51 protein-coding genes (1 of these 51 running past the window's edge) are annotated in these 56,564 nt (G+C 60.2%); 36 read left to right on the top strand and 15 right to left on the bottom strand.

The annotated features are described in order from the left end of the window. The 4 genes from ACLD1Y_RS26595 to ACLD1Y_RS26580 all read left to right on the top strand — a co-directional run. A protein-coding gene (locus ACLD1Y_RS26595) for an adenosylcobinamide-GDP ribazoletransferase (protein ID WP_429480699.1) crosses the window boundary here: on the top strand, positions 1-585 show its 3' portion. Its footprint begins 144 nt before the window's first position; 585 of the gene's 729 nt are visible here — the last part of the coding sequence; its start codon lies off the left edge, out of view; its stop codon occupies positions 583-585. 42 nt (positions 586-627) lie between these two features. Beyond that, positions 628-1,032 carry a MarR family winged helix-turn-helix transcriptional regulator gene (locus ACLD1Y_RS26590; protein WP_135288660.1) on the top strand — a complete coding sequence of 135 codons (405 nt, stop codon included), beginning with the start codon at positions 628-630 and terminating at the stop codon, positions 1,030-1,032. Between the two features lie 63 nt (positions 1,033-1,095). Further along, on the top strand, positions 1,096-2,295 hold the full coding sequence (locus ACLD1Y_RS26585; protein ID WP_429480729.1) for an MFS transporter: 1,200 nt from the start codon (positions 1,096-1,098) through the stop codon (positions 2,293-2,295). 150 nt (positions 2,296-2,445) lie between these two features. Further along, on the top strand, positions 2,446-2,994 hold the full coding sequence (locus tag ACLD1Y_RS26580) for a glutathione peroxidase (protein WP_429480698.1): 549 nt from the start codon (positions 2,446-2,448) through the stop codon (positions 2,992-2,994). Between the two features lie 64 nt (positions 2,995-3,058). Here the strand turns inward: ACLD1Y_RS26580 and ACLD1Y_RS26575 are convergent, their stop codons facing one another. From ACLD1Y_RS26575 to ACLD1Y_RS26560, 4 genes are all read right to left on the bottom strand, one after another. Further along, positions 3,059-4,339, bottom strand: coding sequence for an OmpP1/FadL family transporter (locus tag ACLD1Y_RS26575; RefSeq protein ID WP_429480697.1), 1,281 nt, complete (start codon positions 4,337-4,339; stop codon positions 3,059-3,061). A gap of 146 nt (positions 4,340-4,485) precedes the next feature. Continuing rightward, entirely contained in the window at positions 4,486-4,968 is a 483-nt protein-coding gene (locus ACLD1Y_RS26570) for a hypothetical protein (protein ID WP_429480696.1), read from the bottom strand. Between the two features lie 279 nt (positions 4,969-5,247). Continuing rightward, the gene (locus ACLD1Y_RS26565) at positions 5,248-5,472 is read right to left on the bottom strand and encodes a hypothetical protein (RefSeq protein ID WP_005790139.1); all 225 of its coding nucleotides are present in this window, start codon (positions 5,470-5,472) and stop codon (positions 5,248-5,250) included. A gap of 443 nt (positions 5,473-5,915) precedes the next feature. Then, positions 5,916-6,221, bottom strand: a complete 306-nt coding sequence (locus ACLD1Y_RS26560; RefSeq protein WP_429480695.1) for a hypothetical protein — start codon at positions 6,219-6,221, stop codon at positions 5,916-5,918. Positions 6,222-6,678: 457 nt separating this feature from the next. On the opposite strand from ACLD1Y_RS26560, the gene ACLD1Y_RS26555 reads away from it, so the two are divergent. Then, complete coding sequence (locus ACLD1Y_RS26555; RefSeq protein ID WP_429480694.1) at positions 6,679-7,002, top strand: sel1 repeat family protein; 324 nt, start codon at positions 6,679-6,681, stop codon at positions 7,000-7,002. A 61-nt stretch (positions 7,003-7,063) separates the two neighbouring features. Continuing rightward, positions 7,064-8,542: a DNA recombination protein RmuC gene (gene rmuC, locus ACLD1Y_RS26550; RefSeq protein WP_429480693.1), complete on the top strand. Its 1,479-nt coding sequence runs from the start codon at positions 7,064-7,066 to the stop codon at positions 8,540-8,542. 126 nt (positions 8,543-8,668) lie between these two features. Here the strand turns inward: rmuC and ACLD1Y_RS26545 are convergent, their stop codons facing one another. From ACLD1Y_RS26545 to ACLD1Y_RS26535, 3 genes are all read right to left on the bottom strand, one after another. Then, the gene (locus ACLD1Y_RS26545) at positions 8,669-12,139 is read right to left on the bottom strand and encodes a hybrid sensor histidine kinase/response regulator (protein WP_429480692.1); all 3,471 of its coding nucleotides are present in this window, start codon (positions 12,137-12,139) and stop codon (positions 8,669-8,671) included. A 100-nt stretch (positions 12,140-12,239) separates the two neighbouring features. Continuing rightward, entirely contained in the window at positions 12,240-12,620 is a 381-nt protein-coding gene (locus tag ACLD1Y_RS26540; RefSeq protein ID WP_429480691.1) for a YbaN family protein, read from the bottom strand. 20 nt (positions 12,621-12,640) lie between these two features. After that, positions 12,641-13,228, bottom strand: a complete 588-nt coding sequence (locus ACLD1Y_RS26535) for a UPF0149 family protein (RefSeq protein WP_429480690.1) — start codon at positions 13,226-13,228, stop codon at positions 12,641-12,643. 265 nt (positions 13,229-13,493) lie between these two features. Here ACLD1Y_RS26535 and recQ point away from each other — a divergent pair, with 265 nt between their 5' ends. Both recQ and ACLD1Y_RS26525 read left to right on the top strand, forming a co-directional pair. Next, positions 13,494-15,620 (top strand): DNA helicase RecQ, encoded by a 2,127-nt coding sequence (gene recQ / locus ACLD1Y_RS26530; protein WP_429480689.1) that lies wholly within the window; start codon positions 13,494-13,496, stop codon positions 15,618-15,620. Positions 15,621-15,741: 121 nt separating this feature from the next. Beyond that, positions 15,742-16,176, top strand: a complete 435-nt coding sequence (locus ACLD1Y_RS26525) for a MarR family transcriptional regulator (protein WP_429480688.1) — start codon at positions 15,742-15,744, stop codon at positions 16,174-16,176. 169 nt (positions 16,177-16,345) lie between these two features. On the opposite strand, the gene ACLD1Y_RS26520 is transcribed toward ACLD1Y_RS26525, so the two are convergent. Next, positions 16,346-18,535 carry a patatin-like phospholipase family protein gene (locus tag ACLD1Y_RS26520; RefSeq protein ID WP_429480728.1) on the bottom strand — a complete coding sequence of 730 codons (2,190 nt, stop codon included), beginning with the start codon at positions 18,533-18,535 and terminating at the stop codon, positions 16,346-16,348. Positions 18,536-18,619: 84 nt separating this feature from the next. On the opposite strand from ACLD1Y_RS26520, the gene ACLD1Y_RS26515 reads away from it, so the two are divergent. Continuing rightward, positions 18,620-18,907 (top strand): SelT/SelW/SelH family protein, encoded by a 288-nt coding sequence (locus ACLD1Y_RS26515; RefSeq protein WP_429480687.1) that lies wholly within the window; start codon positions 18,620-18,622, stop codon positions 18,905-18,907. Between the two features lie 38 nt (positions 18,908-18,945). Here the strand turns inward: ACLD1Y_RS26515 and ACLD1Y_RS26510 are convergent, their stop codons facing one another. The 4 genes from ACLD1Y_RS26510 to ACLD1Y_RS26495 all read right to left on the bottom strand — a co-directional run bounded on the left by ACLD1Y_RS26510 (position 18,946) and on the right by ACLD1Y_RS26495 (position 23,968). Then, positions 18,946-19,224, bottom strand: coding sequence for a hypothetical protein (locus ACLD1Y_RS26510; RefSeq protein WP_429480686.1), 279 nt, complete (start codon positions 19,222-19,224; stop codon positions 18,946-18,948). A gap of 160 nt (positions 19,225-19,384) precedes the next feature. Then, positions 19,385-22,015 (bottom strand): hypothetical protein, encoded by a 2,631-nt coding sequence (locus ACLD1Y_RS26505; protein ID WP_429480685.1) that lies wholly within the window; start codon positions 22,013-22,015, stop codon positions 19,385-19,387. Positions 22,016-22,234: 219 nt separating this feature from the next. Continuing rightward, positions 22,235-23,119, bottom strand: a complete 885-nt coding sequence (locus tag ACLD1Y_RS26500; protein WP_429480684.1) for a DMT family transporter — start codon at positions 23,117-23,119, stop codon at positions 22,235-22,237. Between the two features lie 99 nt (positions 23,120-23,218). After that, positions 23,219-23,968, bottom strand: a complete 750-nt coding sequence (locus ACLD1Y_RS26495; RefSeq protein ID WP_429480683.1) for an AraC family transcriptional regulator — start codon at positions 23,966-23,968, stop codon at positions 23,219-23,221. Positions 23,969-24,104: 136 nt separating this feature from the next. On the opposite strand from ACLD1Y_RS26495, the gene ACLD1Y_RS26490 reads away from it, so the two are divergent. Continuing rightward, on the top strand, positions 24,105-24,914 hold the full coding sequence (locus tag ACLD1Y_RS26490) for a UDP-2,3-diacylglucosamine diphosphatase (RefSeq protein WP_025855848.1): 810 nt from the start codon (positions 24,105-24,107) through the stop codon (positions 24,912-24,914). 126 nt (positions 24,915-25,040) lie between these two features. Here the strand turns inward: ACLD1Y_RS26490 and ACLD1Y_RS26485 are convergent, their stop codons facing one another. From ACLD1Y_RS26485 to phhA, 3 genes are all read right to left on the bottom strand, one after another. Next, a complete protein-coding gene (locus tag ACLD1Y_RS26485) occupies positions 25,041-26,234 on the bottom strand; it encodes an amino acid aminotransferase (protein WP_429480682.1) in 1,194 nt (397 codons plus the stop codon). After that, positions 26,234-26,590: a 4a-hydroxytetrahydrobiopterin dehydratase gene (locus ACLD1Y_RS26480; protein ID WP_105523117.1), complete on the bottom strand. Its 357-nt coding sequence runs from the start codon at positions 26,588-26,590 to the stop codon at positions 26,234-26,236. Before ACLD1Y_RS26480 ends, ACLD1Y_RS26485 begins: the two co-directional genes overlap by 1 nt. A gap of 99 nt (positions 26,591-26,689) precedes the next feature. Beyond that, positions 26,690-27,481, bottom strand: a complete 792-nt coding sequence (gene phhA, locus ACLD1Y_RS26475) for a phenylalanine 4-monooxygenase (protein WP_429480681.1) — start codon at positions 27,479-27,481, stop codon at positions 26,690-26,692. 257 nt (positions 27,482-27,738) lie between these two features. On the opposite strand from phhA, the gene ACLD1Y_RS26470 reads away from it, so the two are divergent. From ACLD1Y_RS26470 to ACLD1Y_RS26345, 26 genes are all read left to right on the top strand, one after another. Then, a complete protein-coding gene (locus tag ACLD1Y_RS26470; RefSeq protein WP_429480680.1) occupies positions 27,739-29,301 on the top strand; it encodes a sigma-54-dependent transcriptional regulator in 1,563 nt (520 codons plus the stop codon). A gap of 328 nt (positions 29,302-29,629) precedes the next feature. Continuing rightward, positions 29,630-30,370, top strand: coding sequence for a flagellar basal body rod protein FlgF (locus ACLD1Y_RS26465; protein ID WP_429480679.1), 741 nt, complete (start codon positions 29,630-29,632; stop codon positions 30,368-30,370). A gap of 62 nt (positions 30,371-30,432) precedes the next feature. After that, positions 30,433-31,218: a flagellar basal-body rod protein FlgG gene (flgG, locus tag ACLD1Y_RS26460; RefSeq protein ID WP_005790105.1), complete on the top strand. Its 786-nt coding sequence runs from the start codon at positions 30,433-30,435 to the stop codon at positions 31,216-31,218. 53 nt (positions 31,219-31,271) lie between these two features. Continuing rightward, positions 31,272-31,967, top strand: a complete 696-nt coding sequence (gene flgH / locus ACLD1Y_RS26455) for a flagellar basal body L-ring protein FlgH (RefSeq protein WP_429480678.1) — start codon at positions 31,272-31,274, stop codon at positions 31,965-31,967. A gap of 27 nt (positions 31,968-31,994) precedes the next feature. Beyond that, positions 31,995-33,083 carry a flagellar basal body P-ring protein FlgI gene (locus ACLD1Y_RS26450; protein WP_162163609.1) on the top strand — a complete coding sequence of 363 codons (1,089 nt, stop codon included), beginning with the start codon at positions 31,995-31,997 and terminating at the stop codon, positions 33,081-33,083. Positions 33,084-33,087: 4 nt separating this feature from the next. Beyond that, positions 33,088-34,359, top strand: a complete 1,272-nt coding sequence (gene flgJ, locus ACLD1Y_RS26445; protein ID WP_429480677.1) for a flagellar assembly peptidoglycan hydrolase FlgJ — start codon at positions 33,088-33,090, stop codon at positions 34,357-34,359. 10 nt (positions 34,360-34,369) lie between these two features. Then, positions 34,370-36,412 carry a flagellar hook-associated protein FlgK gene (gene flgK, locus ACLD1Y_RS26440; RefSeq protein WP_429480676.1) on the top strand — a complete coding sequence of 681 codons (2,043 nt, stop codon included), beginning with the start codon at positions 34,370-34,372 and terminating at the stop codon, positions 36,410-36,412. Positions 36,413-36,426: 14 nt separating this feature from the next. Next, positions 36,427-38,052, top strand: a complete 1,626-nt coding sequence (locus ACLD1Y_RS26435; RefSeq protein WP_429480675.1) for a flagellar hook-associated protein 3 — start codon at positions 36,427-36,429, stop codon at positions 38,050-38,052. 279 nt (positions 38,053-38,331) lie between these two features. Further along, complete coding sequence (locus tag ACLD1Y_RS26430; protein ID WP_429480674.1) at positions 38,332-39,261, top strand: ketoacyl-ACP synthase III; 930 nt, start codon at positions 38,332-38,334, stop codon at positions 39,259-39,261. Positions 39,262-39,526: 265 nt separating this feature from the next. Continuing rightward, positions 39,527-40,951 (top strand): flagellin, encoded by a 1,425-nt coding sequence (locus ACLD1Y_RS26425; RefSeq protein WP_429480673.1) that lies wholly within the window; start codon positions 39,527-39,529, stop codon positions 40,949-40,951. Between the two features lie 74 nt (positions 40,952-41,025). Beyond that, complete coding sequence (locus ACLD1Y_RS26420) at positions 41,026-41,376, top strand: flagellar protein FlaG (protein WP_429480672.1); 351 nt, start codon at positions 41,026-41,028, stop codon at positions 41,374-41,376. A gap of 82 nt (positions 41,377-41,458) precedes the next feature. Beyond that, a complete protein-coding gene (fliD, locus tag ACLD1Y_RS26415; protein WP_429480671.1) occupies positions 41,459-42,862 on the top strand; it encodes a flagellar filament capping protein FliD in 1,404 nt (467 codons plus the stop codon). A 139-nt stretch (positions 42,863-43,001) separates the two neighbouring features. After that, positions 43,002-43,406, top strand: a complete 405-nt coding sequence (fliS, locus tag ACLD1Y_RS26410; protein ID WP_101272336.1) for a flagellar export chaperone FliS — start codon at positions 43,002-43,004, stop codon at positions 43,404-43,406. Positions 43,407-43,447: 41 nt separating this feature from the next. After that, a complete protein-coding gene (locus tag ACLD1Y_RS26405; protein WP_429480670.1) occupies positions 43,448-43,744 on the top strand; it encodes a flagellar protein FliT in 297 nt (98 codons plus the stop codon). A gap of 169 nt (positions 43,745-43,913) precedes the next feature. Beyond that, entirely contained in the window at positions 43,914-45,389 is a 1,476-nt protein-coding gene (locus ACLD1Y_RS26400; protein WP_429480669.1) for a sigma-54 dependent transcriptional regulator, read from the top strand. A 110-nt stretch (positions 45,390-45,499) separates the two neighbouring features. Beyond that, positions 45,500-46,711, top strand: coding sequence for a sensor histidine kinase (locus tag ACLD1Y_RS26395; protein WP_429480727.1), 1,212 nt, complete (start codon positions 45,500-45,502; stop codon positions 46,709-46,711). Between the two features lie 6 nt (positions 46,712-46,717). Beyond that, entirely contained in the window at positions 46,718-48,094 is a 1,377-nt protein-coding gene (locus ACLD1Y_RS26390) for a sigma-54-dependent transcriptional regulator (RefSeq protein ID WP_429480668.1), read from the top strand. Positions 48,095-48,226: 132 nt separating this feature from the next. After that, positions 48,227-48,556: a flagellar hook-basal body complex protein FliE gene (fliE, locus tag ACLD1Y_RS26385; RefSeq protein WP_429480667.1), complete on the top strand. Its 330-nt coding sequence runs from the start codon at positions 48,227-48,229 to the stop codon at positions 48,554-48,556. 16 nt (positions 48,557-48,572) lie between these two features. Next, on the top strand, positions 48,573-50,351 hold the full coding sequence (fliF, locus tag ACLD1Y_RS26380; protein ID WP_429480666.1) for a flagellar basal-body MS-ring/collar protein FliF: 1,779 nt from the start codon (positions 48,573-48,575) through the stop codon (positions 50,349-50,351). Then, complete coding sequence (gene fliG / locus ACLD1Y_RS26375) at positions 50,344-51,363, top strand: flagellar motor switch protein FliG (RefSeq protein WP_135292199.1); 1,020 nt, start codon at positions 50,344-50,346, stop codon at positions 51,361-51,363. The genes fliF and fliG overlap by 8 nt, the downstream gene beginning before the upstream one ends. Positions 51,364-51,373: 10 nt before the next feature. After that, entirely contained in the window at positions 51,374-52,138 is a 765-nt protein-coding gene (gene fliH, locus ACLD1Y_RS26370; protein ID WP_429480665.1) for a flagellar assembly protein FliH, read from the top strand. Then, on the top strand, positions 52,128-53,486 hold the full coding sequence (gene fliI, locus ACLD1Y_RS26365) for a flagellar protein export ATPase FliI (RefSeq protein WP_429480664.1): 1,359 nt from the start codon (positions 52,128-52,130) through the stop codon (positions 53,484-53,486). The genes fliH and fliI overlap by 11 nt, the downstream gene beginning before the upstream one ends. 3 nt (positions 53,487-53,489) lie before the next feature. Beyond that, positions 53,490-53,939, top strand: a complete 450-nt coding sequence (gene fliJ, locus ACLD1Y_RS26360; protein WP_429480663.1) for a flagellar export protein FliJ — start codon at positions 53,490-53,492, stop codon at positions 53,937-53,939. Between the two features lie 69 nt (positions 53,940-54,008). Next, positions 54,009-54,314: an STAS domain-containing protein gene (locus ACLD1Y_RS26355; protein WP_105694866.1), complete on the top strand. Its 306-nt coding sequence runs from the start codon at positions 54,009-54,011 to the stop codon at positions 54,312-54,314. Beyond that, positions 54,311-56,029, top strand: coding sequence for an ATP-binding SpoIIE family protein phosphatase (locus ACLD1Y_RS26350; RefSeq protein WP_429480662.1), 1,719 nt, complete (start codon positions 54,311-54,313; stop codon positions 56,027-56,029). Before ACLD1Y_RS26355 ends, ACLD1Y_RS26350 begins: the two co-directional genes overlap by 4 nt. Positions 56,030-56,059: 30 nt before the next feature. Then, a complete protein-coding gene (locus ACLD1Y_RS26345) occupies positions 56,060-56,404 on the top strand; it encodes an Hpt domain-containing protein (RefSeq protein WP_429480661.1) in 345 nt (114 codons plus the stop codon). Positions 56,405-56,564: the final 160 nt, after the last annotated feature.

Genomic DNA, 56,564 nt, shown 5'->3' with positions numbered 1-56,564 from the left:
AACGCGGTGTTGATCGGCGCGCCCCTGTTATTGCATGCCGCGCTGCTGCTGACGGCCTGGGTGCTACTCAGTGGCGGCTTGCACCTGGATGGCCTGGCTGACAGCGCCGATGCCTGGCTGGGAGGCTTCGGTGACCGCGAGCGCACCCTCACCATCATGAAAGACCCGCGTAGCGGGCCGATTGCGGTGGTGACCCTGGGCTTGGTGTTGTTGCTCAAGTTCAGCGCGTTGGTGGCCTTGATCGAGCAGCACAACGGCGCGGCGCTGATCCTCGCGCCGTTGATCGGGCGGGCGTCGATGCTGGCGTTGTTCCTGACCACACGCTACGTGCGTGCAGGAGGATTGGGCCAGGCGTTGTCGGATCATTTACCCAGAGTCGTCGGCCAGCAGGTGCTGATCCTCAGTGGCCTGGCGTGCATCCTGATCGGTGGTTTCAGCGGCGGGGTGGCTGTGCTGCTCGCCGCCGTGTGTTTTATCGGCTTGCGCCAGTTGATGGTCAAGCGCCTCGGCGGCACGACCGGTGACACGGCGGGTGCTTTGCTGGAGCTGTTGGAAGTCGCGGTGTTGGTCGGCTTGGCTTTGTAACACTTTCTTGCATTCTGTTAATCGCGGGTATATACACGTTCCATGCTTGCCTCCCAATGTTTATGCACCAACCTGCGTCGCGCCGCTCGTGGCGTCAGCAGGCACTACGACGGCGCTCTCGACGGCTTCGGGATCAACGTCGCCCAGTATTCTTTGCTGTGCAACTTGCAGCGCCTGGACCAACCGAGCATTTCCAGCCTGGCCGAAGCCATGGGCCTGGATCGCAGCACCTTGGGGCGCAACCTGCGGGTGCTGGAAGGCGAAGGCCTGGTGCAACTGGTGGAAGGCGACGACCTGCGCAACCGCCTGGTGCTGTTGACCACCGCGGGCGAAGAACGACTGGCCGCCGCGTTACCGGCCTGGGAAGCTGCACAGCAGAAATTGATCGATCAACTCGGCGCGGATAAACGCGAAACCTTGTTGGCCTTGCTGGATGAACTCGCCTAAGCGCGGGTTTGTCCGAACACAAGCGGGTATATACCCGCGAGCGGAGAATAAGAAATGACCTCGATGTGGCGCACCAGTGGCTGGATTCTTGTAGGGAGTGCGCTGATCCTGGCGCTGTCGTTGGGTGTGCGGCATGGTTTCGGTCTGTTCCTGGCGCCGATGAGCAGCGAGTTTGGTTGGGGGCGCGGCACGTTTGCCCTGGCAATCGCCCTGCAAAACCTGGTGTGGGGCCTGGCCCAGCCGTTTGCCGGTGCGTTGGCCGACCGTTTCGGTGCGACTAAAGTGGTGTTTATCGGTGGGGTGCTTTACGCCGTAGGACTGGTGCTGATGGGGTTGTCGGATTCGGCATGGTCGTTGTCCCTAAGTGCAGGGTTGCTGATTGGTATCGGCCTGTCGGGGACCTCGTTCTCGGTGATCCTGGGTGTGGTGGGCCGCGCCGTCGCACCGGAAAAACGCAGCATGGCCATGGGCATCGCCAGCGCCGCAGGTTCTTTTGGGCAGTTCGCCATGGTGCCGGGTACCTTGGGCCTGATCAGTTGGTTGGGCTGGTCCGCCGCCTTGCTCACCTTGGGCGTGATGGTGGCGCTGATTTTGCCGCTGGTCAGCATGCTCAAGGACCGACCGCTGGCGGTCACGGCCGGTCAGCAAACCTTGCGTGAAGCCTTGGCGGAGGCCTGTAGTCACTCCGGGTTCTGGCTGTTGGCGTTTGGTTTTTTCGTCTGCGGTTTCCAGGTGGTGTTTATCGGCGTGCACCTGCCGGCCTATCTGGTCGACCAGCATCTGCCCGCATCCACAGGCACGACGGTGCTGGCGTTGATTGGCCTGTTTAACATCATCGGCACCTACACCGCCGGCTGGCTTGGCGGGCGCATGTCCAAGCCCCGCCTGTTGACGGCGTTGTACCTGTTGCGTGCTGTGGTCATTGTGTTGTTCCTGTGGGCGCCGGTCACCCAGGTGAGCGCCTACCTGTTCGGGATGGCGATGGGGCTGTTGTGGCTGTCTACCGTGCCACTGACCAACGGCACCGTGGCAACCCTGTTCGGCGTGCGAAATCTCTCGATGCTCGGTGGGATCGTGTTCCTGTTCCACCAGATTGGCTCCTTCCTCGGCGGCTGGTTGGGCGGGGTGGTCTACGACCGAACCGGCAGCTACGATTTGATCTGGCAGGTAGCAATTCTGTTGAGCGTCCTCGCGGCGGCCTTGAACTGGCCGGTGCGCGAGCGCCCGGTGGCCCGATTGCAGGCGCAGATGGGGGCGGCATGAGCATAGCGGTAAGGGGTTTGCTGATCAGCGTGGGGGTGATTTTGCTGGTGCTGGCCTGGTGGGGCTGGCAGCACGGTGGGCTGGCGTTGATGCAACTGGGCATGTCGATCTGTTAAGTTCGTGGCCTGATCTCATTCAAGGACACACGACATGCAGATGCGCTGGCTCGCTGTACCCGTGCTGATGGCCATTGGCAGTGCCGCGATGGCTGCCAGTTGCCCGCCGTTGCTGGAAGGCCAATTGCCCAAGCTGCGGGCCAAGGAATCCATCGACCTGTGCCAGCGCTTTGCTGGCAAGCCCCTGGTGATCGTCAATACTGCGAGCTTCTGTGGGTTCGCGCCGCAGTTCAAAGGCCTTGAGGCGTTGTATCAACGCTACAAAGGCGAAGGCCTGGAGGTGATTGGCGTACCGTCCGATGACTTCAAGCAAGAGGCCAAGACCGGCGAGGAAACCGCCAAGGTCTGCTACGTGAACTACGGCGTGACCTTCACCATGACCGAGCCGCAGAAGGTCAAGGGGCCGGATGCGGTGCACTTGTTCAAGGTGTTGGCGCAGCAGAGCAATGCGCCGAAGTGGAATTTCTACAAATATGTGGTGGATCGGCAGGGCAACGTGATCGCCGATTTTTCCAGCCTGACCAAGCCGGACAGCCCGGATCTGATCGAGGCGGTGGAGAAGGCGCTGGCGTCGAAGCCTTGATCGTCGGGTATTAAAAAGCCCCGCTTCCTTTGCAGGAGGGCGGGGCTTTTTTATGCCGCGTGGATCAGAACTTGTACGTCACGCCCAGGCCGAAACCGTTGGCGCTGTTTTCATACTTGGCGCTGTACGAACCCAGGTTGTTGGCTTTGTTGATCTTGACCGGTTCTTCCTTAAGGTAGGAGTAGGCCAGGTCGACGGTCATGTTATCCATGACGGCGTAGCCCAGGCCCACACTGAAGATGGTCCGGTCGCCGGTTGGGATGCGTGGCGAGCGATCAGTGTTATTGGTGGGCGACTGGTCCCAAGTCAGGCCGGTACGCAGTACCACCTGTTTGGTGACTTGGTACGAGGTGCCCAGGGCGTAGGCCCAGGTGTCGTGCCAGTTCTGAGGCTCGTTGATCTGGCCGATAACACCCGGAGCGGCGACGCCGTTGGCAGCAGTCACGCCTTCGTTGTTCACGGTGATTTCTTTGAGGCGGCTCCAGCGGGTCCAGGTGGCACCACCGTAGACTTTCCAGGCATCACTCAGATCCTGGGTGACCGACGCGTCCCAGGACTCAGGCGTATCGATTTTCAGCGACGCATCGTAGCGCCCGCTGGCAATGAGGCCGGCGGTCGCAGTGGGTGCGGTGACCTCGGTATGGCCTTTGAGTTTGTAGCTGACTTTGGAGTGGTAAGTCAGGCCGACACGGGTGGTGTCGGTTGCCTGTACCAATACGCCGACGTTGAAGCCCAGAGCCGTGTCGTCGCCCTTGATCGTGACGTTGGTGTCTTGAAGGGCAGGGTTGAAGCTCAGGTCGGATTCCAGCTTGCCGGAGATGCGGTTGATGGTCGGGCCAAAACCAATCGAAACGCGGTCGTTGAAGGCGTAGCTGACAGTCGGTTGCAGGGTGATAACGGACACCTTGCTGTAACTGCCGAAACTGCGGCCCTGGTAGCCTTTCTCGTAATCGGTCACTAGGCCGAATGGCGCGTATACGCCAAAGCCGATGGCCCACTGATCGTTGAGTTTGTTGGTGTAGAAGCCAAATGGAACGCCGGTGAACGGAACCATGTCGCCTTTGTTGGAGCCGCGTGCTGTGCCGGTACCGCTGGCATCTTTGATATCGGTCGAGGCATCGATCGCCGCAACACCGCCGGTGATTTGCTGGCCTTCAAGGCGAGCCATACCGGCAGGGTTGCCATAGACAGTGCTTGCGTTATCGGCAGAAGAAGAGCGGCCTGCGAAACCCGTCCCCATTCCTGCGACGTCTTGTTCGTTAAGGGCAAAGCCACTTGCGAAGACGTGGGAAGAGGCCATGGCAACGGCGAGGCTAAGTGTGGTCTTGAGCATTACTTTTTTCATTATTAGAACTCCGTGGTGATCACCGCTGCGGAAAGTATCAATAAATTTAAGAGAGCGCTATAGGCCGTAATGCAGGAGATAGAGCGGTTTTGTAGGACAATCCGACCAAAATTCGGGTTTTTTGGCGAATCTTGCAAATTGCCCGGTCAACAAACCGCGTGATTCATGGGTGAAACACAGGTTTGCCAATTTTGGGTGAAATCCTTGATGCGCCCGTGTGGATGAAATATTTCTTTCCAGATACGCGCCATGGCCAGAACATCGCCGGGCGGTGGGAGTGCGGGGTTGTGTTGTTCGACCAACAGCCAGGCGATGGCCGTGGCGTAACGCAGGTTTACGGTGAGTTCTAGCTGTGGCGCACTGAGAAACGCATGTTGGCTGGCCAGCCCGCGGACCAAGCTGGCGCGTTCCGGGTCCAGCGCCAGGTAGGTGTCCCACAAGGCGCGGTGGCGAGGCTCGGTGATGCTGTACAAGCCATGGCCACGGCGGTCGTGCAGGGCCGAACCCAGTTCCGACTGGCTGGCGGCAATGCCCAGCAGCAGTGATTCAGCAGTCTCGTTGTGACAGCCCAGGTAGATCAACGTGGGTCGGATCACGTAACGACACAATTCGCTGGCGGCGATACCCATACAGGCCTCAATCCGTGAAGAAAGTGGTCGACGAGGCCTGAGTGGGGGCTTGGCAGCAATGGATCGGAACTCAGGCTCGCCGGAAGCGGATCATGCCGCTTGAGTTGAAGTGTAGTGTCATATTTGTGATGTAAAGGACTGTTTTTAAAACATCTTCTTCATTTAGTTATAACGTTTATATCTATTCGAACTTAGTGCAAATACTCAAAAAGTAAATTCCGGGCAATAAAAAACCCTGCGTTTTAAACAGGGTTTTTGTGTTTCAGCGACTCGGGTCGGTCAGGCAGTCAATGCCTGACGGGTACGCTCGATCACGGCCTGCAGCGGTTCTGCGCTGGAGTATTGATCGGGGTACAGGCGTTCGCTGTGACGTGCGATGCCGTGTTCGTTGACCAGGGTGAAGCTGAAGCAGCCTTTGCGAGCCGCCATGATCAGGCAGTTCATTGGAGCAAAAGCGTTGGTGAGGGTGCGAATGGCATCCTGAGTATGGATTTGAGCGTTCATATTATTGGTGTTCCTACAAATGACACAGATAAGAACCGTGCCGTATTAAAACGTTCCAGCGACGTTGACCACGATTGATCGAACGAAGAAACCAACTGGAACAAAGCAGCCAGTTTGAAGCGCTGATAAGTTAGGCGCGCTTGGGCTGGCAGGTAGGTACTTAGGAGGGCAGGCAACACAACAGGGGCAAAGGTTCTGGGCCCGGGGTGAAGATCCTGATCAATTTGCAGGTTGGTTCGGTCAGAGTATTGAATCTTCGCGCCACCCTTTGCTTGTTCAAAGGCAGTGTCGTCGCAAGAGATACCTGGAAACCATCGAGGTGGTCGATCCCGCGTTGTTCGGGGGAGTAGTTCGACCAGAATTGACTTTCAGCTTGGTACTAACGCCGCGGATAGTAACGGATTGAAACAGGTAAGGGAAGTGTGATAGCAAAAAAACTTCAATCAGTAGCCCAGCAGGCCGTGATAGAGCAGCACTGTGCTGGCGGCGGCCAAGGAACAACCCAGCCCGTAGGCTGCCAGGGTCAGTCGCAGGGACTGGCCGGTTTCGACCACCTTCATCACATCGCCCATGTCATTGATCCTGCCTTCGCCCAGCTCAATACACAGGCTCACCGCCGTGAATGCTGCCGACAGCAGGATGGCAATGGCGAACAGCGCACCATCCGGGGACGGCAGTAGCGCATTGATCCCCAGGGAAATGGCACAAATAGCCAATAACAACATGGCGAACACCAGCATTCCTTTCATCGACCCGCTCACCGTTGTGCTCAAGCCGGTGAGTGTGGCGAGCGATTCGATATTTGAAAAGTCCCCCGATTTAGCACCGAGGTAACGTTTTCGAGGCGACTCGCTTCAAAAAAAGCCGCTGATATAACCATCGGATGGGTACTTGTGCACATTAGTTGCCGCATGTGTAACCTCGCTGTCAAAGGCTGCACAAGCCCGCCATTTGCCTGCAATGGAAATTTAAGTCAATGAAAAATCTGCCTTTTTTTTATTGGTGAAAAAATCGTCAGTTTGACTGCGAGCCCCATTCCATGGGCCTTTGCGCGAGTTAAAGGGGGGTTGTCCACTGAGTTATCCACAGCTTCTGTGGATTGTCCCGAGCGCTTGCTCTAGAACGGGCGTGCAGCGTTTTTTCAGCTTTACCTGTACGAAAAAAAGAGTAGAGTGGCGCGCCTTCCGATCTGTCCCACAGTGTTTTATGAAGTTTCGCTCAGTATCACCTTCTGTTACCGATACCCCCCACACTGTTACCGTACCCAAGCGCTTCTCGCTGAAGGTTGCTTTGTGGCTGCTCGACAGTCCGCGCCTGGGGCACAACACCAACGTCAAGCACTTTGCCGGGCGCTTGCTCAAGCAGCCTGCCCGTGAAGGCGTAGTGGCCGCGCAAAGCCGCCTGGGCCAACTGATGTGCCGTGAGTGCGGCAACGCCCGTGACCGCCGCATTGGCCACGACCTGCTGCGCCTGGCCGCCCGCGCTGGCGACCGCCGCGCCCAGCGCGAACTGGGCCAGGTCGAAGACTGACCTGTCCTACCGCCCTGTGCTCCGTTAACCTTGCTCTTTTTCGGTAATGGCAGAAATGGCTATGGCTTTTGACTGGACCAGTGTTGCCCTGGGCCTTGCTGGCGCGGCAGTGCCGTTGTTGGCGGTGTGCTGGCAGATTCAACGACGGCTGACCGCCCGCATGACGGGCTGGGAACTGCTTGAAGAACGCCTGGCTACCGCACAACTGGCCCAGGAAGGTCTCACCGCTCAGTTGGATGCCAGCCGCGACGAGATCAGCGACCTGAGCCAGGCCAATGCCGCCAAGCAAGCCGACCTCGCGGCGGTGCGTCGTGAAGTCGAATTGCTGCAGATCGACCGTGACAACGCCCGCGACGCTGCCCATGCCTGGAACCTTGATCGCAGCGCCAAAGACACCGAATTACGCCGCCTCGACGCGCTGTCGGCCGCCCTGCGTGCCGAGTTGCGCGAGCAGCAGGACAGCCACCAGCAACGCCTAGCCGACCTGCAAGGCTCGCGGGATGAGCTGCGCGCGCAGTTCGCTGAGCTGGCCGGCAAGATCTTCGACGAACGTGAACAACGCTTTGCCGAAACCAGCCAGGAACGCTTGGGGCAGTTGCTTGATCCCTTGAAAGAGCGCATCCAGTCCTTTGAAAAGCGCGTCGAAGAAAGCTACCAGAATGAAGCCCGCGAGCGCTTTTCCCTGGCTAAAGAGCTTGAGCGGCTACAGCAGCTGAACCTGCGTCTGTCGGACGAAGCCACCAACCTGACCCGAGCCCTCAAAGGCCAGAAAACCCAAGGTAATTGGGGTGAGCTGATTCTGGAGCGGGTGTTGGAGCATGCTGGCCTTGAGAAAGGGCGCGAGTATCAGACCCAGGTCAGCCTCAAGGGGCCGGATGGCGAACGGTTCCAGCCGGACGTACTGATCATGTTGCCCGGCGACAAGCAGGTGGTGGTGGACTCCAAGGTCAGCCTCACCGCGTACCAACAGTTTGTCGCGGCGGATGACGAGCTCATCGGTCAGGCGGCGTTGAAGCAGCATGTGCTGTCCTTGCGTAATCACGTCAAAGGCTTGGCCGGCAAGGATTACAAGCGCCTGGAGGGGTTGCACAGTCTGGATTTCGTCTTGCTGTTCGTGCCCATCGAAGCGGCGTTTTCCGCCGCCTTGCAGGCCGAGCCGAACCTGTTCCAAGAGGCCTTCGACCGTCATATTGTGATCGTCAGCCCGACCACTTTGCTTGCCACCCTGCGGGTGATCGACAGCCTGTGGAAGCAGGAACGCCAGAGCCAGAACGCGCGGGAAATCGCAGAACGCGCTGGCTGGCTGTATGACAAGTTTGTGCTGTTCATCCAGGATCTGGATGAAGTGGGCAATCGCTTGCAGCAGTTGGATAAGGCTTACAGCGCGGCGCGGAACAAGCTGACAGATGGACGCGGGAATCTGGTCAGTCGCACTGAGCAATTGAGGTTGCTTGGGGCGCGGGCCAGTAAAAGCCTGCCGGCGGATTTGCTGGAAAGAGCGATGACGGATGCCGATGGCGTAGCCCATCTTCCTGAATAAATGAAGATTAAAACTGTGGGAGGGGGCTTGCTCCCGATGATGGTGGGTCAGCGACAACTGCACTGACTGACACACTGCCATCGAGGGCAGGCCCCCTCCCACATGTTTTACCACGTACACCTGGCCTCACAGTGGCAAATGCCGACTCAACAACGCCCGCAACGCCGCTGGCTTCACCGGCTTGGCCAAATAATCCAACCCCGCCGCATGCACCTCGGCCACCATCTCCGGGCGCCCGTCGGCGCTGATCACCACGCCGGGAATCGGCTCGGCCAACTGCGCCCGCAGCCAGCCCATCAGCTCGGTGCCGGTTTCGCCATGGTCCAGGTGGTAGTCCACCAAGGCCAATTGCGGTCGCACGCCCTCGGCCAGCAACGCTGCGCATTGCGCCTGGTCGGTGGCGGTCCATACTTCGCAGCCCCAGCGGCTTAACAGGCTGCGCATACCGATCAGGATGCTTTCTTCGTTATCCACGCACAGCACTTGCGCGCCGCTGAGGGGCAGGCCGTTTTCCTGCGGGGCCAGCACCCGTGTGCTGGCCTGGTTGCGCGCCAGGGGCACGCAGACGCTGAACACGCTGCCTTTGCCCGGCCATGAACGCACGCTTAGCCGATGACCCAATACGCGGCACAGGCCATCTGCAATCGCCAGGCCCAGACCCAGGCCTTTTTCGGCGCGGGTCTGGTGGCTGTCCAGGCGCTTGAATTCTTCGAAGATCACTTTCTGTTTATCCGGCGGAATGCCGGGGCCACGGTCCCAGACTTCCAGGCACAGTTCCCCCTCACGGCGGCGTACGCCCAGTAGCACCGGGCCGTCGGCATAACGGAAAGCGTTGGTAAGAAAGTTCTGCAGGATACGCCGCAGTAACTTGATGTCGCTGTCGATGCGCAAGCGGCTGCCGCGCAGACGGAAACCCAGGCCTTGCTCCTGGGCCAATGCCTTGAACTCGGCGCCCAGTGTGTCGAACAGTTCATTGAGCACAAAGGGTTGGCGCTGCGGGTTGATCTTGCCGTTTTCCAGGCGCGAGATATCCAGCAAGTCGCTGATCAGGTCTTCGGCGGAGCGCAGTGAGCTATCCAAATGTTGCACCAACTGCCGCGCCTCGTTCGACAGCCCGTCGTTCTGATGGGAGAGGGCGGCGGAGAATAGCCGTGCTGCGTTCAGCGGTTGCATCAGATCGTGGCTGACTGCGGCGAGGAAACGGGTCTTGGACTGGCTGGCGGATTCGGCCACGCCCTTGGCATCGGTCAGCGCCACGTTGAGTTGTGACAGCTCATGGGTACGTTCAATCACCCGTTGCTCCAGGCCTTCATTGGCCTCGGTGAGTGCCTGCTCGGCCTCGCGGAACGCAGTAATGTCGGTGAAACTCATGACAAAGCCACCGCCGGGCATCGGGTTGCCAATCAGCTCAATCACCCGCCCGTTGGGGAACAAGCGCTCGGAGGTGTGCGCGCGGCCCTGACGCATCCAATGCAGGCGGCGGGCCACATGCACTTCGGCCTCGCCCGGCCCGCACAATCCTCGCTCGGCGTTGTAGCGAATGATGTCGGCAATCGGCCGGCCCACGCTGATCAAGCCTTCGGGGTAGTTGAACAGCTCAAGGTAGCGTCGATTCCACGCAACCAGCTTGAGGGACTGGTCCACCACGCTGATGCCTTGGGTGATGTTTTCAATCGCGCCTTGCAGCAGGGCGCGGTTGAATTGCAGCACTTCAGAGGCTTCGTCGGCGATCCGTACGACGTCCTCCAGCTGCATTTCCCGGCCTTCAATTGCGGCTTTTACGACGGCGCGGGTCGACGATGCGCCGAGGACACCGGCCAGCAGGCGCTCGGTATGGGCGATCCACTCGTTGTCAGCATTCTGGTTGGGGTTGAAGCCTTTGCCTTGGCGATAAGCAAAGCGAATAAAGCTCTGCTGGGCCCGTTCATCGCCCACAAAACGCGCTGCCAGGCTGAGCAGGTCACTGATCTGAACCGAAAGCATTGAGCGGGCGCTGGCACGCTGGCTGATTTCCTGGCCGATAAAGCGCCCCGCTTGCCAGTGTTCGGACACCCGTGTGCGCGACAGCATCGACACCCATACAAACAGGGTGAAGTTACCCGCCAGTGAGAACACTGTGCCCAAGGTCAACGAAGTAACAGACAAGCCCAGCGGGTGAGAATGCATCCACGTAAGCCCTGGGAAAAGGCTGAGGGACCAGCCCAGGCTTTTCGCAGTAACCGGTAGGACCAAGGTGTAGAACCACAGGAAGGTACCCGCCGCCAGCCCGGCAAACACCCCGCGCCGGTTGGCCTGTTTCCAGTACAACGCGCCAAGCATCGCCGGTGCCAGTTGGGTGACGGCGGCAAAGGCGATCTGGCCAATGGTCGCCAGGCTGGCGGTGGACCCCAGCAGGCGATAACTCACGTAGGCCAGCAGCAGGATGATGACGATGCTGACCCGGCGCACCGAGAGCATCCAGTGGCGGAACACTTCGAATGGCCGCTCGGCACTGGAGCGCCGCAACAACCAGGGGAGCAGCATGTCGTTGGACACCATGGTCGACAACGCGATGCTCGCCACGATCACCATGCCCGTCGCCGCCGATGCGCCACCGATAAACGCCAGCACGGCCAGGGCCGGATGCGCCTCGGCCATGGGCAGGCTGATCACGTAGGAATCCGGTAGTACGGAAGCGGGAAGCAGCATCTTGCCGCCGAGGGCAATGGGGATCACAAACAGCGCGGCGAGGATCAGATACGCGGGAAATACCCACTTGGCCAGGCGCAGGTCCTGGGGGTCGATGTTCTCCACCACGGTCACATGAAACTGCCGTGGCAAACAGATAATCGCCATCATGGCCACGCCGGTCTGCACCACCATCGAAGGCCAGTTGACGGTTTCTTTCCAATATTCGTCCAAGCGTGGCGCGAGCATGGCTTGGCTGAACAGGTCGCCGAAACCGTCGTACAGGCCGTAGGTCACAAACGCGCCGACGGCAAGAAACGCGAACAGCTTGACCAGGGATTCAAAGGCAATCGCCAGCACCATGCCACGGTGGTGTTCGGTGGCGTCGAGGTTACGGGTACCAAACACGATGGTGAACAGCGCCAGTACCAGCGACACGATCAATGCGGTGTCCTGGGCGCGGGTGCCGGTGGTATCGGCGCCTGCGCCGATCAGCAGGTTCACGCCGAGTACGATGCCTTTGAGTTGCAGCGCAATATAGGGCAGCACGCCCACTAGGCAGATCAAGGCCACCACCACCGCCAGGGACTGGGATTTGCCGTAGCGCGCCGCGATGAAGTCGGCGATGGAGGTAATGTTTTCCTGCTTGCTGATCAGAATCATCTTCTGCAGCACCCAGGGTGCCAACACCAGCAACAGCACCGGTCCCAGGTAGATAGGTAAAAACGCCCACAATTGTTCGGCGGCCTGGCCTACAGCACCAAAGAAGGTCCAGCTCGTGCAGTAGACCGCCAGCGACAGGCTATACACCCAGGCACGCATGCGTGGTGGCAGCGGCGCATGGCGGCGGTCACCGTAGAAGGCGATGGCAAACATAATGGCCATATAGGCCAGGGCAACGGCGGCGATCAGCCCGCTGGACAGCGTCATGGTAACTCCGAGCGTGGGAACACCCAGGCATTCCAGGCCCGGTTGGACAGTCTCGCATGATGCTTGGGGTTAGTCAGTGTCGACCAAGGTCGTGTGGGTTTTAATGCCGCAGGGTCTTTTGGCGCAGGATATAGATCGTCACCAGCACGGCACTGGTCAGCATGAAGCCGCGTGCCCACGGTAGTGGCACCAGATAGCAGGAAAAACCGATGCTCAGCCACATCAGGCCAATGGCGTAGACCTTGCCTTTGAGCGGGATGCCATTGCCCTCCAGATAGTCGCGGATCCACGGGCCCAGGCGCGGGTGTTCCACCAGCCAGTGGTAGAAGCGCGGGGAGCTTCGAGCGAAGCAGGCGGCGGCGAGGAGCAGGAAGGGTGTGGTCGGCAATACCGGTAGGAAAATGCCGATCACGCCCAGCGCTACGCTCAGCCAGCCGATGGCCAGCAGCACGTAACGCAGGAGCAGTGAGCGATTGCCCATGGGTGTCACGGGCAAGCGACTCAGTGGTGACGTGGCTTGAGGATCGCCGGTTTTTCGTCAGGAGCGTTGCACAGCAGGTACAGGGCGGTGAGGGCTTCCGGGATCTGTACGATCATGTCGTCCATCAGGTTGGCGTCGGAAGCGATGTCGGCGAACTCTGGCTGATCATCGAACAGGCCCGAACCGACCATGATCGGCAGCAGCATTTCGCTGACTTCTTCCTCGGCGGTTTCGAACCAGGCGGCCTCGCGCAGGAACACGCCTTCCATAAAGCCAATGCACCAGCCGCGCAGATCGGAATCGTCCGGGTCTTCACCCAGGTCCAGCTCGCACGGCAGCTCGAACTCCTCGTCGGAGGCCAGTTGGCGACCGATGTGGGCCTTGAGGGCCAGCAGGGTGGATTCGATTTCTTCACGCTGGGCAGCGTCGGTGTAGTGAGGTTCTTCGGCGAACAGCGCGTCGATCCACTCGCGGTCAGGTACGGGCTCGGCACAGATGGACAGGGCGGTCAGGTAGCCGTGGGCGGCCACGTAGTCCAGCGCCTCGTCATGCAGCTCATCGGCGTCGAGGAAGGCTTGCAGGCGGGTTAGTTGCTCAGCGAAGGACATTGAAGGACTACCTTGGGAATAAACGATGCTGAATTCTAGGCCTTCTTGAGCCCTCAGGCCAGCCACAGTGCATTTTAGATGGCGGCCGCTATTCGTCAGCGGCGCCCTTTGCTGGGAGTCGCTCGGGTATACTGCCGCGTTTTGTGATGCCCTTGCAGGCCAAGCGCCAGCCCGTGAAAACTCCGCTTACGGATTAATTTCCGTGAAATCGCGTTTTTTCGGCCAGCCTGTACTGAGGGATTTCGGCACTATTTTGGAGTTTTACATGCTCGAGCAGGCTCAACGCGTCCTCAAGGACATCTTCGGCTACGACAGTTTTCGTGGCCGCCAGGGTGCGATCATTGAGCGCGTGGCCAGTGGCGGTGATGCCCTGGTCCTGATGCCTACCGGCGGCGGCAAGTCCTTGTGCTTTCAGGTGCCGGCGTTGCTGCGTAATGGCCTGGCGGTGGTGGTGTCGCCGTTGATCGCCTTGATGGACGACCAGGTGGCTACCCTTGAGGAACTTGGCGTTGCCGCCGCTTCGTTGAACTCCACCCTCAGCGCCGAGCAACAGCGTGACCTGGCCGCGCGGATCAAGCGCGGTGAAGTGAAAATGCTCTACCTGGCGCCCGAGCGCTTGGTGCAGCCACGCATGCTGGCGTTCCTGCAGAGCCTGGAAATCGCCCTGTTTGCCATCGATGAAGCCCACTGCGTCTCGCAATGGGGCCACGACTTCCGTCGCGAGTACCTGCAACTGGGGCAATTGGCCGAGCTGTTCCCCGATGTGCCGCGTATCGCCCTGACCGCCACAGCCGACAAACGCACCCGCGAAGAGATCGTCGAACGCCTGCATTTGCAGAACGCTGAGCGTTTCCTGTCGAGTTTCGACCGGCCGAATATTTTCTACCGCATCGTCCCCAAAGAGCAGCCGCGCAAGCAGTTGCTGGCGTTCCTGTCCGAGCGGCGCAGCGACGCGGGCATTGTCTATTGCCTGTCGCGCAAGAAGGTCGATGAGGTCGCCGCGTTCCTGTGTGAACAAGGCTACCCGGCACTGCCGTATCACGCCGGGCTGCCCAATGAAACGCGCTCGGCCCACCAGAAGCGCTTCCTCAACGAGGAAGGCCTGATCATGGTCGCGACCATTGCCTTCGGTATGGGCATCGACAAATCCAACGTACGTTTTGTCGCCCACATGGACCTGCCCAAATCCCTTGAGGCGTACTACCAGGAAACCGGGCGTGCCGGCCGTGATGGCCTGCCGGCGGATGCCTGGATGGTCTACGGCCTGCAAGACGTGGTGATGCTCAAGCAGATGCTGCAGAACTCCGAAGGCGACGAGCGCCACAAGCGTCTGGAGCAGCACAAGCTCGATGCCATGCTCTCGCTGTGCGAAGAAACCCGCTGCCGCCGTCAGACCTTGCTGGCGTACTTCGACGAAGACATGCCCGAGCCCTGCGGCCACTGCGACAACTGCACCGATGGTGTGCAGACCTGGGACGCCACTGAACCTGCGCGTCAAGGCCTGTCCGCTATCTATCGCACTGGCCAGCGCTACGGCGTGGGCCACTTGGTGGATGTGCTGTTGGGCAAGGACAACGAAAAAGTCCGCAGCTTCGGCCACGAAAAGCTCTCGGTCTATGGCGTGGGCAAGGCCCGCGCCGAGGGCGAATGGCGCTCGTTGTTCCGCCAGATGGTCGCCCGTGGCCTGGTGGATATCGACATTGAAGGGTACGGCGGCCTGCGCCTGAACGACAGTTGCCGCCCGCTGCTCAAGGGCGAAGTGAGCCTGGAGCTGCGCCGCGACCTCAAGCCGCAGACCACCGCCAAGACCAGCACCAGCCAGGCCAGCCAGCTTGTACGCGGCGAAGAGCGCGAACAATGGGAAGCCCTGCGCACCCTGCGGCGCAAATTGGCCCAGGAACACAGCGTGCCGCCGTACGTTATTTTCCCCGACTCCACCTTGCTGGAGATGCTGCGCGAGCAGCCCACCTCTATGGCGGAGATGGCGCGGGTCAGCGGCGTGGGTGCACGCAAGCTGGAGCGCTACGGTCAGGCGTTCCTCGAAGTGCTCGGCGGCCAGGCCGAAGCGCCGAAGGAAGTCGCCGATATCCGTCACGAACTGATCAGCCTGGCGCGTGCTGGCATGACCCCAATCCAGATCGCCGGGCAGTTGCAATGTTCGGAAAAAAACGTCTACACATTGTTGGCCGAGTCCATAGGCCAGCAGCAGTTGTCGCTGGAGCAGGCCCTTGATCTGCCAGAGGATTTACTCGGCGAAATCCAGGATGCGTTCCTCGATGGCGAAGGCGAACTGCCACCGGTCGCCGAGATCGCGCCCCTGTTTACCGGGCGTGTGCCGGAGGGTGTTTTGTACTGTGTGCGGGCGGCTTTACAGTCTGAATTCGAAATTTAGTGCGCCAATTACGACAATGTAACGAATCAGTACATAGCGACGCTTGCCTACTGGCATGGCTCATGCTTAGCTGACTAATAATTAGCCACACTTTATTTTCAGTCTAAACCATGAGTTTTTTATGCCGTTAACCGATCAACACCGCTTTGGCATGCAGTTGGCGCAAATGTCCCGAGGTTGGCGCGCCGAGCTGGACCGCCGCCTGGCGGGGCTGGGTTTGTCCCAGGCGCGCTGGCTGGTGCTGCTGCACTTGGCGCGATTCGAAGAAGCACCCACTCAGCGTGAACTGGCACAAAGTGTCGGTGTAGAAGGGCCAACCCTGGCCCGTTTGCTCGACAGCCTAGAAAGCCAAGGCCTGGTACAACGCCAGGCGGTGGTGGAAGACCGCCGTGCCAAGCGTATTCTTTTGTGTGATACCGCCCGTCCGTTGATCGACCAGATCGAGACCATCGCCACGCAGTTGCGTTGCGAGCTGTTTGAAGGGGTGGATGAAGAGGATATGAAGGTGTGCATGCGGGTGCACGGGCACATTCTTGCGAATCTGGAAAAGTCCTGATCTCGGATACAGCGCAGATCAAAATGTGGGAGGGGGCTTGCTGTGGTGAGCGGGCTTGCCCCGCGCTGGGCTGCGAAGCAGCCCCATTCGATCTCCAGTGAAACCGTCGGGGGACAAGCCCCCTCACCACAGCAAGCCCGCTCCCACATTTGGTTTGTGTTCGATGTTCCTAGAACGTCTGGCCCAGGTTCAGATACACCGCCTTCTGATTATCATCGTTAAACCCATAGCTGAAGTTCAGCGGCCCCAACGGCGTATCGAACCCCAGGAAGATACTCGCCGCATTGATGTACCCACTGTCGAACTCATTGTCGTTGTTCCACGCCCGGCCTCTCTCCAGCGACGCCCCCAGGTACAGCGGGAAATCCAACGGCAAATACGAACGCGGTGTCAGTCGGCGGTAGTACACGGCCCGCATCAGGCTGACGTTCTGCCCCGAGATCGCATCCTCGCGAAAGCCCGACAACTGCCGCGCACCACCCAGCAGGAAGCTGGAAATCACCACGTCGGATTTGTCCAGCGTCCTCCCGTAACGCCCGCCCAGCACCAGCGTGTCCGGCCCGCTGCTCATGGCCTTGTCCAACTTAAACTCCCACTGGCGGTAGCGTTGGTCCGAGCCCAGCCCAGGTTCGAATTCCCGGTAGGCCAAGCCAATGTCCTCGCCGGTGTGGGGGAAGTACACGTTGTCCAGGGAGTCGAAGGAGTACTTCAACTCATAGAACCCTTCGTTGAAACTCACGCTGGGCAGGTCGCGGTCGCCGATGCGCACGTCTGCCTTGCCCCAGGCCTCACCGACACCAAAGCGGATCTCGCCACTGTTGCCGATCTGGCGCCCCACGTTCAGGCCGAAACCGTAGCGTTCCAGGCGGTATTCGGAGACGGGGTCGTTGTCCAGGATCAGCTCCACATTCTGCGCCTGGGCCCTGATATAGGGCGCGACGAAGTACCGCGAGCCGGTGTCCATCGGCTGGTAGAACTCGCTGTACAGCTCCTGCCGGTCACCAATCTGCACCCGCGTCAGCCATTCGGCACCGAGGCGGTTGATGCCGTTCATGCGGTAGCTGGCACCGAGGTTGAAGGCGCTGTCGCCGCGCATGTCGTCCGAGAGGTTCAGGCCCAGGCGCAGGTAATCGGTGCCGCTGCGCTTGCCCCGTGCGCTGATCACCAGGGTGTTGTCCGGGCCTTTCTTGATCACGCGGTATTGCACCTGCTCGAAGTAATCCAGGCCGTACAAGGTGCCCATGTCGGTTTGCAGGCGACCCAGGTTGAGCGGCTCGCCCAGGGGTTGGCGAATGTAGTAACGGATTACGTCATCGCTGACTTTCGAGTCGTTTTCCACGTTGATCGCGGTGATCACCGGCGTGCGTTCGCCTGGGGTACGTGCGGCCACCAGTTCCGGGTCGATGGGTTCGGCGGGACGCAGGTGGGCCAGGCGCAGGTCGAGGGCGCGGGTGGCGCGGTAGCCGGCGTCGATCATGTCCTTGGCGCGGCCGAAGTCGGTCACGCCAAAGGCCGACAGCGGCGGTTGGATCAGCACGTCCTTGGGGTGTAGGGCCTTGAGTTGCTCTTCGGAATTGCGCCGGGTCATCAGGGTGATGGACTGGTTGAGCACATCCACCACCGTGGCCAGTTGCTTGCGCGAACGTAGCGGGGTGCCGATGTCTACCACGATGGCGATGTCCACGCCCATCTCCCGCGCCACATCCAGCGGGATGTTGTCGGTCATGCCACCGTCCACCAGCAGGCGCCCGTCCAGTTCCACCGGGGCGAACACCGCCGGGATCGACATGCTGGCGCGAATGACCTGGGGCAGGTGGCCCTTGCTGAACACCACCTTTTCGCCGGTGGTGATATCGGTGGCCACGGCGCGGAAGGGAATGGGCAGCTTGTCGAAATTACGCGTGTTGCTGCTGTGGGCGAACATGCTTTCCAGCAGCAACGCGAGGTTCTGGCCTTGGATCACGCCCAGTGGCAAACCCAGGCTGCCGTCGTCGCGAAAGCTTAGCTTTTGCTTGACCAGGAAGTCCCGGTCGTCCTGTTTGCGGCGGAACGGCACGTCTTCCCGTGGCGGCGCGTCGGACAGTGCCTGTTGCCAGTCGATGTTCAGCGCGAGTTTTTCCAGCTCATCGATCTTGTAGCCCGAGGCATACAGCCCTCCGATCACGGCGCCCATGCTGGTGCCGGCAATCGCATCGATCTGGATACCTTGCTCTTCCAGCGCCTTGAGCACGCCGATATGGGCCAGGCCACGGGCGGCGCCACCGGACAACACCAGGCCGATTTTCGGGCGTGGGGTTTCAACGGCTTGGGCGAGGAGGGGCAGCAGGCACAGCAGCAGGCAGGACAACAGGCGGCGCATCATGAATCTCGGGGCTGGGCGATAAAGGCCGGTATTATAGCCACCCGTTCATCCGAGCCCGTTATGCCAGGAGCCTCTCAAATTATGTCCGTGAGCAAACCCGAGATCGTCATCACCTATTGCACCCAATGCCAATGGCTGTTGCGCGCCGCATGGCTGGCCCAGGAACTGCTAAGCACGTTCAGCGATGACTTGGGCAAAGTGTCGTTGGAGCCGGCTACCGGAGGTGCATTTCGCATCACCTGCGATGGCGTGCAGGTCTGGGAGCGCAAGGCCGACGGCGGCTTCCCCGAGGCCAAGGTGCTCAAGCAACGCGTGCGCGACCAGATCGACCCACAGCGCGACCTGGGGCACAACGACCGTACTTCGTGAGGGTCACCGCCCAGTGATGGGCGATGACCAGGCGGCGATCAGGCGGCCATTTTTTGCTTGATGAAGCCAATTATCCAAGTCAGCACCAAGCCACCTACGCCACCGCCGACGATGTTGCTGGCGACCGCTGCGATGTCCAGCGCCTCGCCGCTGGAGGTGCCGAAGAATGCCGAGGCGATTTGCCCCAGTATCAAGCCGCCGATACCGCCGAGGAGGGTGTTGAACCCGGTGCCCAATGTCTGTTTGCTCATGCCGGCCAAGTTACCGCCGACGGCACCGCTGATGATCTGAACCAGTACGCTGATGATGGTTTCCATGGTGAAGCTCCTGCATAGCGTTAGGGAGTGACCACTCGCTTGCAGCAACTTCAAACGTCATGGCTGTCGTCGAGAAGTCCTTATCCGGTAACGACGACAGACTGTTGCGGATGGGCAGAGTATAGATCAGGCCGCCAAAGCGGCCTGGATGCCAGTACGGCTAGGGGGGCGTGATGGTCAGGGTCTTGGAGGCCGTTACCTGGTTCATGCCGACCCCGGCGTTCACTGAAACCACTGCCGAGGTGGATTGCTGAGTGTTCGGCGCGGTGATCGTCAGTGTGCGGGTGTTGCTCGGCGTACCGAAGAACCCGGTCGGTATTCTCCAGCTGTAGCGAAGCGTTCCTGCGGGCGGGTTGGTGACCTGCGCGGTCAGGGTCACGGTCTGGTTGGGCGCTAGGGTGTCAGGCCCGATGATGCTGACCTGCGGCAAGTTGGCGGTCACGGTCAGCGGTTGCGACAGGCGCAGTTGCTGGCCCTTGGTGTCCGAGACCAGCACCTCTATCTGCCCCGCCGTATCCTGGCTGACCGCGGGTGCAAAACCGCTGAATACGGGTTGGTCGAGGGCTCCGGTAAAGCCATTGGGCTGTAGGGTCCAGGCATAGTGCAGACCCCCACCATTGACGTCCTTGACGTCGGTGCTGAACCCAACTTCCCTGCCGCCGATCACGGAGGCGGGCGCCATCAAGGTGCCTGTCAGTGGTTGTGCTGCCTGCGGCGCGGGAGTGACCAGAACGGATTTTGACCAATAAAATCCTGTCACCGTCCGGTCACTGGGGTAAGGCACCTGAGCGGTTCCCCCCACTTCAACCTTGACGACTTTGTTCGTGGTCACGCGTGGCGCAGTCACGGTGATGGTGTAGGGCGCGTTGACGTCGGTTTTCTCCTGGATGCCAGGGAAGAGATCTGGTGCTATCCATCGAACCTGATACCCGGTGTTTCCATAACGCCTGGGCACCACGGTGAACGCCGCGGTCTGCCCGGAGACGATACTGTCGGGCACGTTCCAGGTCGCCGAATAGGTCTTGTCTGTGGTGTAGATACCGACGATGGAGCTACTACGTGTCAGCGTATCGGTCACGCCATTACTGTCCTGGGTCGAGAGGGTTACGGAGGTGGTGGGCGGTGCGGGTTGATGCCAGTAGGCACCGCTTCTCGCCGGGACATCCACTTTCAGTACACCCGTTTGGGGATCCACGCTGCGCACGATTAATGGCGGCGCGACTTTCCAGGAGAACACGACGTTTTTTGCCGCAGAATTGAGCACCGGTGTGTAGGTCTGCGTGTGATTGCTCCTAAGGCCGCCGAAGGCCGCGCCCCTATCGCCTGCGGCCAGGCCGGCGCCTTCAATGCGCTTGATCGTCGGGCCTGTCGGGTCAGGCGGGAAGCCATTGGCATAGTCCTTCAACATTTTATCGACAGCAGCCTTCACGTCCGGTTGCCTGCCACGATTCATCGCGTGGTCGGCGTCGGCCAAATTGTGGCCGGTCTCAACCAGTAATTGGCGCATGACCTTGGGTGGCACAGGGCCCAGGCCATGGGCAAAGGCAATACTTTGGATTTTTGCCACCGCGCCAGCGACTATCCATGCAGAGAGCTTGTAGGACAGCGGGTTGTCAGCGTCGTAGCGGGTGTAGAGGTTTTTCACGCCGGGTTGGTAACCGGCAGCCTGAATTTTCGTTGCCCACGTCGACAGGTTGATTCGGCTACCGTAGTTGGCGCCAACGGCGGTGCCGGTCATGGGGTTGACGCTGCCTACTAAAATGCTGCCATCGGCATTTCTGGGAGAAAAGTTACCCTGCAAGTTAGGGTTGTCCAGATTGACCGGCATAAAGCCGCCCGGAAATTGAGGCTCCCAGCTATCCGCCAGCTTTTGCACACCGCCACCCGCGCTGGTAATGACATGAACTCCCATTTTTTCAGTCAGGTATTCGATATTGCGGGTATAGCTGGAACGTATGTTGGGATCTGGTGCCGCCAATGCCAATGGCAGCGTGCAGGAGGTGCCACCGGGACACACGTTGCCTGGGAAGTAGTGGGGCATGTTTTCGGACGTGAGTGCATCAATCACGACCACATCGCCCGGTTTCAAATCGGCGCCATAGATCGTGTTGAAGTAAATGCTCCCCATCCATGACGATGGAGTGGCCATCAGCTGTGCGTCCGGCACAATCCCCAGTTTTTTGTCCGCAATGATCCCGGCCGCCTGGGTGCCGCTGTTTCCTACGGTCCAGTAGAGGCTGCACGCCAGGCGTTGCGCAGGAAGCATCGGGGAAAAAGAACTGTGCGGGAGGTTTTCGTGGGTTTTGTCCCAATAGCTCTCGCTGGCAATCAGGACGCGGGCATATTCGCCCCGAGCACCAGGCATGTTCTGCAGCGCTTCAGCGTTGATCCCACCTAACCGATAGCCTTGGGTGGGGGTCGGTCCCAGCAGATAGAGCGGCGGGGCAGGAATGGCATTGCGTTTGAGACTGACAGGTTTGCCTGAATTCGCCTCTGGCGCGTTGTCCAGTACTCGGACTTCGGCCGATGCTACAAGAGGGTTGGCCCGCAGGGTCTGCAACACTTTCGCCAACCGAGTGTCGGACAAGGCGTGGGTGTCCACGAAAAATTGTCGGTACACACCATACCTGGCTTGATCGTCACGCTGGCCCTGGCTGATTGTCGATAACTGGCGCAACGTTTGGCTAATCTCGGGAACCTCTCTGGCCAGTGAGTCCAGTTGGGTTTTGAGCGCCGAGTCGTTGTCTGCGTTCTGTTTTAGCTCAGCCAAACCCTGATTCAGTTCCAGCATAAGGGTGCGTTCTTGAGCACCGACGTGCGCGACCAAGCATGAAGCCATGAAAAGTGTCAGGGTGAAGCGAAGTATGCCCCTGTCCATTTGAGTCACCTGCATGTTGCGTCAATGGGATGACCACTCGCATGCAGTAACTACTAAAAGGACCATGACTGTCGTCGAGGAGTCGTTATCCAGGAAACGACGACAGACTGTTACGGATGGGCAGAGTATAGATCAGGCCGTTGCCGCGGGCTGTTTGGCCTGGCTGGCACTGCCCATCAGCCCGGACAGCACGATGGCCACGATGATCAGCGCGCCCCCTAACAACATGCGCAGGGTCGGGGTTTCGGCGAAGAGCAACCAGGCCACGGTGATGCCGTACACCGGCTCCATGGCAAACACCACCGACGCCGTGCGTGCCTTGATCACCGCCAGGCTGGCGACAAACAGGCTGTGGGCCAGGCCGGTGCAGAACACCCCCAGTAAACCGATCCACAACCAGTCAATGCCGCGCACATCCGCCAGCCCAGGCGCTGCCACGGGTAATAGCAGGGCCGCGACCACCACGTTCTGGCACAGCGCTGCCTGCACGGCGGGAATTCTCCCGGAGCTGGCGCGGTTGTTCAGCGACAGCAGGGAGAACAGCAAGCCCGAGGCGATCCCCCAGAGCAGGCCGCCGGTGGCTTCGCTGGCGAGGTTGAAATCCGGGGTCACCAGCACCAGGCCGATGCTCACCAGAACCACCAGCAGCACTTCATTGGCGCGGATGCGCTCGCGAAAAATCAGCCCTTCCAGGATCACGGTAAACGCGGGAAACGCGGTAAAGCCCAGGGTAGCGACGGCAACGCCGCCGACCTTGACCGCAATGAAAAACGTCACCCAATGCGCGGCCAGCAGCACGCCGCTGACCAGCAGGCGGCGCCAGTCGCGTGATTGGAGTGTCTTCCAGGTGGTGTTGCTGGCAAAGCGGGCAAATACCGCCAGGGCAATCACGGCAAACGCGGCGCGACCAAACACGATGATGGCCGGCGAGGCGGCTGCCAGTTTGCCAAATACGCCGGTGAGGCCAAACATCAATGCGCCGATATGCAGGGCGCCGAGGGCTGAACGGGGAGTCATTGCGATCCTTGAGGCAAGCGGGTGACAGAGGGGCAGTCTAGCGGCTCGCCTGTGGGGGTGTCTGTCGTGCAGCTCGCGATGTTTATCGCGGGACTCTTCCTACGCGCTGCGGCGTAAGGCCCCCGGTGAGGCGCCAAACTCGCGCAACACGGCCGCCGCAAATGCACTTTGCGAGCTGTAGCCGACGCGCTCAGCGATCTCGCCGATGGGCAGCGGTGTACGGCGCAACAGGTCCAGGGCCATGTGCAGGCGGCGGCTGCGGATATAGTCCATCGGCGTCTGCCCGCATTCGGCCATGAACCGCGCATGCAGGCGCGCCACCGACAGGTCGGCGATGCGCGCAAGGTCCGCCACTTGCAGCGGATGCGCCGCATGGCGCTGGATATGTGCATTGAACGCGGCATAGGGCAGCCGTCGTCCGGGAACCGGTTGCGCCATAGGATGATTAAGGCTGGCCAGCAACAGCACTGCGCCTTGCTGCACGATCAGCGGGTCATCCACCGGGCTGTGCGCCAGCCATTGCACTAACTGCTGTTGCCGCGCATCCAGCGTCAGGCGTGCCGGTTGATCGAGCAAGCGGCGGCTCGCATCGGCGTGCTCACCCAACGATTGCACCACCCAATGTTCGGTGGGCACATCCAGCACCAGGCAACGGCTGCCGTCGCGGCTGTCGCAGACGTGGTGGGCGCAGTAGGGCAGGACCATCACGCTGCTGTCGCGCACTTGGCTACCCACACCGTCGACCTCAAAGTCCAGGTGCCCGGACAGGCCGAACACCAACTGCGCATGGTCATGGCTGTGGGCGATGGGGGCTTGGGTGTAGTGGCGTAGCGTGAGGATCGGTCTCATCGCGGTCTCCTGGGCAGGCTGTCGCAGTCTACAACGCTTCGCGCCCGCTGGGCGCTGTCATCAGACTGACCCACAGTTGTCATGGGCTATTAATCGCCGGGGCGCAAGCTCGCGAAAACAGCGTCGAGGGATGCCCATGACCAGTGCCGAGTTCACCAAGCCCAGCCGTAAGCAGCGGGTTCGTACCCTGTGGATTTCCGACGTGCACCTGGGCACCCGGGATTGCCAGGCCGAACATTTGTCGCAGTTCCTCAAGGGCTACCACGCCGACAAGGTCTACCTGGTGGGCGATATCATCGATGGTTGGAAACTGCGCGGCGGCATGTATTGGCCCCAGGCGCACACCAACGTGATCCGCCGGCTGCTGACCATGGCCAAGCGCGGCACCGAGGTGATCTACGTCACCGGCAACCATGACGAGTTTCTGCGCCGTTACTCCAAGCTGATCCTGGGCAATATCCAACTGGTGGACGAGGCGGTGCACGTGACGGCCGATGGTCGCCATCTGTTGGTGATCCACGGCGACCAGTTCGACGTGATCACCCGCTACCACCGCTGGCTGGCGTTTCTCGGTGACTCGGCCTACGAATTTACCCTCACCCTGAATCGCTGGCTCAACCATTGGCGTGCGCGCTATGGCTACGGCTATTGGTCGTTGTCGGCGTACCTGAAACACAAGGTGAAGACGGCGGTGAACTTCATCAGCGACTTCGAAGAAGCCATCGCCCATGAAGTGACCAAGCGCGAATTGCACGGTGTGGTCTGCGGGCATATTCACCATGCGGAGATTCGCAAGGTCGGCGAGGTGGACTACCTCAACTGCGGGGATTGGGTGGAGTCGTGCACGGCGTTGATCGAGCACTGGGATGGCAGTATCGAGTTGTATCGGTTGGCGGATGCACAGGCCAAGGAGGCACAGCTAAAGGCTGAGATGGTTGCTGGCTAGCGTCGGACTCGGTCCAAAATGTGGGAGCGGGCTTGCTCGCGAATGCGGTGTGTCATCCAACACATCAGGTGACTGATCTACCGCATTCGCGAGCAAGCCCGCTCCCCCAGTTTTGATTGGGTTTCGTCAGTTGGAGACGTCGGCGATTGCAGTTGCGAGCAATGTAAGGCGTGTTGCATCAATGCCGGCCACATTCGCCCGCCCCGAGTTCACCATATACACACTGTGCTTCTCCCGCAGTTGCTTGACCTGCTCGGCACTCAGCCCGGTATAGGAAAACATCCCGCGCTGCTCGCCAATATGCGCAAATCGCTCAGCCAGCCCGTGTGGCGCCAATGCCTCCACCAACCCGGAGCGCAACTGCGCAATCCGCGAGCGCATGGTTTCCACTTCGTCGCTCCACAGTTTTTTCAGCTCGGCATCACCCAGGATGGTCGCGACCACTGCCGCGCCGTGATCCGGCGGCGTCGACCACAGGTTACGGGCGATATTGGCCAATTGGCTGCGCACATCCGTCAGCTTCTCGGCGTCCGCCGCGCACACGATCAACGCGCCAACGCGGTCGCTGTACAGGCCAAAATTCTTTGAGCAGGAACTGGTGACCAGTACTTCCGGCAATTCGCTGGCAAACAAACGCACCGCCCAGGCGTCTTGTTCCAGGCCATCGCCAAAGCCCTGGTAGGCGAAGTCGATCAGCGGCAGCAACTGGCGCTCACGCACGATCTGCAATACCTGGCGCCAGTCGTCCTGGGACAGGTCGAAACCGGTTGGGTTATGACAGCAAGCGTGCAGCAGCACCACGTCGCCGTGCGGGACGGTGGCGAGGGTCGCGAGCATCGCCGCCACATCCAGGCGATTGTCCGCGCCCACGTAGGGGTAGTGGCTGACCTTCAGCCCGGCCTTGGCGAAGATGCTTTCGTGGATCGGCCAGGTCGGGTTGCTCAGCCATACGCCACGGCCGGGCAGGCTGTGGGCGATAAAGTCGGCGCTCAGGCGCAGGGCGCCGGTGCCGCCGGGTGTTTGCGTGGCGCCGGCGCGACGCTCACGGATCAGGGCTGAATCGGCGCCCAGCACCAGTTCGCTGATCAGCGTGCCAAACGCCGCATTGCCGTGACCGCCGATATAGGTCTTGGTCGCTTGCGTGTCTACCAGGCGTTGCTCGGCCAGCTTTACCGAATGGGGAATCGGCGTAAGGCCTTGGTCGTCCTTGTAGACGCCCACGCCCAAGTCGAATTTGTTCGGGTTGCTGTCCTGGGCATACAGGTCCATCAGGCCCAGGATCGGGTCGCCGGGCACGCGGGGAATGGTGTCGAAATGCATTACTTGCGGCCCTCGGCGTCCTTGGCCACGTCGTCGGTGCGGGCGGCCATGATGAAGTCGTTGCGGTGCAGGCCCTTGATGGAGTGGCTCCACCAGGTCACGGTGACCTTGCCCCATTCGGTGAGCAGGCCTGGGTGATGGCCTTCGGCTTCGGAGATTTCACCCATGGCGTTGGTAAAGGCCAGGGCGAACTTGAAGTTCTTGAACAGGAAAACCTTTTCCAGCTGCATCACGCCGTCGCGCACTTCGATGTTCCAGTCGGGGATCTGCTTGATCAGTACCGGCAACTCTTCATCGCTGACTTGCGGGGCATCGGCGCGGCAGGCTTCGCAGTGGGCTTGGTTCAAGGTGGTCATGTGGAAATGTCCTGAATTCGAGTAGATGAAGGTCAGTAGCGTCACCCTAAAGCAACGCGGGGCCAGGGAACAGACTCACCTGGCGTTGAAAATCGAGGGTTAGGCCGCTTTGGGCTTCGGTGGAAACTTTGGCGCGTGCAAGCCCAGCTGCATGCCACGCTCGACCATGCCCATGATGTCTTCCTGGGCCACTTCGAACAGGCGCTTGAGATTGGGCAGCACGAAGTACAGCGGTTGCAGGATGTCGATGCGATACGGCGTGCGCATCGCTTCCAGCGGGTCGAACACCTGGTGTTCGGGCTCGGACGACAGGCTGTACACCGTCTCCTTGGGCGACGACAAAATGCCGCCACCGTAGATGCGCCGGCCTTCGGGTGTGTCCACCAGGCCAAACTCGATGGTCATCCAGTACAGCCGCGCCAGGTACACCCGTTGCTCCTTGGTGGCCGCCAGGCCGAGCTTGCCGTAGGTATGGGTGAATTCGGCAAACCAGGGGTTGGTCAGCAGCGGGCAGTGGCCAAAGATCTCATGGAAAATATCCGGCTCTTGCAGGTAGTCCAGTTCTTCACGGGTGCGAATAAAGGTCGCCACCGGAAACTGCTTGCCGGCGAGCAATTCGAAGAAGGTCTGGAAGGGGATCAGCGCCGGCACCCGGGCGACTTGCCAGCCGGTAGTTTCGGCCAGCACTTTATTGATTTCACCCAACTGCGGAATGCGGTCATGGGGCAGGCCGAGCTTGTCGATGCCGTCCAGGTATTCCTGGCAGGCGCGGCCTTCGATCACTTTCAACTGGCGCGTGATCAGGGTATTCCACACCGCATGTTCTTCGGGCGGGTAGTGGATAAAACCTTGCGCATCGGGCTCGCGGGCCACGTAGTGCGTCTGCTTCATACGGCTCTCCTGCTAGGCATTCGTTCTTGTTATGTCCTGGGATGAACGTATTAATAACCCGGCAGCGGCGAGATTCCATCGGGGTTTAAGCGCGTCCTGTAGGAAAATGTACTGATTTTTGTAAAGTATTCGTTACGATTGTGCGGCTAGCTGTTGCGTTGGGCTGGGAAAGCGTCACAAGGTGTCACATAATCTTGACGACTATCTGCGCCCAGCGACAAAAAGACGCGGCGCCTACCCACTTTTCGGGCCTCTTCATGCGTATCAAAGTGCACTGCCAGAACCGCATCGGCATCCTGCGGGACATCCTCAACCTGCTGGTGGAATACGGCGTCAACGTCGCCAAGGGCGAGGTCGGCGGCGAGCATGGCAATGCCATCTACCTGTTCTGCCCGAACCTGGTGAACATGCAGTTCCAGGCGCTGCGCCCGCAATTTGAAGCGATCGCCGGGGTGTTTGGCGTCAAAAGGGTAGGGCTGATGCCCAGCGAACGTCGGCATATGGAGCTCAATGCACTGCTCGGTGCCTTGGAGTTTCCGGTACTGTCCATCGACATGGGCGGCTCGATTGTCGCGGCCAACCGTGCGGCAGCGCAGTTGCTCGGGGTGCGGGTGGACGAGGTGCCGGGTATTCCGTTGTCGCGCTATGCCGAGGATTTCGACTTGCCGGAGCTGGTGCGGGCGAGCAAATCGCGCATCAATGGCCTGCGGGTCAAGGTCAAGGGTGACGTGTTCTTGGCGGACATCGCGCCGTTGCAATCTTCCGAACACGATGACAGCGAGGCCATGGCGGGCGCCGTGCTCACGCTGCATCGCGCTGACCGCGTCGGCGAGCGTATCTACAACGTGCGCAAGCAGGAGCTGCGCGGTTTTGACAGCATCTTCCAAAGCTCCAAGGTCATGGCCGCCGTGGTGCGTGAAGCCCGGCGCATGGCGCCGCTGGATGCACCGCTATTAATAGAAGGCGAAACCGGTACCGGTAAAGAGTTGCTGGCGCGCGCCTGTCACCTGGCCAGCCCCCGTGGGCAATCCCCATTGATGGCGCTCAACTGCGCCGGCTTGCCGGAATCGATGGCCGAGACTGAGCTGTTCGGTTACGGGCCGGGTGCGTTTGAAGGGGCGCGGGCCGAAGGCAAGTTGGGGCTGCTGGAGTTGACGGCGGGCGGTACGTTGTTTCTCGATGGCGTGGGGGAAATGAGTGCGCGCTTACAGGTGAAGTTACTGCGTTTTTTGCAGGACGGCTGCTTCCGTCGCGTAGGCAGTGATGAGGAGGTGTACCTGGATGTGCGGGTAATCTGTGCGACCCAGGTGGACTTGTCTGAGCTGTGTGCCCGTGGGGAGTTTCGCCAGGACCTCTATCACCGCTTGAACGTGCTGTCGCTGCACATTCCGCCGCTGCGCGAATGCCTGGATGGGCTGGCGCCGTTGGTTGATCACTTTCTTGACCAAGCCAGCCGGCAGATTGGTTGCCCGCTGCCCAAACTCGCGCCTGCTGCCATGGATAAGCTCGGCCATTACCATTGGCCGGGCAATGTGCGGCAGTTGGAAAACGTGTTGTTCCAGGCGGTGTCGTTGTGTGACGGCGGTACGGTGAAGGCTGAGCATATTCGTTTGCCGGACTATGGCGTGCGTCAGCCGCTTGGCGATTTTTCGCTGGAGGGTGGGTTGGAGGCGATTGTCGGTCGCTTTGAAAAGGCGGTGTTGGAAAGCCTTTATGCAGAGCACTCAAGCAGTCGGCAGCTCGGCAAACGCTTGGGCGTATCCCACACCACTATTGCCAACAAACTGCGGGATTACGAAATTCTTAAGGCCGACAAATAATCCCCTGACACAACTGGGTCAAAAATGTGGGAGCGGGCTTGCTCGCGAATGCGGTAGATCAGATACAGATGTCTAACCTGACACACCGCTATCGGGGGCAAGCCCCCTCCCACATTTGAACTCCTCCATATTTAAGGCTGCGGCTTGCCGATAGCGGCAGTAGTCCGCCGTTTTTTCGACTCTCACCCCGCGCCCTTTTTCTGACACCCACCCGCAAACCCTTGCCCCGCCTGCATCTCACCCTGTTTTGAAAAGTTGGTTCGCAAATTGCTTAAGCCTCCTCAGTACAGCGGTGGGCGGCAAGCGTCCGTCAGAAAGAGGAAAGAGCGTGGACAAGTACCTTTATGTGGCAATGACCGGCGCCAGCCAGAATGCTCTGGCGCAGAAGGCCCATGCCAACAACCTGGCGAACATTTCCACCAACGGTTTTCAGCGTGACCTGGAGCAGGCGCGTTCGATGCCGGTGTTCGGCGACAGCTTTCCGGCGCGGGCGTTTGCCCTCACCGAACGCCCAGCCACCGACTTCACCCCTGGCGCCATGATCGAAACTGGCCGTGACCTGGACGTGGCCGTCAGCGGCGACGGCTGGATGGCCGTGCAGACCCCGGACGGCAGCGAAGCCTACGTGCGCAGCGCCAGCATGAACGTCGATGCATTGGGCGTGCTGCGGGCCGGCAACGGTATGCCGATCATGGGCAACGGCGGCCCGATTGCCGTACCGCCGCAGCAAAAAATCGAAGTGGGCGCCGACGGCACCATCAGTATCCGCGCCATGGGCGAAGGCCCGCGGGTAATGGCGGAAGTGGACCGCATCAAGCTGGTCCAGCCCGACCTCAAAAATATGACTAAAGGCCTGGATGGCACCATCCACACCAAGGATGGCCAGCCGGCCCAGGCCGATGCGAACGTCAAGCTGACCTCGGGTTTCCTGCAGGCGAGCAACGTCAATGCCGTGGAAGAAATGACGGCGGTGCTGGCGCTTTCCAAGCAGTTCGAGCTGCACATCAAAATGATGAACAGCGCGAAGGAAGACGACCAGGCCATGACGCGCGTCATGCAGATCAGCTGATTGCCGCCCACTAACTAATTTGTGATGTCGCGCCAACAAACAGGCGCACAGAGGAGAACAACATGCTTCCGGCTCTATGGGTTGCCAAAACAGGTTTGTCCGCCCAGGACACCAACCTGACCACCATTTCCAACAACTTGGCCAACGTGTCGACCACGGGTTTCAAACGTGACCGCGCCGAGTTCCAGGACTTGCTCTATCAGATCAAGAAGCAGCCGGGCGCCCAGTCGACCCAGGACAGCGAACTGCCGTCGGGCCTGCAATTGGGTACCGGTGTGCAGATTGTTGGCACCCAGAAGAACTTCAGCGCCGGTAACCTGCAACAGACCGGCCAGCCGCTGGACATGGCCATCAACGGCCGTGGTTTCTTCCAGATCCTGCAACCGGATGGCACCACCTCCTACACCCGTGACGGTACCTTCCACCTGGACTCCAATGGCCAGATCGTGACCGCCAACGGTTTTGCCCTGGAGCCGGCCGTAGTGGTTCCGGCAGATGCCAAGACCTTCACCGTCGGCAACGACGGCACTGTGTCGATCACCGTGGCCGGTAACCCTGCCTCGCAAGTGATCGGCAACCTGCAAACCGCCGACTTCATCAACCCGGCCGGCCTGCAAGCCATGGGCAACAACCTGTTCCTGGAAACCGCCTCCAGTGGCGCGCCGCAAATCGGCACCCCTGGCCTGAACGGTTTCGGCACGACGCTGCAAAGCACCCTGGAAACGTCCAACGTGAGCACCGTTGAAGAGATGGTCAACATGATCACCACTCAGCGCGCCTACGAGATGAACTCCAAGGTGATCTCCACCGCCGACCAGATGCTCTCGTTCGTCACGCAGAATCTGTAATCAAGTCTATGGGGCGCTCTTGAGGGCGCCTGCAACACCGTGAGGTTAGGGTCATGAATCGCTACGTTTCTGTTTTGGCACTGAGTGGGATTGCCGTGCTCGCGGGCTGTGTCGCCCCGACGCCAAAGCCCAATGACCCGTACTACGCGCCGGTGTTGCCACGTACACCGTTGCCGGCTGCGGCCAACAATGGCTCGATCTACCAGGCCGGTTTCGAACAGAACCTGTACAGCGACCGCAAGGCGTTCCGGGTCGGTGACATCATCACCATCACCCTGAACGAGAAGACCCAGGCCAGCAAGAACGCCAACTCGCAGATCGGCAAGACCAGCAAGACCAGCGTCGGCCTGACCTCCTTGTTTGGCGGCATTCCGAACACCAACAACCCACTGGGCAGCGGCGACCTGAGCCTGGATGCCGGCTACAGCGGCGACCGTGCCACCAATGGCAAGAGTGCGGCGGCCCAAGGCAACACCCTGACCGGCTCGATCACCGTAACCGTGGCCGATGTGTTGCCCAACGGCATCATCGCCGTACGCGGTGAAAAGTGGATGACCCTCAATACCGGTGACGAACTGGTGCGCATCGCCGGCATGGTCCGCGCCGATGACATCGCCACCGACAACACCGTGTCGTCCACGCGGATTGCCGATGCGCGCATTACCTACTCGGGTACGGGTTCGTTTGCTGACGCGAGCCAGCCGGGCTGGTTCGACCGTTTCTTCCTTAGCCCGCTGTTCCCTTTCTAGGTGGCCACTTTGAACCTCAAACAGCTGATGGCAGCGGCACTCTTGCTGTGCTTGAGCGCCGTCGCCCAGGCCGAGCGTCTGAAAGACATCGCCAGTATTTCCGGCGTGCGTTCCAACCAGTTGATCGGCTACGGCCTGGTGGTGGGGCTTAACGGTACGGGTGACCAGACCACTCAAACCCCGTTCACCTTGCAGACCTTCAACAACATGCTCTCGCAGTTCGGCATCAAGGTGCCGGCGGGCTCCGGCAACGTGCAGCTCAAGAACGTGGCGGCGGTGTCTATCAGTGCCGACTTGCCGGCGTTCTCCAAGCCGGGCCAGGTGGTGGACATTACCGTGTCGTCCATCGGTAACTCGAAAAGCCTGCGCGGCGGCACTCTGTTGATGACGCCGCTCAAGGGTATCGACGGCAATGTCTACGCCATCGCCCAGGGCAACCTGGTGGTGGGCGGCTTTGACGCCGAAGGTCGCGACGGTTCGAAGATCACCGTCAACGTACCCTCGGCCGGGCGGATCCCCGGTGGTGCCACGGTAGAGCGCACCGTGCCGAGCGGCTTCAACCAGGGCAACAGCCTGACCCTTAACCTCAACCGTTCCGACTTCACCACCGCCAAGCGCGTGGTCGATAAGATCAACGACATGCTCGGCCCTGGCGTGGCCCAGGCCATCGACGGCGGTTCGATCCGCGTCACCGCGCCGCTGGACCCAAGCCAGCGTGTGGACTACTTGTCGATCCTGGAAAACCTCGAAGTCGACCCGGGCCAGGCGGTGGCCAAAGTCATCATCAACTCGCGCACCGGCACCATCGTGATCGGCCAGAACGTCAAGGTATCGCCAGCGGCGGTGACCCACGGCAGCCTGACCGTGACCATCACCGAAGACCCGATCGTCAGCCAGCCTGGGCCGTTGTCCAATGGCCAGACGGCGGTAGTGCCGCGTTCACGGGTCAACGCCCAGCAAGAAGCCAAGCCGATGTTCAAATTCGGCCCCGGCACCACCCTGGATGAGATTGTCCGTGCGGTGAACCAGGTGGGCGCAGCGCCCGGCGACTTGATGGCGATCCTTGAAGCACTGAAACAGGCCGGCGCCTTGCAAGCCGACCTGATCGTGATCTGAGGCCATGGCCATGGATATGCGCAAGAGCGGGATCAGCAGCACGGCGGACTCGGGGTCTTACTCCGACTTGAACCGGCTTAACCAGCTCAAGGTTGGCGACGACAAGAACAGCGAAGGCAACATGCGCAAGGTGGCGCAGGAGTTCGAGTCGCTGTTCTTGAGCGAGATGCTCAAGTCCATGCGTTCGGCTACCGAGGCGTTGGGTAAAGACAACCCGATGAACACGCCGGCGGCCAAGCAGTACCAGGAAATGTACGACCAGCAACTGGCGGTCTCGATGTCCCGCGAGGGCGGTGGTATCGGCCTGGCCGACGTGCTGATGCGCCAGATGCAAAAGAACAAACCGGTGGAGGCCCAGGCGGCCACCTTGCAGGGCCCGGCTGCGGCCGAGGCTGAGAAGAAAGTCGCCGTGCCGACGGAAATCGCCGCCGGCACCCAGGCCGAAGGGCCGCTGGGCCGCTCTAACGGGCAGCGTCCGTTGTGGGCTTATCGCGTGGCTGAACCTCAAGCGGGTGCTGCAGCGTCCCACGCCAACGATATGGAGCTGATGAACCAGCGCCGTATTTCGTTGCCGAGCAAACTCACCGACCGCCTGTTGGCCGGCATCGTGCCGAGCACCGATGCCACCACCGTGGCCAAGAGCGCGCCGCTGCGTAACAGCGCCGCCGATGACAACGTGGTCAACAGCACCGCGCGCAGTGTTGCCGTACGCAATGACCGCATGCAGATCTATGCCCGCGCCGTGGCCCAGCCACCGTTGGCGCCGGCGAAGAAAGCGTTCAGCTCGCAAGATGAATTTGTCGCCACCATGCTGCCGATGGCCAAGGCCGCCGCCGCACGCATTGGCGTTGATCCCAAGTACCTGGTGGCCCAGGCCGCGTTGGAAACCGGCTGGGGTAAATCGGTGATGCGTGCCGAAGACGGCAGCAGCAGCCATAACCTGTTCGGCATCAAGGCCGGCCAGAGTTGGCAGGGCGGCCAGGCGCGGGCGATCACCAGCGAGTTTCGTGATGGGGCGATGGTCAAGGAGACGGCGCAGTTCCGCTCCTACGACTCCTACCAGGACAGCTTCCACGACCTGGTGACGTTGCTGCAAAGCAATGATCGCTATAAAGAAGTTGTGAAGTCGGCCGACAACCCGGAACAGTTTGTACGCGAGTTGCAGAAAGCCGGTTACGCAACCGACCCGGACTACGCCAGCAAGATTTCGCAGATCGCAAAAACGATGAACAGTTACCAGAATTACGCTGCCGCTGGCGCAACCACACATTTATAAGGTCTGAACCATGAGTTTGCTCAGTATCGGGATGTCAGGGCTCAATGCCGCTCAAGGCTCGTTGTCGGTCTTGAGTAACAACATTGCCAACGCCAATACCGCGGGCTATTCGCGCCAGCAGACCACCCAGAGCGCCAACGCGGTCAACCAATACGGTGGCGTGTTCATCGGCAGCGGTACCACCCTGGCTGACGTGCGCCGGGTGTACAACGAATACTTGGACACGGCCTACCAGAACAGCACTTCGCTCAACAGCGATGCAGCGGCGTATCTGGATCAGGTGAGTGCGGTGGACAAGACGTTGTCGGATAAGACCACGGGGATGTCTTCGGTGCTTAGCGCGTTTTTTGCCGCTGTACAGACGTCTTCGGCCGACCCGAGTAACACCTCGTCGCGCCAGATTCTGCTGACCAGCGCCCAGACCCTAAGCAACCGCTTCAATACGATTTCGTCCCAACTGAGCCAGCAAAAAGAAACCATCAACGGCCAGTTGAGCTCCATGAGTGACCAAGTCAACCAGATAACCTCGTCGATTGCGTCCCTCAACAAACAGATCAATCAGGTGCAGGGTTCGTCGAACACCACCCCGGCCAACTTGCTGGATGCCCGTGCCGAAGCCGTGCGCTCGCTTAACGAGCTGATCGGCGTGACCGCCACCGAGAAGAACGGTGTGTTCAGCGTCAGCACCGGTACCGGCCAATCGTTGGTGCTGGGTGACCAGTCCAACCCGATTTCCGCAGTACCCAGTGGCAGCGACCCGACCCAATACACCATCCAGCTGAACATGCCCGGCAACACCAAGGTCGACCTGGGCAATGTGGTCAGTGGCGGCAGCATCGGTGGTTTGTTGCGTTATCGCAGCGATGTGTTGAACCCGGCGATCAACGACCTGGGCCGCATTGCCATTGCTACCGCTGACACGATCAACAGCCAGTTGGGCCAGGGTATCGACCTGAATGGCGAGTTCGGTGCGTCGATGTTCAAGGACATCAACAACGCGGCGTCCGTTGCCCTGCGTAGCCAGGCTGCTCAAGGCAACCAGGGCGATGGCAGCCTGAACGTGACGATCACTGATACCAGCCAGCTGACCAATTACGACTACAAGGTCACCTTCACCGCTGCGGACAAGTACTCCGTGGTGCGTTCCGATGGCAAGGCCATGGGCAACTACACGCTGGACCCGACCCAGCCCGCTCCGGTCATTGACGGCTTTGCCTTGACCCTCAAGGGCGGCACGATGCAGTCCGGTGACAGCTTCAAAGTCAGCCCGACCGCCAGTGGCGCGAAGGATATCGGTGTCGTGCTCACTGACCCGAGCAAGATCGCGTTTGCCGGTCCATTGCAGGGTGAGGCGAGCAAGACTAACCAAGGGACTGGCACGTTCACACCGCCGACCCTGACCGTACCCCTGGATATCGCTGGCGGCGCCGACACTGCGCAACTGCGCACCGGGATTGAATACTCGATGCCAGTGAAGATGGTGTTTGGCAAGCCGGCAGCCGACGGCACCCAAACTTACACGCTCAATAACGCCAAGGGTGATCCCATTGGCACCGGGACCATCGTTCCGGGGCAGGACAACAAAATCACCATCAATGTGCCGATGCGCGGCGCTGACGGTGAGTTGCTCAACCCAGCCAAGAATTTCAGCTTCGATACCACCGTCGCAGGCTCGCCGGCCGATGGTGACAGCACCTCGTTTTCGTTCAATGCCAGTGGCGTGTCCGACAACCGCAACGCCCAACAACTGCTGAACCTGCAGACCAAGGCGACCATCGGTGTAGCAGCTGATGGCACGGGCGGCACCAGCCTGGTCGGCGCCAACAGCAAGTTGGTGTCCACCGTTGGTGCCAAGGCCGCTGCGGCTACCACCGATACGTCGGCCACCAGCGCGTTGCTGACGGCGAACAAGAATGCACGCAACTCGGTCTCCCAGGTCAACCTGGACGAAGAGGCGGGCGACATGATCAAGTTTCAGCAGTACTACACCGCGTCGTCGCAGATCATCAAGGCTGCGCAAGAAACCTTCAGTACGCTGATCAATAGTCTTTAAGGGAGCCTGGGACGATGCGCATTTCTACTCAGCAGTTTTATGAAACCAGTGCCAACAAGTATCAGAACAACTATTCCGGCGTGGTGAAGGCCCAGGAACAGGCCAGTTCCGGCGTGCGTGTGCAGACCGCCGCCGATGATCCTGTGGCCGCGCAGCGCCTGCTGATGTTGCAGCAGCAGAAGGATATGTTGGCGCAGTCGGATGGCAATATCACCACGTTGAAAAGTTCGCTGACTAACGAGCAGAGCATTCTGGATGCACTCGATCAGGCGATGCAGGCCGGTAAGCAGTTGGCTCTGGCGGCTGGTGGTGTGACAAGTGATGCTGATCGCAAGTCCATCGCGGTCTCGGTCGCGGCCCTGGAAGATCAGGTGTTGGGCTTGCTTAACAGCAAGGACGCGGCGGGCAACTATCTGTTCTCCGGCTCCAAGACCCAAACGCCACCGTATTCGCGCAACAGTGACGGCACCTACAGCTATCAGGGTGACGAAAACGAGCTGAGCCTGCGGGTTTCCGAAAACCTGACGGTTCGCACCGGCGATACCGGCAAAACCATCCTGGAAGGCGCGGCCAACAGCAGCCGTACCCAGTCCACCTACATTGCGCCGGGCACGGCTCCTACGCCGCCTGCCATTTCTCCGCCGCTGGTGGATGACAAGAAGGTCGCGATCTCGGCAGGTCTGGTGACTTCGGGCATCGACTACACCAAGCAGTTCGCGGATGGCCAGCCGTACAAGCTCACGTTCACCAGCAGCACCCAGTACAAGGTGGCGGACAAAGACGGCAACGACATTACCTCGGAAATTGCCGGTAACGGGACGTTCGATTCCACTAAGGAGGGCGGTTCCAGCGTGAATCTGCGTGGGGTCAAGTTCGATATTACGGTCGACCTTACCGATACCTCCACCGGGCCGAAAGCGGATGCGTTGGTCCAGGGGCGTGAGTTCAGCTTGGCTGCCAAGCCGGATTCGTTCAGCGTTTCGCGCACCGCGAGCAACCAGTCGGCGGCGCAACTGACCAATGCGCAGGTCAGCAGCTCGGCTGACTATGCCAGCACCTTTCCCAACAGCGGTGTGCTGATCAAGTTCAGCGATACCGATGCGTCGGCTTACCAGGTGTTTGCCCAGCCTTATACCGCCAACAGCAAGGCCATCGGTTCGGGCGTTGTCGATAACACCACGACACCGAATAAAATCACCGCAGCGGGCGTCACTTTTGAGCTGAGCGGCACACCGGGCATGGGGGACCAGTTTTCGGTCGGTGCCAGCACCCAGAAAACCCAGAATGCCCTCGATACGTTGAGCCAGTTGCGTCAAGCCCTGGAGCAGCCAGCGGACGGTATTCCGGGGGCGCGGGTCAAGCTTCAGGATGCGCTGAACGCAGCGGTCAGCAATTTGGGCAACTCGACGACCCAGTTGGGTAATGTGATCGGCTCGATCGGCGCGCGCGAGAATGCGCTGGATGTGCAAGTCGACGCCAACGCCAGCATCACCCTGGCCAACAAAACCACCATGAGCGCCCTGGCCAACATCGACATGGGCGAGGCCGCCATCAACCTCACCTTGCAGCAAACCATGCTTGAAGCCTCCCAGCTGGCCTTTGTGAAAGTCTCCCAGTTGAGCCTGTTCAACAAGATGTAATCCGGCGTCACCCCCAACGGCCCAGCCTGGAAACAGCCTGGGCCGTTGTCGTTTCCAGGGCTTAATTGTTTGAAGGTTTTGCATAAACCACACACAATTAGGTGACCTGCGGGTCATAAAGCGCATCTTCACTGTATCGTGTGAAAAGGATAAGTCGTCGCAGGGCCTTTACAGGGCGGCTTTCAGCGAAGTTTTTGCGGGGTTATCCCCATGTATTGTCAGCACTCGGCGAACCGGTTCGCGGGGTGATCTCCAGCTATTTAGTATTGGGAAGCCACAATGATTGGCATAAAAAGCATCGCCAGTTACGTGCCGGCCGACGGGATCGATAACTACGCCCAGGGTGCCAAATTCGCCAAGGATGAAGAATTCATCATTGGCAAGATCGGTTCGGCGTTCCTGCCGCGCAAGGAAGCCGCGCAGGAAACCTCCGATCTGTGTGTCGAGGCGGTCAACGCTTTGTTTGCCAACAACCCGGATTTGAAACGCGAGTCCATCGACGCGCTGATCGTCGTCACCCAGAACGGTGACGAAGAGGGTTTGCCCCACACTGCCGCCATCGTCCAGGACAAACTGGGTCTGCCGACCCACGTTGCCGCGTTCGATATCTCCCTGGGGTGCTCCGGCTACGTCTACGGCATCTACGCGATGAAGGGCTTCATGGAAGCCGCCGGCCTGAAAAACGGCCTGCTGATCACCGCCGACCCGTATTCCAAGATCGTCGACCCGGAAGACCGCAACACCACCATGCTGTTCGGCGACGCTGCCACGGCCACCTGGATGGGCGAAGACGCCTCTTGGCAGTTGGGCAAGTCCAAGTTCGGCACCGACGGTTCCGGCGCGCCGCACCTGAAGGTCAGCGACGGCGTGTTCTTCATGAACGGTCGCCAGGTGTTCAACTTCGCGCTGCTCAAAGTGCCCGCGCATTTGCACGAGCTGCTCAACGAGTCCGACCTCAAGGCCGACGAGATCGATGCGTTCTGCATTCACCAGGGCAGTGCGGCGATTGTCGACGCCGTGGCGCGTCGCTTTGAAGATGCACCGGTGGACAAGTTCATCAAGGACATGGTCGAGACCGGCAACACCGTGTCATCGAGCATTCCATTGTTGCTGGAAAAGCACGTGATGGATGCCAGTTGGAAGCGCGTGGCCATCAGCGGTTTTGGTGTGGGCCTGTCGTGGGGCTCGGCGATTCTCTATCGCCCGTGATGCTTTAATAGGCGGCATAACAAAACGCCGATGATCGAGAGATCATCGGCGTTTTTTATTTGGCGCCAGAAAAGCCAATGAAACCGGGGTTTTGGCCTGCGCTAAACCCTTGAATTAAAAGGGGTGGCCCGGCGCCAGTAAAAAAATCAAAAAAAAACCTCAAGCAACTGCCCACCACGACGATAACTATTACGTAGGTTCTCAGGCCACACCCGGCGGTTGCCAGGGCCGGAAGCCGCAGTATCCATCCAACGAGGATTTCGTCATGGCTTTAACAGTAAACACCAACATTGCTTCGATCACTACTCAGGGCAACCTGAACAAAGCTGGCGGCGCCCTGGCCACTTCCATGCAGCGCCTGTCTTCCGGCCTGCGTATCAACAGCGCTAAAGACGACGCTGCCGGCCTGCAGATCGCTAACCGCCTGACCAGCCAAATCAACGGCCTGGGCCAAGCAGTAAAAAACGTGAACGACGGTATCTCCATCGCTCAGACCGCTGAAGGCGCGATGCAGGCTTCGACCGACATCCTGCAGAAAATGCGTACCCTGGCTCTGTCTTCCGCTACTGGTTCCCTCAGCGCTGACGACCGTAAGTCGAACAACGACGAATACCAGGCTCTGACTTCGGAACTGACCCGTATCTCCACTACCACTACTTTCGGTGGCCAAAAGCTGCTGGACGGTTCGTACGGTACCAAAGCTATCCAGGTTGGCGCCAACGCTAACGAAACCATCAACCTGAGCCTGGAAAACGTTTCGGCTAACAACATCGGCTCCCAGCAGCTGAAAAGCGTTGCCATCGCTCCAGGCACCGGTACCGTAGCTGGCGACATCGTTGTCACCGGTAACGGCCAGACCGGTACCTACACAGCTGTTGCCGGCGACTCGGCTAAAACCATCGCCAGCAACCTGAACGGCATCATCGGTGGCCTGACTGCTACTGCCAGCACCGAAGCCAAGTTCACCGTTGACGAGACTGCAGCCACAACCGCTCCTGCTTCGTTCACTCTGACTGTTGGCGGCGCCAGCGTTGACTTCAAAGGTGTAACCAGCCAAGCCGGCCTGGCCGACCAACTGAAGTCCAACGCCGCTAAACTGGGTATCAGCGTTAGCTACGACGAAAGCAAAAAGACCCTGGAAGTGAAGTCCGACACCGGTGAAAACATCGTGGTCAGCGGTTCCACCGCTCCTGGTTCGGTCAGCGTTGCTGCTAAAGACGGTGCTGGTGCTTACGGTACCGCCGTTCCTTTGGCTGATGATCTGATCGTTACCGGTCAAGTGTCCCTGGACTCCGCCAAGGGCTACTCCCTGGCTGGCGCTGGTGTTGCTGGTCTGTTCGCTGCCGGTACTGCCACCGAAGCTGCTTCCACCAAAACCACCGTTGCTCAAACCGACGTGACCGATGCTACCAAGGCCCAAAACGCCCTGGCTGTAATCGACAAAGCCATCGGCACCATCGACGGCGTTCGTTCGGGCCTGGGTGCTACCCAGAACCGTCTGACTACCACTGCAGACAACCTGCAGAACATTCAGAAGAACTCCACCGCTGCACGTTCCACCGTTCAGGACGTCGACTTCGCTTCCGAAACCGCCGAGCTGACCAAGCAACAAACCCTGCAATCGGCTTCCACCGCGATCCTGTCGCAGGCTAACCAGCTGCCATCCGCTGTACTGAAACTGCTTCAGTAATTCCAGCGCTCGGTAACTAACGGAAGGGCGCGTCTACGTGCCCTTCCGTTTTTTCGGTTTAGAGGAGATTGGACATGGACATGAGTGTAAAGCTGAACCAGTCTTATCCGCCGGTTGCACCCCAAGGTGCACCTGCTCCGGTTGTCGCCGACAGAAGCATCAGCAAAGTCCAGGAAATACCCGCCACAGGCCAGCAGCCTGAACGTGCCGACCTGGAAAAAGCGGTAACCGATATTCGAGAATTCGTTCAGTCTGCCCAGCGCAGCCTGGATTTTTCCATTGATGATTCCACCCATCGTGTGGTGGTCAAAGTCATCAATACCGACAATGGTGAAGTGATTCGCCAGATTCCGTCGGAAACGGCATTGAAACTGGCGCAAAGCCTGTCCAGCGCGAGCAGCTTGTTGTTTGACGACAAGGCTTAAACTGGCATGAAACTTGTTGCTGTCATGACTTGAGGCGTAACCAAGTCAAGATAACGGCAGCCACCGAACAGGAGATACGAAGATGGCGGGTTCAACGGTAAGTGGTATCGGTTCGAACATCGATACGCAAGCGATCGTGAAGTCCTTGGTGGACGCCGAAAAGGTGCCCAAGCAGACGCAGATCAATACCGCGTCCCAGAAGGCGACTACCACGCTGTCTTCGATCGGCAAGATTCAGGCGGCACTGGATGCGTTTCGTGGTGCGTTGGATACCATGTCGACGGGCAACAGTTTCACCGGCTTGACCGGCTCATCCTCGGATGAAAAGGTCGCTACCATGACGGCGAGCAATACGGCCTCCAACGGTAGTTTTCGCCTGATCGTGAGCCAGTTGGCCCAGGCATCCAAGCTGTCCAGTACTACGTTCTCGGCAGGTGCCAGTGCAGTCGTGAACGCCACTGATAAGCCAACGACGCTAACCATTACTCAGTCGAAGAAGGACTTCGACCTCAGCGTGCCGCCAGGCGCCACGCTGCAACAGGTGCGTGATTCGATCAACACCCAGTTCGGTACATCGGGCTTGAGTGCCAACATCCAGACCGACGCCAATGGTTCGCGGCTTATCCTGACCTCGACCACCATGGGTACCGGATCGGACCTGACGTTGTCGGGTAATTCGGGATTGGATGTCGGTTCCACCGTGGTCGATGAGCCGAAGGATGCGCTGTACAGCATCGATGGTGTCAGTTCGGTTTCCAAGACCAACAACATCGAAGGTGCCCTCAGTGGCGTGAACATCAAGTTGGTGTCGGTATCGGCGCTCAAGACTGCTGGCGATACTGCTGAAAATCCAGAGCGAAGTGCCACGCTGATTACGGTCAGCACTAACAATACGGCCCTCAAATCCGGCGTCAAAGGCTTTATCGACACCTACAACGCCTTGATCACTGCGATGAACGCCGAGACGAAGGTCACCACCAACCTGGATGGCAGCGTCACGCCTGCCGCCCTGACAGGTGATTCGACCATGCGCTCGCTGCAGGCCTCCATCCGTAACGAGTTCAACGCACTATCGGGTACAGGGGCGTTCAAGTCCCTGGCTCAGTTTGGTGTCAGCACCAGCTCCAGCACCGGCTTGTTGACAATGGATGACAAGAAGTGGGATGCGGCGGTCAAGACCAATGCAGCCGACATTAACAGCATGTTCAGCGGTAATAACGGCATGCTGGCGCGCATGAAGAGCGCGACCGACTCCTACGCCAAGGCGAGTACCGGCATCCTGGCGACACGCTCCACGTCTTTGAGCGACACCCTTAAGGACCTGAGCAACCAGCAGGACACGCTCAATGAACGCATGGACCTGCTGACCAGTAGCCTCTCCGCCAAATACAACGCCATGGACACCCTGGTCGCCCAATTGCGTCAGCAAAGCACTAGTGTCATGACCACGCTCAATGCGCTGAACAACGTCAAGACCAATAGTTGATCCCGCGTCATGGAAAAGGCCAGGCAACCTGCCTGGCCTTTTTTTATCGCAGGACAACTGGCGCTAAAGCTTTTTGCGAGCCAGTCGACATATTGGTTACTCAAACACTTTCCGCTGTCGCCCGTCACGAGGTAGAAACATGAATCCCATGCGAGCCCTTCGCCAATACCAGAAGGTTAATTCCCATGCTCAGATCTCTGAAGCCAGCCCTCATCGTCTGGTGCAGATGCTGATGGAAGGCGGGCTTGACCGTATGGCCCAAGCCAAAGGCGCGTTGGCCCGTGGTGACATCGCGGCCAAGGGCCTGATGCTGGGCAAGGCGATCGATATCGTGATCGGCCTGCGTGACGGCCTCGATGCGGAAAAAAGTGATAACCCGGCTTACGTCCAGCAGTTGGAAAGTCTGTATGCGTACATGACCAACCGTCTGATGGAAGCGAACCTGCATAACGATGCCGACATGATCGACGAAGTCGCCCGTTTGCTGATTACCGTAAAAGAAGGCTGGGATGCCATCGCCGCGCCACAGGCTGTTACCGAGTAAGGCGCAGTAGAGAAGGGCCTGAGGGCCTTGAGGAATACGTCATGAGCCAAGCATTGCAACGCATTGATGAAACCCGTGAAGCGCTGATGGGCGCGTTGGCGGACCGAAACTGGGACGCCATTGGCGAGCTGGATATAGGCTGCCGCGACGTGATCGAGCAGGTGCTCAATGAGCCACCGGTGGACGAGGATGCGCTGCGTGAGAAGCTTGAGAAGCTCTTGGCGGTATACCAACAGTTGCTTGAGGTGACGACTGGCGAACGCCAGGCGATTTTCGAAGAGATGTCGCAGATCAACCGAGCGAAAAATGCGTCAAAGGTTTACCATCTGTTCGGCTGAACTGGCTCAGTTAATCCGAACGCGCGTCATAAATTTGACTGCGCGCGATTTTTTGACTTAACTAGTGCTGTTTTCAGAATTCAGACGGTTGTAATGCAGAAAATGCCTACAGCCATCTAGATTGCCCCGACTCGAGGGCATTTGAGTTAACTAGGGAAGTTGCTATTGCATGTGGCGTGAAACCAAAATTCTGCTGATTGATGACGATAGCGTCCGCCGCCGCGACCTGGCGGTGATTTTGAATTTTCTTGGCGAAGAAAATTTACCCTGTGGTAGCCATGACTGGCAGCAGGCAGTCAGCTCATTGTCGTCGAGCCGTGAAATCATTTGTGTGCTGATCGGGACGGTAAACGCTCCAGGCGCTGTTTTGGGCTTGTTAAAGACACTGTCTACCTGGGATGAGTTCCTTCCGGTTTTGCTAATGGGCGATATTTCTTCTGTCGACCTGCCGGAAGACCAGCGCCGCCGTGTCCTTTCCACCCTGGAAATGCCGCCCAGCTACAGCAAATTGCTTGATTCCCTGCACCGTGCCCAGGTCTATCGCGAGATGTACGACCAGGCCCGTGAGCGCGGTCGCCACCGCGAACCCAACCTGTTCCGCAGCCTGGTCGGCACCAGCCGTGCCATCCAGCACGTGCGCCAGATGATGCAGCAAGTGGCCGATACCGACGCCAGCGTGCTGATCCTCGGCGAGTCCGGCACCGGCAAGGAAGTGGTCGCGCGCAACCTGCATTACCATTCCAAGCGTCGCGACGGGCCTTTCGTGCCGGTCAACTGCGGGGCGATCCCGGCAGAGTTGCTTGAGAGCGAACTGTTCGGCCATGAGAAGGGCGCCTTCACCGGGGCGATCACCAGCCGTGCCGGGCGTTTCGAACTGGCCAATGGCGGCACCCTGTTCCTCGACGAAATCGGCGATATGCCGCTGCCGATGCAGGTCAAGCTGTTGCGCGTGTTGCAAGAGCGCACCTTCGAGCGCGTGGGCAGCAACAAGACCCAAAGTGTTGACGTGCGCATCATCGCGGCCACCCACAAGAACCTCGAAAGCATGATCGAGGTGGGCAGCTTCCGCGAAGACCTGTACTACCGCCTCAACGTATTCCCCATCGAGATGGCCCCGCTGCGCGAGCGCGTGGAAGACATCCCGCTGCTGATGAACGAACTGATCTCGCGTATGGAGCACGAAAAGCGCGGTTCGATCCGCTTCAACTCCGCCGCGATCATGTCCCTGTGCCGTCACGGCTGGCCGGGCAACGTGCGCGAGCTGGCCAACCTGGTGGAGCGCATGGCGATCATGCACCCCTACGGCGTGATCGGCGTGGTCGAGTTGCCGAAGAAATTCCGCTACGTCGACGACGAAGACGAGCAGTTGGTAGACAGCCTGCGCAGCGACATGGAAGAGCGTGTTGCGATCAACGGCCATACCCCGGACTTTGGCTCCACCGCCATGCTGCCGCCCGAAGGCCTGGACCTGAAGGACTACCTCGGCAACCTGGAACAAGGCCTGATCCAACAGGCGCTGGACGACGCCAATGGCATCGTCGCCCGTGCCGCCGAACGCCTGCGTATCCGTCGTACCACCCTGGTGGAGAAGATGCGCAAGTACGGCATGAGCCGCAAAGAAGGTGATGAACAGGCGGATGATTGACGCCTGTTTTTTAAGCGACTGAAATCTCAGTGGTTTTTTTTAGGCACGGGTATTGCTACAGCCCTCGCAACGTTCCGTTTAACTGACGGTCAGCCAAGCGAGAGAGCATGATGCCCCACGCCGCCCAACTATCTTCGGTCCCTGATGCCCAGGGGCTTGCCCCGTCTGTCGAGCAGCTCAGCCGCCATGGCCTGGAACAGGCCTTTTCGCTGTTCAACCAGATGTCGAGCCAACTCACTGACTCCTACAGCCTGCTGGAAGCCCGGGTTTCCGAGCTCAAAGGCGAGTTGGCCGTGGTCAGCGCCCAGCGCATGCAAGAGCTGGCCGAGAAAGAGCGCTTGGCCAACCGTCTGCAAAACCTGCTGTCGCTGTTGCCCGGTGGCGTGATCGTCATCGACGACCAGGGCCGCGTACGCGAAGCCAACCCGGCGGCCTGCGACATGCTCGGCCTGCCGCTGGAAGGCGAGCTGTGGCGCCATGTCATCACCCGCTGCTTTGCCCCGCGTGAAGATGACGGCCACGAAATCTCCCTGAAAGACGGGCGCCGCCTGTCCATCGCCACCCGTTCCCTGGATGCTGAGCCCGGCCAACTGGTGCTGCTCAATGACCTGACTGAAACCCGTCACCTGCAAGACCAATTGGCGCGGCATGAGCGGTTGTCGTCGCTGGGAAGAATGGTCGCTTCTTTGGCGCATCAGATCCGTACGCCGCTGTCGGCAGCGTTGATCTACGCCAGTCATTTGACTGATGAGCAATTGCCCGCCGAAACCCAGCAGCGTTTTGCCGGGCGCCTCAAGGAGCGCCTGCATGAGTTGGAGCACCAAGTGCGCGACATGCTGGTGTTCGCCCGTGGCGAATTGCCGCTGACCGACCGCATCACTCCCTCGGCGCTGATGCAGGCCCTACAAGCGGCGGCCGCTACTCACATCCAGGAATCCCAAGTGCGCTGGCAGTGCGACAGCCACCTTGGCGAGCTGCTGTGCAACCGCGACACCCTGGTGGGCGCGTTGCTCAACCTGATCGAAAACGCCACTCAGGCCAGCGGCCCTGAGGCACGCCTCAAGGTGCACCTGTACCGCCGTGGGCAAACCCTGCGCCTGTGCATCAGCGATAGCGGCAGTGGGATTGACCCCGCCGTGTTGCAGCGCCTGGGCGAACCGTTTTTCACCACCAAGACCAACGGAACCGGCCTGGGCCTGACCGTGGTCAAGGCCGTGGCGCGTGCCCATCAGGGAGAATTGCAGCTGCGCTCCCGCGTGGGGCGTGGCACTTGTGCATTGATGACCTTGCCGCTGTTTTCAGGCGCGGCAAGCGCGGAGTAAACGAACATGGCAATCAAGGTTTTATTGGTAGAAGACGACCGCGCCCTGCGTGAAGCATTGGCCGACACGCTGTTGCTGGCGGGCCATGACTACCGGGCGGTGGGCTCTGCCGAGGATGCCTTGGAAGCCGTCGAGCAAGAGTCGTTCAGCCTGGTGGTCAGCGACGTGAACATGCCCGGTATGGACGGCCACCAGTTGCTCGGCCTGCTGCGTGCACGCCAGCCGCAGTTGCCGGTGTTGCTGATGACCGCCCATGGCGCGGTGGAGCGGGCGGTCGACGCCATGCGCCAAGGCGCGGCGGACTACCTAGTCAAACCGTTTGAGCCAAAGGCTTTGATTGAGTTGGTGGCACGGCATGCGTTGGGCGTTATTTCAGCCGGCGAAGGCGAGGGCCCGATTGCCTTCGAGCCCGCCAGCGCCCAATTGCTGGAACTGGCAGCCCGCGTGGCACGCAGCGATTCCACCGTGCTGATCTCTGGAGAGTCCGGCACCGGCAAGGAGGTGCTGGCGCGCTACATCCACCAGCAGTCCAGCCGTGCCAAGCAGCCGTTTATCGCGATCAACTGCGCGGCGATCCCCGACAACATGCTTGAAGCCACCCTGTTCGGCCATGAAAAAGGCTCGTTCACCGGCGCCATTGCGTCCCAGGCCGGCAAGTTCGAACAAGCCGATGGCGGCACCATCCTGCTCGACGAAATCTCGGAAATGCCCTTGGGCCTGCAAGCCAAGTTGCTGCGGGTGCTGCAAGAGCGTGAGGTCGAGCGGGTGGGGGCACGCAAGCCGATCCAACTGGATATTCGCGTGGTCGCCACCACCAACCGCGATTTGGCGGGCGAAGTGGCGGCGGGGCGCTTCCGTGAAGATTTGTTCTACCGCTTGTCGGTGTTTCCCCTGGCCTGGCGCCCGCTGCGCGAGCGCCCGGCAGACATCATTCCGCTGGCCGAGCGCCTGCTAAACAACCACGTCAAAAAAATGAAGCACGCCCAGGCGCGCCTGTCGGCCGAGGCCCAGGCCTGCCTGATTGGCTACCCGTGGCCAGGCAACGTGCGGGAATTGGACAACGCCATCCAGCGTGCGCTGATTTTGCAGCAGGGCGGCCTTATCCAGCCCCAGGATTTTTGCCTGGCCATGGGCAGCGGTGCTGCGCCATTACCCACCTTGGCGCCTGCGCCGGTGGTGGCCGAAGCTGAATCCGCCGGGGCCCTGGGCGATGACCTGCGCCGCCGCGAGTTCCAGATGATCATCGACACCCTGCGCGCCGAGCGCGGCCGTCGCAAAGAGGCCGCCGAGCGCCTGGGCATCAGCCCGCGCACCCTGCGCTACAAGCTGGCGCAGATGCGTGACGCTGGCATGGACGTGGAAGCGTATCTGTTTGCTACCTGATCGGTAACGAGGCCGACAAGGTTTGTCGCCTTTTCTTACGAGTTGATACAGAGCTGGCACCCTTGTTGCTACTTCCCCTAGTAATTGCGGCGTAGCGTCAAAAAAAATGCGGGTTGTCGGAGAGAGAAGGTCATGAGCCAGGGTATTGAGTTCAATCGGTTGATGTTGGATATGCGCTCCATGCAAATGGATGCCATGGCTCAACCGAAATCCGTCGCGCCAGCGCCGGAATTGGGCCAAAGCAGTTTTGCCGACATGCTCGGCCAGGCAATCAATAAAGTCAGTGACACCCAGCAAGCTTCCAATCAGTTGGCCAACGCCTTCGAGATCGGCAAAAGCGGCGTGGACCTCACCGACGTCATGGTCGCGTCACAAAAGGCCAGCGTCTCCTTCCAGGCCTTGACCCAAGTGCGTAACAAGCTGGTTCAGGCTTACCAAGACATCATGCAGATGCCGGTTTAAGGACGAGATTTAAGTCATGGCAGAAGCAGTCGTGGACAACGTACCCGCCAAGGCAGACGGCAAGCCGCCGCTGTTTGGCCTGTCGTTCCTGGAAAATCTCTCCGAAATGACCATGTTGCGTCAGGTGGGCCTGATGGTCGGCTTGGCTGCCAGCGTGGCGATTGGTTTTGCCGTGGTGTTGTGGTCGCAGCAACCCGATTACCGGCCGCTGTACGGCAGCCTGGCGGGCATGGATTCCAAGCAGATCATGGAAACCCTGGCGGCCGCCGACATCGCCTACACCGTAGAACCCAACTCCGGCGCCTTGCTGGTCAAGGCCGATGACGTGGCCCGTGCGCGCATGAAGCTTGCGGCCGCCGGTGTAACGCCGTCCGACAGCAATATCGGTTTTGAAATCCTCGACAAGGACCAAGGCCTGGGTACTTCCCAGTTCATGGAGGCCACCCGTTACCGCCGTGGCTTGGAAGGCGAGTTGGCCCGCACCATCTCCAGCCTGAACAACGTCAAGGGCGCCCGCGTGCACCTGGCCATCCCGAAAAGCTCGGTGTTTGTGCGCGATGAGCGCAAGCCAAGCGCCTCGGTACTGGTGGAGCTGTTCTCTGGCCGCTCCCTGGAGCCCGGCCAGGTGTTGGCGATCATCAACTTGGTGGCCACCAGCGTGCCCGAGTTGAGCAAGTCGCAAATCACCGTGGTCGACCAAAAGGGCAACCTGCTGTCGGACATGGCGGAAAACTCCGCGCTGACCCAGGCCGGCAAGCAGTTCGACTACAGCCGTCGCATGGAAAGCATGCTCACCCAACGTGTGCACAACATCCTGCAGCCGGTATTGGGCAACGACCGCTACAAAGCCGAAGTGTCGGCCGATGTGGACTTCAGCGCCGTTGAGTCCACCTCCGAGCAGTTCAACCCGGACCAGCCGGCCCTGCGCAGCGAGCAGTCCACCAGCGAACAACGCACCGCCGCCAATGGCCCGCCCCAAGGCGTACCGGGCGCGCTGAGCAATCAGCCGCCAGCCCCGGCGTCGGCCCCGCAAACCACCGGCGGCGCCGCAGCCTCTGCTGGCGCGATCGCACCGGGCCAGCCGCTGCTGGACGCCAACGGCCAGCAGATCATGGACCCGGCCACCGGCCAGCCAATGCTCGCCCCGTACCCGGCGGACAAGCGTAACCAGTCCACCAAGAACTTCGAACTTGACCGTTCCATCAGCCACACCAAACAGCAACAGGGCCGCGTCAATCGCCTGTCGGTGTCGGTGGTGGTGGATGACCAGGTCAAGGTCAACCCGGCTGACGGCACCATTACCCGTGCCCCGTGGGGCGCCGATGAATTGGCGCGCTTCACTCGCCTGGTGCAGGACGCCGTTGGTTTTGACGCCAGCCGTGGCGACAGCGTCAGTGTGATCAACATGCCGTTCTCTGCCGAGCGTGGCGAAGTGATCGCCGAAGCGGCGTTCTACACCCAGCCGTGGTTCTGGGACATCGTCAAGCAAGTGCTGGGTGTGTTGTTCATCCTGGTGCTGGTGTTTGGGGTGCTGCGTCCGGTGCTCAACAACATCACCGGCAACGGCAAGAAACAACTGGCCCTGGCTGGCGGCGACGTGGAATTGGGTGGCATGGGCGGCCTGGACGGCGAACTGGCCAACGACCGCGTGAGCCTCGGTGGCCCGCAAAGCATCCTGTTGCCAAGTCCGAGCGAAGGCTACGACGCTCAGCTGAACGCAATCAAGAGTCTGGTGGCAGAAGACCCGGGCCGTGTGGCCCAGGTCGTGAAAGAGTGGATCAACGCAGATGAGTGATAATCGAGCCGCTGTTTCCAAGCTCACCAAGGTCGACAAAGCGGCTGTACTGCTGCTGTCCCTGGGTGAAACCGACGCCGCCCAAGTGCTGCGCCACATGGGCCCTAAAGAGGTTCAGCGGGTAGGCGTGGCCATGGCGCAAATGCGCAATGTGCACCGTGAGCAAGTCGAACAGGTGATGAGCGAGTTCGTCGAGATCGTCGGCGACCAGACCAGCCTGGGCGTCGGCTCTGACAGCTATATCCGCAAGATGCTCACCTCGGCATTGGGCGAAGACAAGGCCAACGGCCTGATCGACCGCATCCTGCTGGGTGGCAACACCAGCGGCCTGGACAGCCTCAAGTGGATGGAGCCGCGCGCCGTGGCCGATGTGATCCGCTACGAGCACCCGCAGATCCAGGCCATCGTGGTGGCGTACCTGGACCCGGACCAGGCCGGTGAAGTGCTCGGCCACTTCGACCATAAAGTGCGCCTGGATATCATCCTACGCGTGTCGTCGCTCAACACCGTGCAGCCGGCGGCCCTGAAAGAACTCAACACGATCCTGGAGAAGCAGTTCTCCGGCAACTCCAACGCGGCGCGTACCACCTTGGGTGGCATCAAGCGTGCGGCGGATATCATGAACTTCCTCGACAGCTCGGTCGAAGGTCAGTTGATGGATTCGATCCGCGAGATCGACGACACCCTGTCCGGCCAGATCGAAGACCTGATGTTCGTGTTCAACAACCTTTCCGATGTCGACGACCGTGGCATCCAGGCGTTGCTGCGCGAAGTGTCCTCCGATGTGCTGGTACTGGCACTCAAAGGCTCCGACGAAGGCGTCAAAGAGAAGATCTTCAAGAACATGTCCAAGCGGGCCTCGGAACTGCTGCGCGACGACCTCGAAGCCAAGGGCCCGGTGCGCGTCAGCGACGTGGAAACTGCGCAGAAAGAAATCCTCACCATTGCCCGCCGTATGGCCGAAGCCGGAGAAATCGTTCTCGGTGGGAAGGGCGGCGAAGAAATGATCTAAGGCGCCTGTCATGTCGAACAAAGATGACGCGCCCAGCGACCTGATTCGCGCGCGGGATGTGGGCGGGTTCGACATCTGGTCGTTGCCCAGCTTCGACCCCTATGTGCCCGAGCCTGAACCGGAACCTGAGCCCGAACTGCCGGTGGAGTCTGAGGAAGTGCCGCTGGATGAAGTCCAGCCACTGACCCTCGAAGAGGTGGAAAGCATCCGTCAGGAGGCCTACAACGAAGGCTTCTCAGCGGGTGAAAAAGACGGTTTTCGCAGCTCCACCCTCAAGGTGCGCCAGGAAGCCGAGGCGGCCCTTGGTGCCAAGCTGGGTAGCCTGGAGCGCTTGATGCGCAGCCTCTTCAACCCGATTGCCGAGCAGGATTCGCAGCTGGAAAAAGCCATGGTCGGCCTGGTGCAGCACATCACGCGTCAAGTGATCCAGCGCGAACTGGTGCTGGACTCCAGCCATATCGAAAGCGTAATGCGCGAAGCCCTCAAGCTGCTGCCCCTGGGTGTCGGTAATGTGCGGCTGTACATCAACCCGCAGGATTTCGAACAGGTCAAAGCCCTTCGCGAGCGCCATGAAGAAACCTGGCGCATCGTCGAAGATGCCGCGCTGCAACCGGGCGGTTGCCGCGTCGAGACCGAACACAGCCGCATTGATGCCACGGTGGAAACCCGCATCAGCCAGATCATGGCCAAGCTACTGGACCAGGTGCATGAGCAAGTGCTCAACCCCGCCGAGCCTGACCTGAGCGTGGACCTGGACGCCCCCGATGCGCCTTGATCGCACCAGCTTCGCCAAGCGCCTGGGCAGCTATGCCGAGGCCACCGAGTTGCCTGGCCAGCCGATCCTCGAAGGGCGCCTGCTGCGCATGGTCGGCCTGACCCTCGAAGCCGAAGGCCTGCGCGCCGCCATGGGCAGCCGCTGCATGGTGATCAACGACGACAGCTATCACCCGGTGCAGGTCGAAGCCGAAGTGATGGGCTTTTCCGGCAGCAAGATTTTCCTGATGCCCGTGGGTAGCCTGGCGGGCATCGCCCCCGGTGCCCGCGTGGTGCCATTGGCCGACACCGGCCGCTTGCCGATGGGCATGAGCATGCTTGGCCGCGTGCTGGACGGCGCCGGGCGTGCGCTGGACGGCAAGGGTGGCATGAAGGCCGAAGACTGGGTGCCGATGGACGGCCCCACCATCAACCCCCTCAACCGTAACCCCATCAGCGTGCCGCTGGATGTGGGCATTCGCAGCATCAACGGATTATTGACGGTGGGCCGCGGCCAGCGTCTGGGCCTGTTTGCCGGTACCGGCGTGGGTAAATCGGTGTTGCTGGGCATGATGACGCGCTTTACCGAAGCCGACATTATCGTGGTGGGGTTGATTGGCGAGCGGGGCCGTGAGGTGAAGGAGTTCATCGAGCACAGCCTCGGTGAAGAAGGCCTTAAGCGGGCGGTGGTGGTGGCATCCCCAGCCGATGACGCGCCGTTGATGCGTTTGCGCGCCGCCATGTACTGCACACGTATCGCCGAATATTTTCGCGACAAGGGCAAGAACGTCCTGTTGCTGATGGATTCGCTCACGCGTTTCGCCCAGGCCCAGCGGGAAATCGCCCTGGCCATCGGCGAGCCGCCAGCGACCAAGGGCTATCCGCCGTCAGTGTTCGCCAAGCTGCCCAAACTGGTGGAACGTGCCGGTAATGCCGAAGCCGGTGGTGGTTCGATCACTGCGTTCTACACCGTGTTGTCCGAAGGCGATGACCAGCAGGACCCGATTGCCGACTCGGCGCGGGGCGTACTCGACGGCCACATCGTGCTGTCCCGGCGCCTGGCCGAAGAAGGGCACTACCCGGCCATCGATATCGAAGCGTCCATCAGCCGGGTGATGCCCTCGGTGGTCACGCCGACGCACATGGCGCGGGCGCAACAATTCAAGCAGCTGTGGTCGCGCTACCAGCAGAGCCGCGACCTGATCAGCGTGGGCGCCTATGTGGCCGGTGGTGATCGCGAGACCGACCTGGCGATTGCCCTGCAACCGCAGTTGGTGACGTACCTGCGCCAAGGCCTTAACGACAAGATCAGCATGGGCGAAAGCGAAGCGCACCTGGGTTCGATCTTCGCCCCGGCGCCGGGCGGCTAAGCCATGGCCAGCACTCGCTCTTCACGCCTGGCCCCGGTGGTCGACATGGCCGAAAAGGCCGAAAAAACCGCGGTTCAACGCCTGGGGTATTTCCAGGGCCAGGTACGCCTGGCGGAAAGCAAGTTGGGCGACCTTGAGCGCTTTCGTGGCGAATACCAGCAGCAATGGATCGAGCGCGGCACCAAGGGCGTGTCGGGGCAATGGTTGATGGGTTACCAGGGCTTTCTCAACCAGCTTGAGACGGCCGTGGACCAACAACGCCAGAGCCTGGCCTGGCACCAGACCAACCTCGACCGTGCGCGGGAAAGCTGGCAGCAGGCGTTTGCCCGGGTTGAAGGGTTGCGCAAGCTGGTGCAGCGCTACATCGACGAAGCGCGGGCGATTGAGGACAAGCGTGAGCAGAAGTTGATGGATGAGTTGTCACAGCGTCTTCCCCGCCAATCGCAATACTAATGGGGTGTTGCCCACATTCGGTTCAACTGCTAAACCTTGTGTCATTGCCAATGACAAGGAAGCAGTCGCATGTCAGTCGTTCCTGAAGTGTCCCCGGACGGGAAGAAATTGACGATCGCCATCAAGGGCCGGTTCGATTTCAGCAGCCACCAGCATTTTCGTGAAGTCTACGAACGCATCTACCCCAAGCCCGACGCGATTGTCGTGGACTTGAAGGAAGCCACCTACCTCGACAGTTCCGCCCTCGGCATGCTCTTGCTGCTGCGTGACCACGCTGGCGGCGATGATGCCGATATCCGCGTGATCAACAGCAATTCCGATGTGCGCAAGATCCTTGGCATTTCCAACTTCGACAAACTGTTCGACATCAGTTGAGCGGCCTGGCCCCCATCCTTGAGCCGCTGACTATCCTGATTGCCGAAGACAGCGCCGCCGACCTGCTGCTGCTGTCGACCATTGTGCGGCGCCAGGGGCATCAGGTACTCACCGCCTCGAACGGCGCGCAAGCGGTCGAGGTGTTTGCCCGCGAGCGGCCGCAACTGGTGCTGATGGATGCATTGATGCCGGTGATGGACGGCTTTGAGGCTGCTCGGCGCATCAAGCAGTTGGCAGGGGAGGCGTTGGTGCCGATCATCTTCCTCACCTCCCTGCGCGAGAGCGAAGCCCTGGCCCAGTGCTTGGATGCCGGCGGTGATGACTTCCTGGCCAAGCCCTACAACCCACTGATTCTGGCGGCCAAGATCAACGCCATGGACCGCCTGCGCCGCCTGCAAGCCACAGTGTTGCAGCAGCGCGACCTGATCGCCCGGCATCACGACTATCTGCTGCATGAACAGCGGGTGGCCAAGGCGGTGTTCGATAAAGTTGCCCATTCGGGCTGCATCAATGCCGCGCCGAATATCCGTTACTTGCAATCGCCCTATGCGTTGTTCAACGGCGACCTGCTGCTGGCGGCCTACACGCCGTCCGGCGATATGCACGTGCTGCTCGGCGACTTTACCGGCCACGGCCTGCCAGCGGCGGTGGGTGCCATGCCCCTGGCCGAAGTGTTCTATGGCATGACCGCCAAGGGCTACGGCCTGGCGCAGACCCTGCGGGAGATGAACGCCAAGCTCAAGCGCATCCTGCCGGTGGACATGTTCTGCTGCGCCACCTTGTTGTGCCTCAGCGCACAGCGGCGTGTGGTGGAAGTGTGGAACGGCGGCATGCCCGACGGCTATGTGCATGAAATCGCCACCGGCAAGCGCACGCCCCTGGAGTCGCGGCATTTGCCGTTGGGGGTGTTGTCGGCCGAGGCCTTTGATGACCGCACCGAAGTCTGGCCCATGGCCCTGGGCGACCGGGTGTTCTTGCTCTCCGATGGCGTACTGGATACCTCGGACAGCAAGGACCAACTGTTCGGTGCCGAGCGTTTGCAACAGGTGTTTGCTGCCAACCAAGAGCCGGACCGGCTATTTGAAGACATCGAACAGGCCCTGGCGGCGTTTCGGGGTGAAGCGCGGGATGACGTGAGCATGGTGGAAATCACCCTGCAACCAGGCCAGTCCCTGCGGGCGACCGGGCCGTTGTACGCTGACAGCGGCCAGTCGTGCCCGCTGGATTGGTCGGTAAAATTCGAATTCCGTGCCGAGACCCTCAAGGCCTACAACCCGTTGCCCTACTTGCTGCAACTGCTGTTGGAGATTCACGGCCTGCGCGAGCAGAGCGGGGCGCTCTACAGTGTGATGGCCGAACTGTATTCCAACGCCTTGGAGCATGGCGTGCTGGGCCTGGATTCACGGCTCAAGCGCGACGCCCACGGGTTTGCCGAGTATTACCGGCAGCGCAATGACCGCCTGGCACAGTTGAACAGTGGTTATATCCGCGTGCATGTGGAGGTGGTGCCCACCGAGTCCGGTGGCAGGATGACCCTTCGCATCGAAGACAGCGGCCTGGGGTTCGACGTGGAAAAAGTACTGGCGCGGCCGCTGGACATTGACCGTCTGTCAGGCCGGGGTTTGAGCCTGGTGCGTCAATTAAGCAGCGCGGTGGGCTGGTCCGACGGCGGGCGCAGTGTGTGCGTGGAGTTTTGCTGGGGGGCTCTGGCATAATCGGCCGATTCTTGATCAAGGAGCGAGCAAGTGGTTGATATTCATCTGGACCCGGACGTGCTTTCGGGTTTGCAGGAGGTCATGGAAGGCGAGTACCCCAAGTTGCTTGATACCTTTCTTGATGACTCCCAGAAGCGTGTAGAGGCTCTGCGTATGGCGCGGGGTGATGCCAAGGCGTTGGGGCGCATTGCCCATAGTTTCAAGGGCAGCAGTGGGAACTTGGGGGCGGTGCGGTTGGCGCACTTATGTCAGCTTTTGGAGGCTGAGTCTGTTGAGGCGGCTTCGGATCTTGGGGTGTTGGTGGATCAGATTGATCGGGAGTTTGCGGTGGTTCGGCCGATGTATGAGTTGGAGCGGGGGCGGTTTGGGGTTTGAGTGTGAGTACATATCCATTATTTAGGTAACGGCGGCTTATGGTTCCGCTCTTACAGCCATGCCTTTCAAGGTCTTGGTTTAAAATCCCCCAAATATTCCAGTCAGGATGACGAAAAGATGTGGGAAAAGGTTCTAGAGCGGTTTGAAAAACAAGCACCGG

The organism is Pseudomonas sp. 18175, from assembly GCF_050432925.1.
Classification (GTDB): domain Bacteria; phylum Pseudomonadota; class Gammaproteobacteria; order Pseudomonadales; family Pseudomonadaceae; genus Aquipseudomonas.
The sequence above is the reverse complement of the archived record's forward strand: the minus strand, read 5'-3'. Positions and strand labels throughout refer to the sequence as shown.

Excerpts from the sequence above, each read along its gene's own strand:
- ACLD1Y_RS26590 (WP_135288660.1), top strand. The coding sequence starts at position 628 with ATGCTTGCCTCCCAATGTTTATGCACCAACCTGCGTCGCGCCGCTCGT.
- ACLD1Y_RS26585 (WP_429480729.1), top strand. The coding sequence starts at position 1,096 with ATGTGGCGCACCAGTGGCTGGATTCTTGTAGGGAGTGCGCTGATCCTG.
- ACLD1Y_RS26580 (WP_429480698.1), top strand. The coding sequence starts at position 2,446 with ATGCAGATGCGCTGGCTCGCTGTACCCGTGCTGATGGCCATTGGCAGT.
- ACLD1Y_RS26575 (WP_429480697.1), bottom strand. The coding sequence starts at position 4,339 with ATGAAAAAAGTAATGCTCAAGACCACACTTAGCCTCGCCGTTGCCATG.
- ACLD1Y_RS26570 (WP_429480696.1), bottom strand. The coding sequence starts at position 4,968 with ATGGGTATCGCCGCCAGCGAATTGTGTCGTTACGTGATCCGACCCACG.
- ACLD1Y_RS26565 (WP_005790139.1), bottom strand. The coding sequence starts at position 5,472 with ATGAACGCTCAAATCCATACTCAGGATGCCATTCGCACCCTCACCAAC.
- ACLD1Y_RS26560 (WP_429480695.1), bottom strand. The coding sequence starts at position 6,221 with ATGAAAGGAATGCTGGTGTTCGCCATGTTGTTATTGGCTATTTGTGCC.
- ACLD1Y_RS26555 (WP_429480694.1), top strand. The coding sequence starts at position 6,679 with ATGAAGTTTCGCTCAGTATCACCTTCTGTTACCGATACCCCCCACACT.
- rmuC (WP_429480693.1), top strand. The coding sequence starts at position 7,064 with ATGGCTTTTGACTGGACCAGTGTTGCCCTGGGCCTTGCTGGCGCGGCA.
- ACLD1Y_RS26545 (WP_429480692.1), bottom strand. The coding sequence starts at position 12,139 with ATGACGCTGTCCAGCGGGCTGATCGCCGCCGTTGCCCTGGCCTATATG.
- ACLD1Y_RS26540 (WP_429480691.1), bottom strand. The coding sequence starts at position 12,620 with ATGGGCAATCGCTCACTGCTCCTGCGTTACGTGCTGCTGGCCATCGGC.
- ACLD1Y_RS26535 (WP_429480690.1), bottom strand. The coding sequence starts at position 13,228 with ATGTCCTTCGCTGAGCAACTAACCCGCCTGCAAGCCTTCCTCGACGCC.
- recQ (WP_429480689.1), top strand. The coding sequence starts at position 13,494 with ATGCTCGAGCAGGCTCAACGCGTCCTCAAGGACATCTTCGGCTACGAC.
- ACLD1Y_RS26525 (WP_429480688.1), top strand. The coding sequence starts at position 15,742 with ATGCCGTTAACCGATCAACACCGCTTTGGCATGCAGTTGGCGCAAATG.
- ACLD1Y_RS26520 (WP_429480728.1), bottom strand. The coding sequence starts at position 18,535 with ATGCGCCGCCTGTTGTCCTGCCTGCTGCTGTGCCTGCTGCCCCTCCTC.
- ACLD1Y_RS26515 (WP_429480687.1), top strand. The coding sequence starts at position 18,620 with ATGTCCGTGAGCAAACCCGAGATCGTCATCACCTATTGCACCCAATGC.
- ACLD1Y_RS26510 (WP_429480686.1), bottom strand. The coding sequence starts at position 19,224 with ATGGAAACCATCATCAGCGTACTGGTTCAGATCATCAGCGGTGCCGTC.
- ACLD1Y_RS26505 (WP_429480685.1), bottom strand. The coding sequence starts at position 22,015 with ATGCTGGAACTGAATCAGGGTTTGGCTGAGCTAAAACAGAACGCAGAC.
- ACLD1Y_RS26500 (WP_429480684.1), bottom strand. The coding sequence starts at position 23,119 with ATGACTCCCCGTTCAGCCCTCGGCGCCCTGCATATCGGCGCATTGATG.
- ACLD1Y_RS26495 (WP_429480683.1), bottom strand. The coding sequence starts at position 23,968 with ATGAGACCGATCCTCACGCTACGCCACTACACCCAAGCCCCCATCGCC.
- ACLD1Y_RS26490 (WP_025855848.1), top strand. The coding sequence starts at position 24,105 with ATGACCAGTGCCGAGTTCACCAAGCCCAGCCGTAAGCAGCGGGTTCGT.
- ACLD1Y_RS26485 (WP_429480682.1), bottom strand. The coding sequence starts at position 26,234 with ATGCATTTCGACACCATTCCCCGCGTGCCCGGCGACCCGATCCTGGGC.
- ACLD1Y_RS26480 (WP_105523117.1), bottom strand. The coding sequence starts at position 26,590 with ATGACCACCTTGAACCAAGCCCACTGCGAAGCCTGCCGCGCCGATGCC.
- phhA (WP_429480681.1), bottom strand. The coding sequence starts at position 27,481 with ATGAAGCAGACGCACTACGTGGCCCGCGAGCCCGATGCGCAAGGTTTT.
- ACLD1Y_RS26470 (WP_429480680.1), top strand. The coding sequence starts at position 27,739 with ATGCGTATCAAAGTGCACTGCCAGAACCGCATCGGCATCCTGCGGGAC.
- flgG (WP_005790105.1), top strand. The coding sequence starts at position 30,433 with ATGCTTCCGGCTCTATGGGTTGCCAAAACAGGTTTGTCCGCCCAGGAC.
- flgH (WP_429480678.1), top strand. The coding sequence starts at position 31,272 with ATGAATCGCTACGTTTCTGTTTTGGCACTGAGTGGGATTGCCGTGCTC.
- ACLD1Y_RS26450 (WP_162163609.1), top strand. The coding sequence starts at position 31,995 with ATGGCAGCGGCACTCTTGCTGTGCTTGAGCGCCGTCGCCCAGGCCGAG.
- flgJ (WP_429480677.1), top strand. The coding sequence starts at position 33,088 with ATGGCCATGGATATGCGCAAGAGCGGGATCAGCAGCACGGCGGACTCG.
- flgK (WP_429480676.1), top strand. The coding sequence starts at position 34,370 with ATGAGTTTGCTCAGTATCGGGATGTCAGGGCTCAATGCCGCTCAAGGC.
- ACLD1Y_RS26435 (WP_429480675.1), top strand. The coding sequence starts at position 36,427 with ATGCGCATTTCTACTCAGCAGTTTTATGAAACCAGTGCCAACAAGTAT.
- ACLD1Y_RS26430 (WP_429480674.1), top strand. The coding sequence starts at position 38,332 with ATGATTGGCATAAAAAGCATCGCCAGTTACGTGCCGGCCGACGGGATC.
- ACLD1Y_RS26425 (WP_429480673.1), top strand. The coding sequence starts at position 39,527 with ATGGCTTTAACAGTAAACACCAACATTGCTTCGATCACTACTCAGGGC.
- ACLD1Y_RS26420 (WP_429480672.1), top strand. The coding sequence starts at position 41,026 with ATGGACATGAGTGTAAAGCTGAACCAGTCTTATCCGCCGGTTGCACCC.
- fliD (WP_429480671.1), top strand. The coding sequence starts at position 41,459 with ATGGCGGGTTCAACGGTAAGTGGTATCGGTTCGAACATCGATACGCAA.
- fliS (WP_101272336.1), top strand. The coding sequence starts at position 43,002 with ATGAATCCCATGCGAGCCCTTCGCCAATACCAGAAGGTTAATTCCCAT.
- ACLD1Y_RS26405 (WP_429480670.1), top strand. The coding sequence starts at position 43,448 with ATGAGCCAAGCATTGCAACGCATTGATGAAACCCGTGAAGCGCTGATG.
- ACLD1Y_RS26400 (WP_429480669.1), top strand. The coding sequence starts at position 43,914 with ATGTGGCGTGAAACCAAAATTCTGCTGATTGATGACGATAGCGTCCGC.
- ACLD1Y_RS26395 (WP_429480727.1), top strand. The coding sequence starts at position 45,500 with ATGCCCCACGCCGCCCAACTATCTTCGGTCCCTGATGCCCAGGGGCTT.
- ACLD1Y_RS26390 (WP_429480668.1), top strand. The coding sequence starts at position 46,718 with ATGGCAATCAAGGTTTTATTGGTAGAAGACGACCGCGCCCTGCGTGAA.
- fliE (WP_429480667.1), top strand. The coding sequence starts at position 48,227 with ATGAGCCAGGGTATTGAGTTCAATCGGTTGATGTTGGATATGCGCTCC.
- fliF (WP_429480666.1), top strand. The coding sequence starts at position 48,573 with ATGGCAGAAGCAGTCGTGGACAACGTACCCGCCAAGGCAGACGGCAAG.
- fliG (WP_135292199.1), top strand. The coding sequence starts at position 50,344 with ATGAGTGATAATCGAGCCGCTGTTTCCAAGCTCACCAAGGTCGACAAA.
- fliH (WP_429480665.1), top strand. The coding sequence starts at position 51,374 with ATGTCGAACAAAGATGACGCGCCCAGCGACCTGATTCGCGCGCGGGAT.
- fliI (WP_429480664.1), top strand. The coding sequence starts at position 52,128 with ATGCGCCTTGATCGCACCAGCTTCGCCAAGCGCCTGGGCAGCTATGCC.
- fliJ (WP_429480663.1), top strand. The coding sequence starts at position 53,490 with ATGGCCAGCACTCGCTCTTCACGCCTGGCCCCGGTGGTCGACATGGCC.
- ACLD1Y_RS26355 (WP_105694866.1), top strand. The coding sequence starts at position 54,009 with ATGTCAGTCGTTCCTGAAGTGTCCCCGGACGGGAAGAAATTGACGATC.